Annotated in this window: 57 protein-coding genes and 3 pseudogenes (1 of these 60 only partly in view); 36 read left to right on the top strand and 24 right to left on the bottom strand. The window is 61.1% G+C overall.

The annotated features are described in order from the left end of the window. On the top strand, positions 1-1,029 hold a 1,029-nt coding region (locus FHT70_RS26225), incomplete at its 5' end, for a VCBS domain-containing protein (RefSeq protein ID WP_210282955.1). Between the two features lie 175 nt (positions 1,030-1,204). Here FHT70_RS26225 and FHT70_RS26230 read toward each other — a convergent pair. Beyond that, complete coding sequence (locus tag FHT70_RS26230; RefSeq protein ID WP_097600084.1) at positions 1,205-1,378, bottom strand: hypothetical protein; 174 nt, start codon at positions 1,376-1,378, stop codon at positions 1,205-1,207. A 126-nt stretch (positions 1,379-1,504) separates the two neighbouring features. On the opposite strand from FHT70_RS26230, the gene FHT70_RS26235 reads away from it, so the two are divergent. Together FHT70_RS26235 and FHT70_RS26240 are read left to right on the top strand one after the other, a co-directional pair. Then, positions 1,505-1,705: a hypothetical protein gene (locus FHT70_RS26235; RefSeq protein WP_085778592.1), complete on the top strand. Its 201-nt coding sequence runs from the start codon at positions 1,505-1,507 to the stop codon at positions 1,703-1,705. Position 1,706: 1 nt separating this feature from the next. Next, positions 1,707-1,916: a hypothetical protein gene (locus FHT70_RS26240; RefSeq protein WP_183705858.1), complete on the top strand. Its 210-nt coding sequence runs from the start codon at positions 1,707-1,709 to the stop codon at positions 1,914-1,916. A gap of 80 nt (positions 1,917-1,996) precedes the next feature. On the opposite strand, the gene FHT70_RS26245 is transcribed toward FHT70_RS26240, so the two are convergent. Next, the gene (locus FHT70_RS26245; protein ID WP_097600083.1) at positions 1,997-2,899 is read right to left on the bottom strand and encodes an SDR family oxidoreductase; all 903 of its coding nucleotides are present in this window, start codon (positions 2,897-2,899) and stop codon (positions 1,997-1,999) included. A 91-nt stretch (positions 2,900-2,990) separates the two neighbouring features. Here FHT70_RS26245 and FHT70_RS26250 point away from each other — a divergent pair, with 91 nt between their 5' ends. Continuing rightward, the gene (locus FHT70_RS26250; RefSeq protein ID WP_183705860.1) at positions 2,991-3,815 is read left to right on the top strand and encodes a helix-turn-helix transcriptional regulator; all 825 of its coding nucleotides are present in this window, start codon (positions 2,991-2,993) and stop codon (positions 3,813-3,815) included. Positions 3,816-4,104: 289 nt separating this feature from the next. Here the strand turns inward: FHT70_RS26250 and ftsZ are convergent, their stop codons facing one another. Then, positions 4,105-5,127 carry a cell division protein FtsZ gene (ftsZ, locus tag FHT70_RS26255; protein ID WP_085780110.1) on the bottom strand — a complete coding sequence of 341 codons (1,023 nt, stop codon included), beginning with the start codon at positions 5,125-5,127 and terminating at the stop codon, positions 4,105-4,107. A gap of 306 nt (positions 5,128-5,433) precedes the next feature. Here ftsZ and FHT70_RS26260 point away from each other — a divergent pair, with 306 nt between their 5' ends. The 18 genes from FHT70_RS26260 (at position 5,434) to FHT70_RS26345 (ending at position 24,667) form a co-directional block, all read left to right on the top strand. Beyond that, positions 5,434-5,829, top strand: a complete 396-nt coding sequence (locus FHT70_RS26260; protein ID WP_097600080.1) for a hypothetical protein — start codon at positions 5,434-5,436, stop codon at positions 5,827-5,829. Between the two features lie 176 nt (positions 5,830-6,005). Further along, a complete protein-coding gene (gene blh / locus FHT70_RS26265) occupies positions 6,006-7,286 on the top strand; it encodes a bifunctional sulfur transferase/dioxygenase Blh (RefSeq protein ID WP_183705862.1) in 1,281 nt (426 codons plus the stop codon). A 148-nt stretch (positions 7,287-7,434) separates the two neighbouring features. Beyond that, positions 7,435-7,995, top strand: a complete 561-nt coding sequence (locus FHT70_RS26270; protein WP_097600103.1) for a hypothetical protein — start codon at positions 7,435-7,437, stop codon at positions 7,993-7,995. Between the two features lie 153 nt (positions 7,996-8,148). After that, positions 8,149-9,072, top strand: a complete 924-nt coding sequence (locus FHT70_RS26275) for an MYG1 family protein (RefSeq protein ID WP_183705864.1) — start codon at positions 8,149-8,151, stop codon at positions 9,070-9,072. Positions 9,073-9,304: 232 nt separating this feature from the next. Further along, positions 9,305-9,694: a cytochrome c family protein gene (locus tag FHT70_RS26280; RefSeq protein WP_176536324.1), complete on the top strand. Its 390-nt coding sequence runs from the start codon at positions 9,305-9,307 to the stop codon at positions 9,692-9,694. A 144-nt stretch (positions 9,695-9,838) separates the two neighbouring features. Then, a complete protein-coding gene (locus FHT70_RS26285; protein WP_097600077.1) occupies positions 9,839-10,657 on the top strand; it encodes a cytochrome c oxidase subunit II in 819 nt (272 codons plus the stop codon). Between the two features lie 67 nt (positions 10,658-10,724). Next, positions 10,725-12,503: a cytochrome c oxidase subunit I gene (gene ctaD, locus FHT70_RS26290; protein ID WP_183705866.1), complete on the top strand. Its 1,779-nt coding sequence runs from the start codon at positions 10,725-10,727 to the stop codon at positions 12,501-12,503. Beyond that, complete coding sequence (locus FHT70_RS26295) at positions 12,500-13,213, top strand: cytochrome c oxidase subunit 3 (RefSeq protein ID WP_183705868.1); 714 nt, start codon at positions 12,500-12,502, stop codon at positions 13,211-13,213. Before ctaD ends, FHT70_RS26295 begins: the two co-directional genes overlap by 4 nt. Before the next feature lie 11 nt (positions 13,214-13,224). Continuing rightward, positions 13,225-13,944, top strand: coding sequence for a heme-copper oxidase subunit III family protein (locus tag FHT70_RS26300; RefSeq protein WP_097600074.1), 720 nt, complete (start codon positions 13,225-13,227; stop codon positions 13,942-13,944). A gap of 7 nt (positions 13,945-13,951) precedes the next feature. Next, positions 13,952-14,317 (top strand): cytochrome C oxidase subunit IV family protein, encoded by a 366-nt coding sequence (locus FHT70_RS26305; RefSeq protein WP_183705870.1) that lies wholly within the window; start codon positions 13,952-13,954, stop codon positions 14,315-14,317. Positions 14,318-14,428: 111 nt separating this feature from the next. Continuing rightward, positions 14,429-15,010 (top strand): dienelactone hydrolase family protein, encoded by a 582-nt coding sequence (locus FHT70_RS26310; protein WP_097600072.1) that lies wholly within the window; start codon positions 14,429-14,431, stop codon positions 15,008-15,010. Positions 15,011-15,152: 142 nt separating this feature from the next. Beyond that, positions 15,153-16,160 carry an AraC family transcriptional regulator gene (locus FHT70_RS26315; RefSeq protein WP_183705871.1) on the top strand — a complete coding sequence of 336 codons (1,008 nt, stop codon included), beginning with the start codon at positions 15,153-15,155 and terminating at the stop codon, positions 16,158-16,160. A gap of 109 nt (positions 16,161-16,269) precedes the next feature. Then, positions 16,270-17,538: an efflux RND transporter periplasmic adaptor subunit gene (locus FHT70_RS26320; RefSeq protein ID WP_246721988.1), complete on the top strand. Its 1,269-nt coding sequence runs from the start codon at positions 16,270-16,272 to the stop codon at positions 17,536-17,538. A 308-nt stretch (positions 17,539-17,846) separates the two neighbouring features. Further along, positions 17,847-18,551, top strand: coding sequence for an ABC transporter ATP-binding protein (locus FHT70_RS26325; protein ID WP_183705873.1), 705 nt, complete (start codon positions 17,847-17,849; stop codon positions 18,549-18,551). Beyond that, on the top strand, positions 18,548-19,687 hold the full coding sequence (locus FHT70_RS26330; protein ID WP_183705875.1) for an FtsX-like permease family protein: 1,140 nt from the start codon (positions 18,548-18,550) through the stop codon (positions 19,685-19,687). Before FHT70_RS26325 ends, FHT70_RS26330 begins: the two co-directional genes overlap by 4 nt. Positions 19,688-19,691: 4 nt before the next feature. Next, positions 19,692-20,918, top strand: a complete 1,227-nt coding sequence (locus FHT70_RS26335; protein WP_183705877.1) for an ABC transporter permease — start codon at positions 19,692-19,694, stop codon at positions 20,916-20,918. A 382-nt stretch (positions 20,919-21,300) separates the two neighbouring features. Next, on the top strand, positions 21,301-22,788 hold the full coding sequence (locus FHT70_RS26340; RefSeq protein WP_183705879.1) for a right-handed parallel beta-helix repeat-containing protein: 1,488 nt from the start codon (positions 21,301-21,303) through the stop codon (positions 22,786-22,788). A gap of 409 nt (positions 22,789-23,197) precedes the next feature. Then, the gene (locus FHT70_RS26345; protein ID WP_183705936.1) at positions 23,198-24,667 is read left to right on the top strand and encodes a right-handed parallel beta-helix repeat-containing protein; all 1,470 of its coding nucleotides are present in this window, start codon (positions 23,198-23,200) and stop codon (positions 24,665-24,667) included. A 104-nt stretch (positions 24,668-24,771) separates the two neighbouring features. Here the strand turns inward: FHT70_RS26345 and FHT70_RS26350 are convergent, their stop codons facing one another. Together FHT70_RS26350 and FHT70_RS26355 are read right to left on the bottom strand one after the other, a co-directional pair. Then, positions 24,772-25,548 (bottom strand): protocatechuate 3,4-dioxygenase, encoded by a 777-nt coding sequence (locus FHT70_RS26350; RefSeq protein WP_183705881.1) that lies wholly within the window; start codon positions 25,546-25,548, stop codon positions 24,772-24,774. 121 nt (positions 25,549-25,669) lie between these two features. Further along, positions 25,670-27,571 carry a potassium transporter Kup gene (locus tag FHT70_RS26355; protein ID WP_097600062.1) on the bottom strand — a complete coding sequence of 634 codons (1,902 nt, stop codon included), beginning with the start codon at positions 27,569-27,571 and terminating at the stop codon, positions 25,670-25,672. 216 nt (positions 27,572-27,787) lie between these two features. Between FHT70_RS26355 and FHT70_RS26360 the strand changes: the two are divergent. Together FHT70_RS26360 and FHT70_RS26365 are read left to right on the top strand one after the other, a co-directional pair. Continuing rightward, positions 27,788-29,370 (top strand): annotated as a pseudogene (locus FHT70_RS26360) (Na+/H+ antiporter). A 416-nt stretch (positions 29,371-29,786) separates the two neighbouring features. Next, on the top strand, positions 29,787-30,209 hold the full coding sequence (locus FHT70_RS26365) for a TIGR02594 family protein (protein ID WP_097600061.1): 423 nt from the start codon (positions 29,787-29,789) through the stop codon (positions 30,207-30,209). A 100-nt stretch (positions 30,210-30,309) separates the two neighbouring features. Here FHT70_RS26365 and FHT70_RS26370 read toward each other — a convergent pair whose 3' ends face one another. From FHT70_RS26370 to FHT70_RS26380, 3 genes are all read right to left on the bottom strand, one after another. Then, positions 30,310-30,798: a hypothetical protein gene (locus FHT70_RS26370; protein ID WP_183705882.1), complete on the bottom strand. Its 489-nt coding sequence runs from the start codon at positions 30,796-30,798 to the stop codon at positions 30,310-30,312. A gap of 116 nt (positions 30,799-30,914) precedes the next feature. Beyond that, positions 30,915-32,318, bottom strand: coding sequence for an aspartate aminotransferase family protein (locus FHT70_RS26375; RefSeq protein ID WP_097600059.1), 1,404 nt, complete (start codon positions 32,316-32,318; stop codon positions 30,915-30,917). A gap of 165 nt (positions 32,319-32,483) precedes the next feature. After that, positions 32,484-33,407, bottom strand: coding sequence for a phytanoyl-CoA dioxygenase family protein (locus FHT70_RS26380; RefSeq protein WP_183705884.1), 924 nt, complete (start codon positions 33,405-33,407; stop codon positions 32,484-32,486). A gap of 93 nt (positions 33,408-33,500) precedes the next feature. Between FHT70_RS26380 and FHT70_RS26385 the strand changes: the two genes are divergently transcribed. The 4 genes from FHT70_RS26385 to FHT70_RS26400 all read left to right on the top strand — a co-directional run bounded on the left by FHT70_RS26385 (position 33,501) and on the right by FHT70_RS26400 (position 36,748). Then, positions 33,501-34,322, top strand: coding sequence for an AraC family transcriptional regulator (locus tag FHT70_RS26385; RefSeq protein WP_183705886.1), 822 nt, complete (start codon positions 33,501-33,503; stop codon positions 34,320-34,322). A gap of 139 nt (positions 34,323-34,461) precedes the next feature. After that, a complete protein-coding gene (locus tag FHT70_RS26390) occupies positions 34,462-34,833 on the top strand; it encodes a hypothetical protein (protein WP_183705888.1) in 372 nt (123 codons plus the stop codon). Between the two features lie 386 nt (positions 34,834-35,219). Beyond that, positions 35,220-35,726 (top strand): GNAT family N-acetyltransferase, encoded by a 507-nt coding sequence (locus FHT70_RS26395; protein WP_183705890.1) that lies wholly within the window; start codon positions 35,220-35,222, stop codon positions 35,724-35,726. A gap of 83 nt (positions 35,727-35,809) precedes the next feature. Then, entirely contained in the window at positions 35,810-36,748 is a 939-nt protein-coding gene (locus FHT70_RS26400; protein WP_183705937.1) for an ornithine cyclodeaminase family protein, read from the top strand. Positions 36,749-36,779: 31 nt separating this feature from the next. Here FHT70_RS26400 and dapB read toward each other — a convergent pair whose 3' ends face one another. Continuing rightward, complete coding sequence (gene dapB / locus FHT70_RS26405; protein WP_183705892.1) at positions 36,780-37,568, bottom strand: 4-hydroxy-tetrahydrodipicolinate reductase; 789 nt, start codon at positions 37,566-37,568, stop codon at positions 36,780-36,782. Between the two features lie 144 nt (positions 37,569-37,712). Next, positions 37,713-37,928, bottom strand: coding sequence for a hypothetical protein (locus FHT70_RS26410; protein ID WP_183705893.1), 216 nt, complete (start codon positions 37,926-37,928; stop codon positions 37,713-37,715). Positions 37,929-38,090: 162 nt separating this feature from the next. Here FHT70_RS26410 and FHT70_RS26415 point away from each other — a divergent pair, with 162 nt between their 5' ends. Next, positions 38,091-38,564 carry a VOC family protein gene (locus FHT70_RS26415; protein WP_183705895.1) on the top strand — a complete coding sequence of 158 codons (474 nt, stop codon included), beginning with the start codon at positions 38,091-38,093 and terminating at the stop codon, positions 38,562-38,564. 39 nt (positions 38,565-38,603) lie between these two features. Here the strand turns inward: FHT70_RS26415 and FHT70_RS26420 are convergent, their stop codons facing one another. The 4 genes from FHT70_RS26420 to FHT70_RS26435 all read right to left on the bottom strand — a co-directional run bounded on the left by FHT70_RS26420 (position 38,604) and on the right by FHT70_RS26435 (position 42,276). Then, positions 38,604-39,005: a GFA family protein gene (locus FHT70_RS26420; RefSeq protein ID WP_183705897.1), complete on the bottom strand. Its 402-nt coding sequence runs from the start codon at positions 39,003-39,005 to the stop codon at positions 38,604-38,606. A 495-nt stretch (positions 39,006-39,500) separates the two neighbouring features. Further along, entirely contained in the window at positions 39,501-40,277 is a 777-nt protein-coding gene (locus FHT70_RS26425) for a phosphodiester glycosidase family protein (RefSeq protein WP_183705939.1), read from the bottom strand. A 318-nt stretch (positions 40,278-40,595) separates the two neighbouring features. Further along, positions 40,596-40,769 carry a hypothetical protein gene (locus FHT70_RS26430; RefSeq protein ID WP_176536321.1) on the bottom strand — a complete coding sequence of 58 codons (174 nt, stop codon included), beginning with the start codon at positions 40,767-40,769 and terminating at the stop codon, positions 40,596-40,598. Between the two features lie 292 nt (positions 40,770-41,061). Further along, positions 41,062-42,276 carry an argininosuccinate synthase gene (locus tag FHT70_RS26435; protein WP_183705899.1) on the bottom strand — a complete coding sequence of 405 codons (1,215 nt, stop codon included), beginning with the start codon at positions 42,274-42,276 and terminating at the stop codon, positions 41,062-41,064. A gap of 125 nt (positions 42,277-42,401) precedes the next feature. On the opposite strand from FHT70_RS26435, the gene FHT70_RS26440 reads away from it, so the two are divergent. Next, the gene (locus tag FHT70_RS26440; protein ID WP_183705901.1) at positions 42,402-42,869 is read left to right on the top strand and encodes an Lrp/AsnC family transcriptional regulator; all 468 of its coding nucleotides are present in this window, start codon (positions 42,402-42,404) and stop codon (positions 42,867-42,869) included. A gap of 138 nt (positions 42,870-43,007) precedes the next feature. Here the strand turns inward: FHT70_RS26440 and FHT70_RS26445 are convergent. From FHT70_RS26445 to FHT70_RS26455, 3 genes and pseudogenes are all read right to left on the bottom strand, one after another. Then, positions 43,008-43,482, bottom strand: a pseudogene (locus FHT70_RS26445) (SDR family NAD(P)-dependent oxidoreductase); the annotation flags it as partial. 135 nt (positions 43,483-43,617) lie between these two features. Continuing rightward, positions 43,618-44,616 (bottom strand): DUF808 domain-containing protein, encoded by a 999-nt coding sequence (locus FHT70_RS26450; RefSeq protein ID WP_183705903.1) that lies wholly within the window; start codon positions 44,614-44,616, stop codon positions 43,618-43,620. 173 nt (positions 44,617-44,789) lie between these two features. Beyond that, the gene (locus FHT70_RS26455) at positions 44,790-45,602 is read right to left on the bottom strand and encodes a hypothetical protein (protein ID WP_183705941.1); all 813 of its coding nucleotides are present in this window, start codon (positions 45,600-45,602) and stop codon (positions 44,790-44,792) included. Positions 45,603-45,695: 93 nt separating this feature from the next. On the opposite strand from FHT70_RS26455, the pseudogene FHT70_RS26460 reads away from it, so the two are divergent. Further along, positions 45,696-45,869: pseudogene (locus tag FHT70_RS26460) on the top strand (PadR family transcriptional regulator); the annotation flags it as partial. A 150-nt stretch (positions 45,870-46,019) separates the two neighbouring features. On the opposite strand, the gene FHT70_RS26465 reads toward FHT70_RS26460, so the two are convergent. Beyond that, positions 46,020-46,673: a class I SAM-dependent methyltransferase gene (locus FHT70_RS26465; RefSeq protein WP_183705905.1), complete on the bottom strand. Its 654-nt coding sequence runs from the start codon at positions 46,671-46,673 to the stop codon at positions 46,020-46,022. A gap of 91 nt (positions 46,674-46,764) precedes the next feature. On the opposite strand from FHT70_RS26465, the gene FHT70_RS26470 reads away from it, so the two are divergent. Next, positions 46,765-47,415 (top strand): TetR family transcriptional regulator, encoded by a 651-nt coding sequence (locus tag FHT70_RS26470; protein ID WP_183705906.1) that lies wholly within the window; start codon positions 46,765-46,767, stop codon positions 47,413-47,415. A 107-nt stretch (positions 47,416-47,522) separates the two neighbouring features. On the opposite strand, the gene FHT70_RS26475 is transcribed toward FHT70_RS26470, so the two are convergent. Further along, complete coding sequence (locus tag FHT70_RS26475; protein WP_085778553.1) at positions 47,523-47,726, bottom strand: hypothetical protein; 204 nt, start codon at positions 47,724-47,726, stop codon at positions 47,523-47,525. A gap of 380 nt (positions 47,727-48,106) precedes the next feature. Here FHT70_RS26475 and FHT70_RS26480 point away from each other — a divergent pair, with 380 nt between their 5' ends. Beyond that, positions 48,107-49,567: an adenylate/guanylate cyclase domain-containing protein gene (locus tag FHT70_RS26480; protein WP_183705908.1), complete on the top strand. Its 1,461-nt coding sequence runs from the start codon at positions 48,107-48,109 to the stop codon at positions 49,565-49,567. 192 nt (positions 49,568-49,759) lie between these two features. Here the strand turns inward: FHT70_RS26480 and FHT70_RS26485 are convergent, their stop codons facing one another. Further along, the gene (locus FHT70_RS26485) at positions 49,760-50,401 is read right to left on the bottom strand and encodes a dihydrofolate reductase family protein (RefSeq protein ID WP_183705910.1); all 642 of its coding nucleotides are present in this window, start codon (positions 50,399-50,401) and stop codon (positions 49,760-49,762) included. Between the two features lie 89 nt (positions 50,402-50,490). Between FHT70_RS26485 and FHT70_RS26490 the strand changes: the two genes are divergently transcribed. Further along, complete coding sequence (locus tag FHT70_RS26490) at positions 50,491-51,012, top strand: helix-turn-helix domain-containing protein (RefSeq protein ID WP_183705912.1); 522 nt, start codon at positions 50,491-50,493, stop codon at positions 51,010-51,012. Positions 51,013-51,584: 572 nt separating this feature from the next. Here FHT70_RS26490 and FHT70_RS26495 read toward each other — a convergent pair. Beyond that, a complete protein-coding gene (locus FHT70_RS26495) occupies positions 51,585-52,079 on the bottom strand; it encodes a BA14K family protein (RefSeq protein ID WP_183705913.1) in 495 nt (164 codons plus the stop codon). Positions 52,080-52,280: 201 nt separating this feature from the next. Here FHT70_RS26495 and FHT70_RS26500 point away from each other — a divergent pair, with 201 nt between their 5' ends. Then, entirely contained in the window at positions 52,281-53,240 is a 960-nt protein-coding gene (locus FHT70_RS26500) for a hypothetical protein (RefSeq protein WP_183705915.1), read from the top strand. 139 nt (positions 53,241-53,379) lie between these two features. Here FHT70_RS26500 and FHT70_RS30510 read toward each other — a convergent pair whose 3' ends face one another. The 3 genes from FHT70_RS30510 to FHT70_RS26515 form a co-directional block, all read right to left on the bottom strand. Then, positions 53,380-53,595, bottom strand: coding sequence for a hypothetical protein (locus FHT70_RS30510; RefSeq protein ID WP_085778548.1), 216 nt, complete (start codon positions 53,593-53,595; stop codon positions 53,380-53,382). A 189-nt stretch (positions 53,596-53,784) separates the two neighbouring features. Then, complete coding sequence (locus tag FHT70_RS26510; protein ID WP_082240303.1) at positions 53,785-54,015, bottom strand: hypothetical protein; 231 nt, start codon at positions 54,013-54,015, stop codon at positions 53,785-53,787. 48 nt (positions 54,016-54,063) lie between these two features. Next, positions 54,064-54,900 (bottom strand): alpha/beta hydrolase, encoded by an 837-nt coding sequence (locus FHT70_RS26515; RefSeq protein WP_097600046.1) that lies wholly within the window; start codon positions 54,898-54,900, stop codon positions 54,064-54,066. 528 nt (positions 54,901-55,428) lie between these two features. Here FHT70_RS26515 and FHT70_RS26520 point away from each other — a divergent pair. Next, a protein-coding gene (locus FHT70_RS26520; protein WP_183705918.1) for a trypsin-like peptidase domain-containing protein crosses the window boundary here: on the top strand, positions 55,429-56,109 show its 5' portion. The gene runs 276 nt beyond the window's last position; 681 of the gene's 957 nt are visible here — the first part of the coding sequence; the start codon lies at positions 55,429-55,431; its stop codon lies off the right edge, out of view.

The following is a 56,109-nucleotide window of genomic DNA, read 5'->3' on the forward strand; positions in this document are numbered from 1 at the left end:
GCGCTCAACCAGGGCGACGCGGTCAGCGACACGCTGAGCGTCAGCTCGCTCGACGGCACCGCCAGCCACAACATCGTCGTCGCCATCACCGGCGCGGATGATGGACCAGCCAGGCAGGCACCCACCGACATTAAGCTGACGCCTGTCGTTCCGGCGGACAGCGTCAACTTCAATAATTTTGAGTTCAGTGGTCTGCTGTCGGCGACTGATCCCGACGCGGGTGGATTCAGCTTCAACATTGCTTCGCAGTCGAATCCGGGCTTGTTCTCGATAACCGGCAATACGCTTCATTCGAGTGCGCTATCGACGAACGGTACATTTTCAGTGACGGTAACGGCAACGCAGACCGGTGATCCTATAGGGCCGACCTTCGAAAAGACGGAGACGTTCACCGTAATTACCGGTGGCAATGGCAATTCAGTGGACAATCCGACCGGTGGAACCGGCGACGATGTGCTCTACGGTGGCGGCGGTAACGATATGATGTTCGGGCTGGGAGGTGACGACACTCTTTTCGGTCAAGACGGCAACGACACGCTAAACGGTGGTGCTGGCAACAACATCCTTACCGGTGGCGTGGGAAATGACACCTTCTTTTTCCAAAGGTTTGCCACCACAACGAACCATATGACTGATTTCAATGCTGGGACGAATAGCACAACCGTGGACAGGTTCCAGTTGGACGTTGGAGGCGGCACATTCGAGTTCGCCGTCGGCAACAACAATACAATTGTGGACAATGCGAAGGTGGGGAACAACGCCACGATCAATGTTGCCGGAACGGAGCTTGCTGTCAAAACAGACGTGAGCGTCACGAACGCAACCGTCCAGAGCACCATCGATGGTTACGGCAACATAACCACAGGGGCATTGTTCGTGTTCCACAATACGGATCTCGGCCATGCGGCGGTCTACTACGATCAGAACCCAGGTTCAGCCGGCGGCGCGGTGTTGGTCGCTGAATTCGACAACATCACCACCCTCGCCGGACTTGCAAATTTCAACTCGGGCGACTTCTTGTTTGGCTGAGGCGATTTGTGATCGCGTAACGAGGTAGTTTTCCGACAGCAGCCGGACTGAAGGTCATTTCGGCGGCCGGGCCTGGCGGGGGGTCTGAAATTCTGTGCGCCCAGCGTACTGGGCGCACAGAATTCGTCGGGTGGCAGATAGCGTCATTTCACGCGTCGCGGGAGCCCTGCCGGCCTCAATTGGTCCCATCGTTTGGTCTTGCCTTTGCGCTGTCATTGGTGGTGTCCGACGCGGTTTTTCCGTCCGGTTGCTGGCCGAAATAGGTGCCGCCGAGATGGCCGCCGGCGCTGGTGTTTCTGACCTGCTGTTCGGCGCGTTTCTGAAGTTCTCGAACGTTGGTCTTGCTCATGTTCGGCTCCTTTTTCGAGGTTCTCGACCTTTCACCAACCGATGGGGACCGGGACTGTTCCAAATTTTCTGCCGGAACCCTTCCTCGCTTTCGCGGTTTTTCCTATTCAACCAAGGAGAAACGACGATGGGCATGACCACCCCCAAGGACGGCGCCCCCGGCACCACCGATCAATCGCCTCGGTGGGAAGGACCGAAGGGAAACACCCCGCGCGGATATCTCAAACCCAAGGACGATCCGGACAGGAATCGCGACGCCAATGGTGAGAACAACCGCGATCCTGAAATGAACGACATTTCCGACGCTATGAAGCAGAAAGGCGAATGACATGGGCAATCCGAAAAAGGACGCCGCCGGTCAGTTTGCCAAATCCCGGGCCGACCGGAAGGCCAGCGGCGTTGCCAGCGCCAAGCCGACCGTGATCACCGGCTCGGAGGACGCCACGGTGAACAAGAACCCGCCGGGCAAGAAGAAGCCCGAGAAGGACTGGGACATCAATTACGATCCCGCCGATATGCACGAGGGACGGATGCGCTGAGCCGGTAGCGCACCCGCCTCATCCGACGCGGCCCCTTGCGGGGCAACTCAGGATGAGGCTCGTGAGCGATGGCCCGACATTCAGGCTTGCGCTGCCCCGGTAAAATAGGCCGGGTGGTCGATATCGGCGAGCAAGCCAGGTTCCATGGGCTGCCAGCCGAGGAGAATGCGGGTGTGTGCACTCGAGGTGGGCACGTCGAAGCCGGCGAACATTCCAAACCAGCCAAAATGCTCAGCCGCCTCTTGCCGCGACAGCGAGACGGCAGGCACGCCGAGGCGGCGGCCGATGAGCTCCGCAATCTCCCGGAAGGGCACACCCTCTTCGGCGACCGCGAGGAAGGGGCCACCGCTGGCGCCATGCTCCAGCGCCAGGCGGTAGACCCGGGCGGCATCGCGCCTGTGCACGGCTGGCCAGCGATTCTCCCCGTCGCCGATATAGGCGGAAATACCTTTCCGCCGGGCGATATCGATGAGGATTGGGATGAAGCCGTGATCGCCATGGCCGTGCACTGATGGCGGGAGCCGGACGGTGGAGGCGCGCACGCCGCGGGCGACAAGTGATACCGCAGTGATTTCGGAGGCGCGGGGATAGGTTTCGGTCGTTGGCATCGGCGGGTCCTTTTCGGTGCCGATGCGGCCGGGCGCATGGCCGAGGCCGGCAGTGACCAGTAGCGGACGGTTGGAGCCCCGGAGGGCTTCGCCGAGCGCCTCGATGGCGCGCCGGTCGGCGGCGCAATTCTCCGCGAATTTCGAGAAGTCATGGTTGAAGGCCGTGTGGATGACGCCGTCGGCCTCGGCCGCGCCGCGCTTCAAACCCTCCAGGTCGTCAAGCGTGCCGCGCTGGACCTCGGCTCCTGATGCCGCCAGTTCGGCCGCTCCCTTGTCCGAGCGGGCCAGGCCGAGAACCTGATGGCCGGCGCCGATCAACTCCTTGACGACGGCCGAGCCCACCCACCCTGTGGCTCCGGTAACGAATACGCGCATGTCGATATCTCCTGATTGGACGCAGACAGATATCGAGCAGGCTGATATCATGGTAAAGTAGTGATCTTATCATGGTATAAAGGCTAACAGGATGAGCGAATTCGTCGCCTCCGATAATCGGCTGGGCAGCTACCTCAAGGACCGCCGCGGCAAGCTCGATCCCGCCGCCCTTGGCTTTGCCGGCGAGCGGCGCCGTACGCCGGGGCTTCGCCGCGAGGAGGTGGCGAGCCGCGCCAATATCAGCCCCACCTGGTACACATGGCTGGAGCAGGGCCGCGGCGGTGCGCCTTCGGCCGACGTGCTCGACCGAATCGCCCGTGCCCTGATGCTGACGGATATCGAGCGCGAGCACCTCTTTCTGATTGGGCTCGGCCGCCCGCCCGAAGTGCGCTACCGCAGCGACCAGGGCATCACGCCGCGGTTGCAGGGCGTGCTCGACGCGCTTGATCCGTGCCCGGCGCTGATCCGCACCGCGATTTGGGACGTGGTCGGCTGGAACCGGGCGGCGACCGTGCTACTGACCGACTACGGCGCGCTGCCGCCGGAAGAGCGCAACGTGCTGCGCTTCATCTTCCTCGACCCGCGCGTGCGCGCTGCCCAATATGACTGGGAAAGTGTCGCCCGCTTCGTCGTGGCCGCCTTCCGGGTGGATGCGGCACGCGCCGGTGCTGCCGCCGAGGTGGAGCCGCTGGTCGACGAACTCTGCCGCAAGAGCCCGGAATTCCTGGCCATGTGGCGCGACAACGATGTGCGCACCCATGGCGAGGGCGCCAAACACATCAAACACCCGGTCCTCGGCCTGCTCTCCTTCGAATATTCCGCCTTCCAGGTGGACGGTCGGCCGGACCTCAGCATGGTGGTGTATAATCCGGCGACGGAGGAGGATGCGGCGAAGATCAGAGAATTAGTCAGGTGAGACAGTGACGCTGCTGCCGTGATTGATAGGGACTGCTACGGGAGAGCTCGAAAGGAGAGCCGTGGTCAGTGATAATGCGGCGAATAGAAACAGGTACTTCAATTTTCTATCTTGAGTTCCGCGGTGTCTCTCTTGAGCATTGGCGCGGTATCTTCCGACCACGCTCATGATGAGGCGCATAGCCTTAGGGGCCATGCCTCGAAGCATGAGCGCCGCATTCTTTCCTGCGTTTTGAGTGCGATGCTCATCCGGCCGATCTCTGACAAACCGGCCGGTTGACTGCCGCCGCTTACTGCAGCGTGCGCGTCTGAATCGGCTCAGCGGGCGCGTGAGAAGGGGACGCGGAGAGAGAGCTGCCTTCCAGGCCGGTCGCCACCACCGAGACGCGGAATTTGCCGTCGAGGCTGCGGTCGAAAATCGCGCCGACGACGATGTCGGCGTCGTCCTGCACTTCGTCACGAATGCGGCTTGCCGCCTCGTCCACTTCGAACAAGGTCATATCCGAGCCGCCGGAGATCGAGATCAGCACGCCCTTGGCGCCCTTCATCGAAATATCATCCAGAAGCGGGTTGGCGATTGCCGCTTCCGCCGCCTTCATCGCCCGGCTTTCGCCGGCGGCTTCGCCGGTGCCCATCATCGCGCGGCCCATGCCCTGCATGACCGACTTCACGTCGGCGAAATCGAGGTTGATCAGACCTTCCTTGACGATGAGGTCGGTGATGCAGCCGACACCGGCAAAGAGCACGCGGTCGGCCGTCATAAAGGCATCGGCGAAGGTGGTTTTCGCATCGGCGATGCGGAAAAGGTTTTGATTGGGAATGACAATAACGGTATCGGCCGCCTGACGAAGGGCCTCGATGCCAGCTTCCGCCGTCCGCATGCGGCGATTACCCTCGAAGGTAAACGGCTTGGTGACCACGCCAACGGTCAGGATGCCGGCCGCGCGTGCGGCGCGCGCGATGACCGGGGCTGCGCCCGTGCCCGTTCCTCCGCCCATGCCGGCGGTGACGAAACACATGTGCGATCCTGCCAGGTGATCCATGATCTCGTCGAGCGATTCTTCTGCCGCCGCATGTCCGATTTCCGGCAGGGAACCGGCGCCGAGGCCCTCCGTCACATTCGCGCCGAGCTGGATGCGGCGCGATGCCTTTGAGGTGGCAAGAACCTGGGCATCGGTGTTTGCGGCGACGAATTCGACGCCTGCCAGCTTCTCCGCGATCATATTGTTGATCGCATTGCCGCCGCCGCCGCCGACGCCAACCACGGTGATTTGCGGCCGCAGCCCGGTAATGCCGCTCTTGGCGTCCGTCATCGTCTTCTCCTTCGATATCTCGTTTCCGCACGCCCTCATCGCGGACAGCGAATCGGCGTTGAGCATAGTCGCCCAACAAGGCAGAGGCGAGGCGAAAGAAGCGGTGCGCCTTGAGCGACGCGAAGTTCTCGTCAGCTCTGCGTCGGCAATCCGAAGCGGCGGGCAAGTGCGTGTCCTCTCGCAGTGGGACGCAGGCGAGACATCCTAGCTGTGCTGCTGATTTCGATCACAAGCGCCGGCGGGGCGTGAACTAAAGCCGCGCCGCGGTGTTTACAGGCATGCCTCTTCTCTGAAAGGAACATCCCCATGCAAAGACTCTTGCTCTCCGGTCTTGCCCTTGCAGCATCGGCCGCCACCGCCTTCGCCCAACAGCCGCCCGCTCCACCACCCGCCGGCGAGCCACCCGCAGCGAATGAGCCCGCATCGCCACCCCCGCCTGCGCCTGATGATGAGAGGGTGATGCGTCACGGGGCGGATGAGCAGTCCCGAGATCGCCCCGACTACCGCTGGCATGGTTCGAGAGGCGACATGGGCTTCCGTGATTATCGCGGTCATCGCCTGCCGCCGCCCTCCAAGGCGGCCCGTTTCCAGATCGAGGATGGAAATACTCGGATCGACCTGAAATGCGCTGAGGACGAACCGACGAAGGTTTGCGCCGATCTGTTGCTCCAGGTGATGGATCGCCTGCAGGGCCAGGATTGACTTCAACGGACGTCACATTCGATGTCGATCGGCGGCAAGGGGCGCCGACGCTGTCGTTTTGACCAGCCGGGCGAGCGCGAGAACAGGCGCCTCTATTCTTGCGCTCGGCAATATACTTGTGAGATTGTACGGCTATACGTGCGATACTGCGTGATCAGGGCGGCGCGGAGGCTTCGATGATGCCGGTGAGGGTCAATGAGCGGCTATCGGTGGCGGGGCAGCCCGATCCAGCCGCTTTTGCCGATTTCGCCAAGGAGGGCTTCGCCGCCGTCATCAACGCCAGGCCCGACGGCGAGGAGCCGGGCCAGCCAGGCAATGCGGCAGAAAAGATTTCCGCTGCCGCCGCCGGGCTTTCCTACAGTTTCGTGCCGGTGAAAGGCAACGAGATTACCGAGGCCGATATACGCGCCTTTCAGGCGGCGATGGTTGAGGCGAAGGGACCGGTCGTCGCCCATTGCAAGAGCGCCACGCGGGCATTGACGCTCTACGCGTTGGGCGAGGTGCTCGACGGGCGGATGAAGCCGGCGGATGTCCAGACCTTCGGCGAAGGCCTTGGCTTCGATCTTGCCGCCGCACGCCGCTGGCTCGAAAAGGCGGCAAGCCGACGGCCCCAGGTGAAGGCCTTCTTCGAACCCCGGACCTGCAGCGTGCAATATGTCGTCTCCGATCCGGCCACAAAACGCTGTGCCATCATCGATCCGGTGCTCGACTTCGACGAGATGTCGGGCGCGACGGGAACGGTGAACGCCGATGCCATCCTTGCTTACATCGAGAGCGAACGGATGACGGTCGAGTGGATCCTCGACACGCATCCGCATGCCGATCACTTCTCCGCCGCCCATTATCTCAACGAAAAGACTGGCGCGCCGACAGCGATCGGCGTCCATGTCACCGATGTGCAGAGGCTTTGGAAGGAGATCTATAACTGGCCGGCGCTCGCGACCGACGGCTCGCAATGGGACCGGCTCTTTGCCGATGGCGACACGTTTGAAATCGGCGGTCTTACGGCCCGAGTGATGTTTTCGCCCGGCCATACGCTGGCATCGGTGACCTATGTGGTCGGCGACGCCGCCTTCGTGCACGATACGATGTTCACGCCGGATTCGGGTACGGCGCGCACCGATTTTCCCGGCGGCAGCGCGACCGCCCTCTGGCACTCGATTCAGGCGATCCTATCGCTGCCCGAGGAGACCCTCCTCTTTTCCGGCCACGATTATCAGCCCGGCGGTCGTCACCCGCGCTGGGAAAGCACGGTCGCAGCCCAAAAGCGCGCCAATCCGCATATTGCAGGCATGGACGAGGCCGGCTTCGTGGCGCTGCGTGAGGCGCGCGACCGTACGCTGCCCAAGCCGAAGCTGATGCTGCATGCGCTGCAGGTCAACATCCGCGGCGGTCGGCTGCCGGAACCAGAGGAGAACGGCCGCCGGTATCTGAAGATCCCGCTGGATGCTTTATGACGGCGACGGCGAGGCGGCGACGGCCGCCATGAGCTCGCTGGCCTTTTTCCCGGATTGCCCTATGATTTCCTACCGCCCCGTGCTTTGCGCATCTGATAGGACGCGCGGCGCCGGAGGGCGTGTGCGCCCGCTCGAACGGAGTTTCGAAATGCTCGAACGAAATCAGCTTCCTTTGCGCCCGGCAGCTCCCGGTTTCGCGGTCGCCTGGGTCACGGTCATTGCCGGCGCCAGCGTCGCTCTCAGCCTGCTTTTTGCCTGCGTCACGCCTTTCGTTGCCCTGGCGGCAGTCTCGGCGGTCGTTCTTCCCCGGAAGATGGCGATAATGGCGGTGCTGTTCGCCTGGCTTGCCAACCAGACGGTCGGATATCTCATGCTCGGCTATCCCCAGACCTTCGACAGCTTTGCCTGGGGGCTGACGATCGGTGTCGCCGCATTTGCATCGCTCGTGGCATCGCTCAGCGTGCTTCGCCTCAAGGCCGGCCTTGCCGCCACCATGGCCGCCGCCTTTATCGCCGGGTTCGTCGCGTATGAGGCAGTGCTCTTTGCAGCGACGGTAGCGCTTCCGTCCGGCGATGGCGCGTTTTCGGCAGCGGTCGTCGCCGAGGTTCTTTTGATCAATTCTCTGGCCGTAATCGGGCTCATCTGCCTGCATATCGGCGCAGCCGGGCGCGCGCTCGTTGCAGCACAGCCGGGACCGGCGCTGCCTTAGGCCATTGCCTCCACACATATCGGTCAAAGCTGCCCTGTCGCCTTCGACACTATGCAGAATGCGCGAAGCCGGGTTGAGATAGCGGCCGGCAACGGCTATCTCGTTCAGACCCGCAAGCGGATCCTCCGCCAAACCACAAGGCGCATAACTTCGATGAGCCCCGATTTCCTCGTTACCCATTCCGGTGGTTTCCATGCCGACGAGCTGCTGTCGAGCGTCATCCTGACGCGGCTTTTCCCGCAGGCGCGTCTGATCCGCAGCCGGGCGCCGGAATGGATCACGCCAGCCCCGGACCGGATCATCTATGATGTCGGCGGAGCCTATGATCCTGCCGCCGGCATATTCGATCATCATCAGCGCGGCGCGCCGTTGCGGGAAGACGGCCAGCCATACAGTTCGTTCGGCTTGATCTGGAAGCACTACGGCCGCGAATATCTCGTAGCCTCCGGTCTTCCCGATCATCATGTCGAAGCCCTGCACTCCACTTTCGACATCGGTTTCGTGCTGCCGATTGACCTGACCGACAATGGCGCGCTCAGCCCTTCGGGTCCTTTGGCCAGCCTGACGCTGCCGGCGCTGCTCGAGACCCTGAAACCGGTGTTCGATGAGCAGGAACCCGAGGCTGACGATCGTGCCTTCCGCGCGGCGCTGGCCATTGCCCGCAGTTTCATCGATGCCGGGATCGCCCAGAGGGCCGCAAAACTGCGAGCCGAGGCGATCGTGTATCGGGCGATCGAGGTTGCTGGGCAGGGGCGTATTCTGGAATTGCCGAGAGGGATGCCCTTCCGTCCCGCCATCGTCAAGGCCGGCGCCGATCACCTGCTGTTCGTCGTCCACCCGCGCGAAAAGGATTGGTGCGTGACCGGCATTCGCCGTGGCGACGACGGGTTCGAGCTCCGGGCCGATCTGCCGGCAACCTGGGCCGGCCTTACCAATGGCGAGCTGGAGGCGGCCTGCGGCATCGAGGGCGCTAGCTTCTGCCATAACGGCCGCTTTATCGCTGCCGCCAGAACCCGGGAGGCGGCGCTTGCCATGGCCGAATTGGCCGTGCAAGAGGCGCTTTCGATCGGAGTATAAGTCGGGTGGCGTGGCGCCATTCTCCAGCAGATCACCGCGTGCTGACCGGGTTTCCGACCGGTATTTGCGTCGGGCCACAAGGTATCGGATTGCGCCCAAGTGCCAGCAATCGTGGAAGCGATTGACTTGCATCCGCGAAGGACTAACTTTAACCCCTAGCAACCACCACCCCCGCGCGAATGATGGCCGAGGGTGAGAGTGGCTGGCGACCTTGAGGAGGATGAGGTTTGCCGTGGATTACCGTGCTGTTCTGCTGATTACTGCATCCGTCATTGCCCTTTTCCCTCTCAACGCTGGAGCGCAGGAGGGGGATGCGACGGCTGGCGCCACCGTTTTCAAGAAATGTGCCACCTGTCATGTCGTCGAGTCCGATACGAACAAGGTGGGTCCGTCACTGAACAAGCTGTTCGGCCGAAAGGCCGGGACGCATCCTGATTTTACTTATTCTGCGGCGATGAAGGCGGCCGGCGAGGGTGGTCTCGTTTGGGACGAGGCGACGTTGCGTGACTATCTGCATAATCCGAAAGCCAAAGTGAAGGGCACCAAGATGGCCTTCGCAGGAGTGAAGGATGACCAGGAAATCACCAATCTCATTGCCTATCTCAAACAATATTCTCAATGACGGGCAATACTCCAAATGACGATTTGCCGGCGGCGGCGCATGCCTAAATCGCCGTAATTGCCGACATTTTCTATTTGTGCGATAATAAACTCGACGTTTTTGTGGAGTGCGGTTTCACGGTCGGTCGGCCCAGGAGGGGCGGAAATGGCTGTTGTGCTGATTCTCGTCTTGGTTGTCGTTGGCTCCGTGCTGTTCCACGTGCTGAGCCCGTGGTGGTGGACGCCGATCGCGTCCAACTGGAGCTATATCGACAACACGCTCGTCATCACCTTCTGGATCACCGGCATCGTCTTCGTGGCGGTGGTTTCGTTCATGGCCTATTGCGTCTTCCGCTTCCGCCACAGACCGGGCAATCGGGCGCATTATGAGCCTGAAAATCGCAGACTGGAATTGCTTCTGGCGTCGGGAACGGCAGTTGGCGTCGCGGCAATGCTCGCGCCTGGCCTGATCGTCTGGAACCAGTTCATCACAGTGCCCGCCGATGCCGCATCGGTCGAAGTCGTCAGCCAGCAGTGGCTGTGGAGCTTCCGCCTGCCGGGCGCGGACGGAAAGCTCGGCCGCGCCGAGACGCGTGACGTCACTTCCGACAATCCGCTGGGCCTCGACAAGAACGATGCAAACGGCCTCGACGACATCATCGTCGAAGGCGGCGAGCTTCATCTGCCGATCGGAAAGCCCGTGCACATATTGCTGCGCTCCGTCGATGTGCTCCATGATTTCTACGTGCCGGAATTCCGCGCCAAGATGGACATGATCCCCGGCATGGTCACCTATTTTTGGCTGACACCGACACGCACGGGCACGTTCGAGATCCTCTGTGCCGAACTTTGCGGCGTCGGTCATCCGCAGATGCGCGGCACCGTCATTGTCGACAGCGACGCGGACTATCAGACCTGGCTCGGGCAGCAGCAGACATTCACCCAGCTGACGGCGTCATCGGGAGAGCCGCCGCCGGCAAACTGAACTGGCGGGAAGACGGCCGGAGGCCGCAGGCCGCTCTAACCAACCGGCTGACATAGGAGGAGATATCATGGTCGAGATTCCGTCCGGCAGCGCAGGTGTCATCCCGACCGCCGAAGTCGAGGATGTCGAGCTTTATCATCCGCACAGCTGGTGGACGAAATATGTGTTCAGCCAGGATGCCAAGATCATTGCCGTCCAATATTCGCTGACCGCCATCTCGATCGGCCTGGTGGCGCTGGTGCTCTCCTGGCTGATGCGCATTCAGCTCGCCTTTCCCGGCACTTTCGCCTTCATCGATGCCGATCACTATTACCAGTTCATCACCATGCACGGTATGATCATGGTGATCTATCTGCTCACTGCGCTCTTCCTCGGCGGCTTCGGCAACTACCTCATCCCGCTGATGGTCGGTGCGCGCGACATGGTGTTCCCTTATGCGAACATGCTGAGCTACTGGATCTATCTGCTGGCGGTGCTGATCCTGGCGGCGGGGTTTTTCGCCCCCGGCGGCCCGACGGGGGCAGGCTGGACGCTCTATCCGCCGCAATCCGTTTTGTCGGGCACACCCGGCGGCAAGGACTGGGGCATCCTGCTCATGCTCATCTCGCTGATCGTCTTCATCATCGGCTTCACCATGGGCGGCCTGAATTATGTGGTGACGGTGCTGCAGGGACGCGCGCGCGGCATGACGCTGATGCGGATGCCGCTCACCGTCTGGGGCATCTTCACAGCGACCGTTATGGCGCTCTTGGCCTTTCCGGCCCTGTTCGTCGCCTGCGTCATGATGATGTTCGACCGCCTGCTCGGCACCAGCTTCTTCATGCCCGCCATCGTCGAGATGGGCGAGCAGCTCAAGCATGGCGGCGGCAGCCCGATCCTGTTCCAGCACCTGTTCTGGTTCTTCGGGCATCCGGAGGTCTATATCGTCGCGCTGCCGGCTTTCGGCATTGTTTCGGATCTCATCAGTACGCATGCGCGCAAGAACATCTTTGGCTACCGGATGATGGTCTGGGCGATCGTTATCATCGGGGGCTTGAGCTTCGTCGTCTGGGCGCACCACATGTATGTCAGCGGCATGCACCCGGCCTTCGGCTTCTTCTTCGCCACCACGACGCTGATCATCGCCATCCCGACGGCGATCAAGGTCTACAACTGGGTGCTGACGCTCTGGCGCGGCGATATCCATCTGACGCTGCCGATGCTCTTTGCGCTCGCCTTCATCGTCACCTTCGTCAATGGCGGTCTGACCGGCCTCTTCCTCGGTAATGTCGTCGTCGACGTGCCGCTATCTGATACGATGTTCGTCGTTGCGCATTTCCATATGGTCATGGGCGTGGCGCCGATCCTCGTCATCTTCGGGGCGATCTATCACTGGTATCCGAAGGTGACGGGACGCATGCTGGATGAGACGCTCGGCCATATCCACTTCTGGATCACCTTCCTCGGCACCTATGCGATCTTCTTTCCGATGCATTATCTCGGCCTGCTTGGTGTGCCGCGCCGTTATTTCGAGATGGGAGAGACGGCCTTCGTGCCACCGTCTGCTCATACGCTGAACATCTTCATCACCGTCATGGCGCTCGTTGTCGGGGCCGGGCAGATCGTCTTTCTGTTCAACCTGGTCTGGAGCCTTTTCCGGGGCAGGGAGGCTGGCGGCAATCCTTGGCGGGCGACGACGCTCGAATGGCAGACGCCTGAGACGCCGCCCGCACACGGCAACTGGGGCAGCGATCTGCCCGTCGTCTACCGCTGGGCCTATGATTACAGCGTGCCGGGGGCGGACGAGGATTTCATTCCGCAGAATGTGCCGGCAAGCGGCGGCGCAACGCGGGAGGTCCCGGCATGAACGTCGTGCTGATCTTCCTCGCTGCCATAGCCGCCATCATGATCTGGTGGCTGGCCGGACAGCGGCTGACCTCGAAGCCCTGGCTCGAAACCGGCTCGCTGCAGCAGCCGGATCATCATGGTGCAGACCGGCCGCCTGTGCCTGCGGTGAAAATAGGCCTCTTCGTGTTTCTAGCAGTCGTCGGCGCGGTGTTCAGCCTTGCCGTCAGCGCCTATTTCATGCGCGCGGCCTCAGCGGACTGGTGGGGGATGCCGGTTCCGCGGCTGCTCTGGGTGAACACCGCGGCCCTTGCCTTGAGCAGCGCGGCGCTGCAATGGGCCAAACATCAAGCACAGCATGGTCGCATGGAAAGTCTACGGCCGGCGCTTGCGACAGGATTTGCGCTTGCCGTCTTCTTTCTCGCCGGGCAGATCCAGGCATGGCGGGAACTGACGGCGGCCGGATACATACTGGCCGACAATCCCGCCAACAGCTTCTTCTATATGCTCACCGGCCTGCACGGGCTGCATATTTTGGGCGGGCTTGCCGTCCTCGCGCATACGACGGTCAAGGCGTTCGCAGCCGATGTCGCGCCGGAGAGACTGCGGCTCAGCGTCGACCTATCGGCCATCTATTCGCATTTCATGCTCGCCGTCTGGCTTTCGCTTTTCGCGCTCTTTGCCGGCTGGGCGAATGATTTCGTCGATCTCTGCCGCACGTTGATAAGCTAGGGGATTTGCAGATGGCACATTCTGTCCAGACACACGGTGAGGCAGACCTCAGGCCCGCGGGCCTTCGCGGAGTCGCGGCCGATTTCAGCTCGGATCAGCGCGCCTTCAAGACCGCCTCCTGGGGCAAGGCGATGATGTGGATCTTTCTGCTCAGCGACACCTTCGTCTTCGGCTGTTTCCTGATCGCCTATATGACCGCCCGCATGTCGACGCCCGTCGCCTGGCCCAATCCAAGCGAGGTCTTCGCGCTCCACATCGGCGGCCAAGACGTGCCGCTGATCCTGATCGCGATCATGACCTTCGTGCTGATCTCCAGCAGTGGCACTATGGCGATGGCGGTCAATTTCGGCTATCGCCGCGACCGCCGCGTGACTGCGATACTCATGCTGCTGACGGCAGTTCTTGGCGCAACCTTCGTCAGCATGCAGGCTTTCGAATGGACGAAACTGATCACCGAAGGCGTGCGCCCCTGGGAGAACCCCTGGGGGGCAGCCCAGTTCGGATCGTCCTTCTTCATGATCACCGGCTTCCACGGCACCCATGTGACGATCGGCGTCATCTTCCTCCTCATCATCGCCCGCAAGGTCTGGCGGGGCGATTTCGACGTGGAACGGCGCGGCTTCTTCACCAGCCGGAAAGGTCGCTACGAGGCCGTCGAGATCATGGGCCTCTACTGGCACTTCGTCGACCTGGTCTGGGTCTTCATCTTCGCGTTTTTTTATCTATGGTGAGGTCGTCATGAGCGAGACAACGGCGCATGCCCAAACCCAAACGGCGCATGCACAAGCACAGACGGGACAGCAACATCCGATCCGGCTCTATCTCTTCGTCTGGGGCCTACTCTTCGTGCTCAGCGCCTTTTCCTACCTGGTCGATTATTTCGGCATTCAGGGCTATCTCAGATGGACGCTGATCCTTCTGTTCATGATGCTGAAGGCCGGGCTGATCGTCGCGGTCTTCATGCATATGGCCTGGGAGCGCCTGGCGCTCGTCTACGCCATCCTGTTGCCGCCGGTGCTGGTGCTGGTCTTCGTGGCACTGATGGTATCGGAATCGCAATACACGATCTTTACGCGGCTCGCCTTTTTCGGCGCGGCCCCTTAAATATTGTCGTCGGGGGCTGAGTGCGACGTCCGAGATGACTGCCGCAGGCCCGGTCTGAACTCCTCTGAACTTTCTTATCGAACGGGCCAACACCTCGACGGGAGACGCCTTATGGCTGAGATCTTGCTGTTCCACCACGCACAAGGATTGACCCCTGGAGTGCATACCTTCGCAGACGAGATCAGGGCGGCGGGCCACATCGTCCACACGCCTGATCTATTCGATGGACGCACGTTCCATAGCATCGAGGAGGGGCTCGCCTATATCGGCGAGATCGGATTCGACACCATCAGAGAACACGGCGTCCGGCTCGCCGACGAACTGCCTCCCGAACTAGTCTATGTCGGCTTCTCGTTTGGCGTGCTCCCAGCGCAGAAGCTGGCGCAAACACGGCCTGGAGCCCGCGGGGCTCTGCTTTTTTATTCCTGCCTGCCGATCAGCGGCGAGTGGGCCTTCGGACCCTGGCCGGAGAGCGTTCCGGTCCAGATCCACGGCATGGACAACGATCCGATCTTCGTCGGCGAGGGTGACATCGATGCCGCCCGCGAAATCGTGGCGAAGGTCACGGACGCGGAACTTTTTCTCTATCCCGGCGACCAGCACTACTTCGCCGACAGCTCGCTTCCGACATATGACGCGGATGCTACCGCGCTGCTCACTGCACGTGTACTTGCGTTTCTGGGGCGCGTCTGATCCGGCGTTGATGGCCCGCTCGAACCCCGCGACCGCAAATCTAAAATCCCATATAAAATATGTCCTAAAACATGATGGAGGTCGCGCCGGGCGCCGGACTCGGCAATGATGGCGCCGTTCGTCGTTCCGATCTTGGAGTCCCATGATCTTCATTCCGCTTCCCTTCGTCGTTGCTCTCCTGCTGCTCATCCTCTTCGTCGCTGTTCTCAGGCGCGATGAGGAGGTGGCGCCGAACCTGCCTTTTCTGGCGCTGATCCTGGTCTCGGCGCTGCAATCCGCGCTTTCCGGCCTGCGTTGGGGCTATGGTGTGCAGGGCGTGGGGCTGGTTGTGCCCGTGATTGCAGCAGTGGTGCCGCCGCTTGCCTATGGCGGGGTTTCCAGGCTGGTGAGGACGAGCCGGCGGTCGCTTGCTGGGCGGATCGGGCTGCATGCGGTGCCCGCTATCTTCATCCTGCTGCTTGTGACCTTCTGGCGGGATGCAATCGACGTGGCGCTAGTGCTCATCTTCGTCGGTTACGCCGTGGCGATCCTGCTTTTGATGCGCCCGGGGGCGGACGCGCTGCGGCTCGCGCCCTTCGAAGGCGCCGTGCCGGCCTATCGGGCGATCATCTTCGCGGCAGCCGCGCTTTGTCTCTCGGCCGCTGTCGATATTCTTGTCTTCCTCGATTTCATCTCAGCGCATAGCGAGCGGGCGCTGGCACTGATCAGCGTGGGAAATCTCGCCGCCCTCGTTATCCTCGGCATTGCTGCGGCAGCCGCTAGCCGCAGCCGGGTGCCGCCGGAAATAACAGAGGTAGCGCCGAGGTCTGATACCAGCGAGGACAAGGGGACGATCGCGGCGGTTGATGCGCTGATGGAGGCAAAGAAGCTTTATCGCGACGCCAATCTCAACCTCGACCGGCTGGCCCGCAAGGCCGGAATCCCCGCCCGTCAGATCTCGGCGGCGATCAATCGGGCGATGGACAAAAACGTCTCGCAGTATGTCAACGACTACAGAATCGGCGAGGCCTGCCGCCTGCTCTCCGCCACCGAAAAATCGGTGACCGAGGTGATGTTCGAGGTCGGCTTCCAGACCAAGTCGAATTTCAATCGGGAGTTCCGGCGCGTGACCGATATGACGCCGGTAGCTTGGCGGCAGAGGAATAGGTGAGCGGCAATCACCTGCCCTCGTCCTTCGAGGCTCCGGCCTCTGGCCTACGCACCGCAACAACACGGTTGCTGAGCTGCCCCGAAGGGGCCTCGAAGGAAGAGGACGGCCACTGCGCCAATCTTTCCTATCCAAGTACACAATCGCGATCGAGGACCGCCTGAAACATGTTCGAGGTCGCGGCTTTATCGCCGGTGGCCATTCTGTCGGCATGAACACGACATCGGAACATGAACGACACCTTGCCGCCAGGCTTAGATCGCTTTCGATCCAGCCCGCGGCCTTGGAGACAAAGCCGCCGGAGCGCCGAGCCCGGCGGCTGAGAGCGCCAACGATGCTGGCCCTTGCGGGGGCGGTGTCGCTGGCGGCGGTTTACCGGCCAGATGCGCTCAAGCGGATCGAGGTGGCGCTTGCAAGGCTTGTGGGCGATGACGCAGCGTTACCGGCTGGTGGAGCGGCGTTGCCAATCATGGATTTGCCTGAGGATGCGACGGTTGGAAAAGCCACGCCAAATCAGGACAGCGTCGCACTGAGCAGGGGTACGACCGCGGCAATCCGCGAGATCACAGGCTCCGGTTATGTCGTGGCGCCCGACATCGCCACCGTCTTTTCCAAATATGCGGGGCGTATCGTCGCCGTCGAGGTCCAGGCGGGCGATCCGGTCGTGGCCGGCCAGGTGCTCGTTCGGCTTGATGATGCCGGCGCACGCTTCGCGCTCCGGGGCGCTTATATAGCAGGGCGGGCGGCGGAACTGGCGCTGGAGGCTGGGAATATTACGCTCGTCCAGGCGCGATCTTCGCTGGATCGTGCAGAGCGGTTGGCTGGGCGCGACGCCATGTCGGGCGAGGCGCTGGAGGCGGCGCGCACCGCCTTCGATACGGCCGGGAATGCTGCGGCACAGGCAAGGCAGGATCTCGAAAAGGCGAAGCTCGATATCGACAGGGCGTGCGAGCAGATGGAGGCGCTGACTGTGCGGGCGCCGATTTCCGGCACCGTGACGCGGCTTGATGCGCATGTCGGCGACACTGTGCTGTCGCGCGAGGATAGCGTGCGGGAGAACGAAAGCCTGCTCACCCTCACCGATACCGCAAGCCTGGTCATTGATGCCGATGTGGCCGAGGCCAATATGGCGCTGCTGCACCCAGGTCTCAACGGCGAGGCCGTGCTCGACGGCTTTCCCGATAAGCCCTTCGCGGTCGAAGTGGCGAAAATTGCACCGGTCCTTTCCCAGGAGAAGGGCACGGTGACGTTGCGCTTGTCGGCCTCTTCGCCGCCGCCGGGTATGCGGCCTGCAATGGCGGCGCGCATTCGGCTGGTGGTGGGCGAGGAGGCGGGTGTTCCTGTTTTTAGAGGCGGTCCTGCGGATCGCGCGTCAAGATGAGAATGGCGGATGCCGCGGTTGTCCCCTCCGGGAGGCCTTCTGGCCGGAGAGAGAGGACGTGCCCGCGCAAAGTCTGCGCTTGCTCCCCCTTCTCCCCAGCGGGAAGAAGGGGGCCCGAAGGGTCGGATGAGAGGGCGCACGGCACGCCGTTCATTGCCCTTCGCTTGCGGTCAGCGCACTCGCTCCTCTCGTCGCTCACGCCCTAATCTACCTGCCGGCATCTTCTCCCCGCTGGGGAGAAGGGCATTCACGGCAGCCTCTCCGTCCCTCAAAGCTCGGATTCGTCAAGCACACCAAGGAGCAGAACCATGACAGGCACCACAGAACCCTATATCGCCCTTGTCGGCGTCAGCAAGTCCTTCAGAATCGGAGCGGAGACGATTCCGATCTTTTCCGGGCTCGATCTCTTCATTCCGCGCGGCGATTTCGTTGCTGTCATGGGACCCTCTGGTTCCGGGAAATCGACATTGCTCAACATGCTCGGTGGTATCGACAGCCCGGATGCCGGCGAAATCAGGGTCGGCCGCAGCCGTCTCGAGCAGATGGGCGAAGGGGCAAGGGCGGTCTGGCGGGCACATGCCATGGGCATCGTCTTCCAGTTTTATAATCTGCTGCCGATGCTGAACGCGGCGGAGAATATCGAGTTGCCGCTGCTGTTGAAGCCGCTCGGATGCAAGGAGCGACGGGCTCGCGTCGATACGGTCATGGATCTCGTCGGACTTGCGGGCCGCCAGCGGCAGTTTCCGTCGAGCATGTCGGGCGGGCAGAAGCAGCGCGTGGGCATTGCCCGCGCCATCGTCACCGATCCCGATCTCATTCTCTGCGACGAGCCGACCGGCGATCTCGATCGCAGATCGGCCGATGACATCCTGGAGATGCTGAGTTTTCTCAATCGCGAGCTTCAGAAGACCATCATCATGGTCACACATGATCCCGAGGCCGCTTCCTTTGCCCGGCGCACGCTGCGTCTCAACAAGGGCGAATTCGTCAGCGAGGAAAGGACGGGCCGATGACCATCTTTCAGCTCATGCGTCGCAATGTCTGGCGCAAGCGGCTGCGCGCCATCTTGCTAATGTTTTCAGTCGGCGTCGCCTTCCTGATCTACGGGCTTACGGCGAGCTTCGTCAGCGGCAGCCAAGGAGCGGCCGGCGCCAGCGACAATCTGCTCGGCGTCTTCAACAAAGCGAGCCGCGGGCTGCCGCTGCCGCTTGCTTATCTCAACCGGATCGCGGCCGACCGGGATGTCGCCGCAGTCGCCTATACCGCACGCATGCGTGGCTACCTCGAGGTCGAAAAGAATGTGGTTGCCGTCAGCGCCGTCGATCCACAGGCGATCGCCGCCGCCAACGGCGACGAGCTCAAACTGACGCCGGAGTTGATCGCGGAATTGGAAGAGGCCGGTGATCGGGTGCTGGTCGGCAGGGCACTGGCGGAAGCCGAGGGCTGGTCGATCGGCCAGCGCATCGGCTTTACCGGTCAGCTTGCCAGGGCTGACGGCAGCCGCAATTGGAGCTTCACGATCGCGGGTTTTTTTGAGGGCGCGGATGCCAGCACCGATACCTATTTCATGCTCGCCCGCTACGACGCCCTCAATGCCGCTCGTGCGCGCGACAAGGATACTGTCGACGCCTTTGTGGTACGTCCGCGCCCAGGCGTGTCACCAAGTGTACTGGCAGCGCGGATCGATGCTCTATTCGCCAATTCGGCGGCGCAGACGAGGACGCAGTCGGAAAAGCAGTTCCTTGAAGCGTTTCTCCGGCAATTCGCTGATATCGGCCTGATCGTGAGCCTCGTCGTGGGGGCGGCCTTTGTCACCATCCTGATGATCGCGGTCAACACTATGCTCTTCGCGGTGAGAGAGCGGCGTTTCGAGATCGGCGTCTTGAAGGTGCTCGGCTTTTCCAGTCCGCGGATTCTCGCGCTCATTCTTGGCGAGACATTGTTTATCTTTCTTGTCGGCGGCGCGGGCGGACTTGTTCTGGCCAAGCTTGCGACGCTTTCCATCGGACCGGAGTTCGGCCTCGTCTTCGGCACGAGCGTGCTTGCGAAATCTCTCGCCATCATGGCAGGGCTCGGCCTGCTGACCGGGTTGTTGCCTGCGGTGATCGCCGTGCGCCTGCCCATCGTCAACGCCTTCAGAACGAGATAATCCAATGTCATCAACGCTCAAGCAGACCTTTCTTATGATCAGAGTCAACCTTGGCAGCTTGCCGCGCCGGCTGTGGATCTCGTTGTCGATGGTGCTGTCGGTCGCTCTCGTCGTGGCGGTGCTCTCAGGTTTCCTGGCGATGGCGCGCGGTTTCGAGGCCGCGCTCGCTGGCGCCGGGTCGGCTGATATCGCCGTCATTCTCGGCGGCGGCACCAACCAGGAGACTGGTTCGGAGGTGCCGGCCGAGGCAATCCGCAGCCTTGTGGCCATGAGCGGCGAGACCGGGATCGCGCGCGACGGCGCGAGCAATCCGGCATTGTCGCGCGAGACCGTCGTTCCCGTCGATGTCAGGCAAGGCGAAGGCGTCGAGCAGACGCTGTCGCTCAGAGGCATGGATCCGGCGGGCCCCGGCTTGCGTGAACGCGCGCGGCTTTCGCGGGGGCGGCTGTTTTCGCAAGGCGCGCGTGAGATCGTCGTCGGTGCCCGCATCGCCGATACTTTTCCGGGTTTCGCAGTTGGCGACACGATCCGCCTTGGCGCGCTCGACTGGAGGATCGTCGGGCATTTCACTTCAGACGGCAGCGCCTTTGAATCCGAGATCTGGGCGGATCTGGAGGCGGTGCAATCGGTTTTCGACCGCCAGGGGCAGGTGCAGAGCCTGCGTGTGCGGCTCAACGGCGAAGGCGATCCCGCAAGAGCACTGGCGGCATTGCGCGATCGGTTGTCGGCCTTGCCTGGCACGCCGCTCGTGGCCGTTTCCGAGATTGAGCTCTACGCCGGCCAGGCCGAGCGCACCGAGAGCCTGATCCGCCTGTTCGGCTGGCCGATCGCGCTGCTGATGGCGATCGGTGCGGCGGCGGGTGCCTTGAATACGATGATGAGTTCGATTTCCGACCGCAGCGTTGAGATCGCTACGCTGCGCCTCCTCGGCTTTGCCCGCCTGCCGGCTTTGGTCGCTACCTGGGTGGAGGCGGTGCTCCTGTCGGTGGCCGGCACCGGCCTCGGTGTCTTGGCCTCCAAGCTCGCTTTCGATGGTTGGCAGGCAAGCACGATGGGCGGCAACACGACCAGGATGGCCTTTCAGCTCGACGTCACTCCCGACGTGGTGTTCACTGCCGGCCTGCTGGGCCTTGCCATCGGCATCCTGGGCGGCGCCCTGCCGGCGATTGCCGCCGCTCGCCTGCCGTTGACTTCGGCGCTGCAGGCGAGGGGAGAAATAGCGCTGAGATGATCACCCGCCCCGTCATTCGAGAGGCCCTCTGGCCTGCTCACGATTGGGGCTGATTGGCATAGCTGGCGCTGTGGCTTCATGCGAATCGCAAGCAGAATCACTGCGGTACCGCCTGGAAAGAAGATATCTCGCTGCCCGACGTTCCTCGATTTATTCGCCTCTGAGTCGCTATTTTCCCTGTTTTGGTTGCGGCTTTTCAGCGCCTTATCAGACCGGGGGCCGTTGCCTGTGGAACAAAACCCGTAAACCGGTCGCTGCCGCATTGACAACATCTTCTCGCCTTCTTGCCGTGGACGGTTGCCCCGGCCGCAGGACGATTGGCCGATCCCGGTCGGTCTCAGTGGCGACATAGCGATCCGACGAACAGGGCAACATTGGTGATATGACAATCTACTATGTGAACTCAGCGACTGGCTCCGACCGCAACGGTGGGACGAACCAGAACTCGGCTTTTGCGACTTTGTCCAAAGTGGAATCCTTGGCACTGAAACCAGGCGACAGCGTGCTGCTCGCCAAGGGGAGCGTGTTCAACGAACAATTCGATATCAAATATTCCGGTAGCGAGAGCGCGCCCATCAAGATCGGCAGTTACGGGACGGGGGCCGCACCTGTCATCCATAGTGGCGGCGACGGCATTCATAGCCTTTATGCATCGAACATCGTGATCGAGAACCTGAAGATATCGAATACCGGCGGCCCTGGCATTTATGGCGGCAACGTCAAGAACTGGACGGTCCGAGGCGTCGAGATCGGCAAGACGGGATTGTCGGAAAGTGATGGCGCCGTCACCTTCAGGAGCAGCCAGAACGTCACGATCGAAAACAGCAAGATAACGAGCGTCAACGGCGACGGCTTCTGGATCGAGAAGGTCAACGGCATAAGGCTTCTCAACAACACCGTCACCAGCGCGAACGGCTCAAGAGCCGATGCCGTACAGATCAACGATAGCAGCAATATTCTGATCAAGGGCAATCATCTCGATCAGACCGATGCCAATAGTCCAAAGGGCGTGATCGCGCTGGTGCGGGCTGCGAATGCGGTGATCGAGGATAATGTGCTGACCGGCGGCGGCTTCGGCATCAGCGCGCCCGCGGGCAATAATATCGCGATCCACGACAACGACATCTCCGGATATCACGGTTACGACTGGTCCTTCGCCATCGGCCTCGGCGACCAGGGCAATTCGCGAGACTATGATATATCCGGCAACTACATCCATGATGGCGCGTGGGGGGTGGTCGTCACCGCCTCAAGCGGCACCAGCTATATCCGCACCAATATCAAGGTCCATGACAATATATTCGACGATCTCAAGCAGGCGGCGTTGAAGGTCGACAGGCCGGCATCCGGCTCCTTCTACAACAACACGATGGAGAGCGGCGTCGAGGCCAGTAGCATATCGCCGGCCATCGCCGACGCGCACACCTTCATGGTCAAAAACAACCAGACGGTTGCCAATGTCGAGACGGTGCTGGCGAGCTCGGTTGCCAAGACTGCCGCAGTCACGGAGGCGTCCGCCGATACGGCCGTCGTCGCCGTCCATGACAATTTGAAGATCTTCACCGACACGGGGGCGGCCCATCGCGGCAACCTTCTCGAAAACGACAGCTCGGAAAACGGCACGCTGATGCTTCGCCGCTTCGGCGACGAAAGCGTTGGCAAGCACGGGCTGACGTTGACCGGCGACTACGGCGTCATCCACGTGGATCGGGAGGGCAACTATGCCTACACGCTCGATGAGGCGAAGCTTCCCGATCATAGCGGACATGTGAGTGAAACCTTCAGTTACGGGATCGATGATGGACCTTCGCATCACAGCGACACGGACACGCTGACCGTCTTTGTCCATCTGGAGGGCTTGCTGAGCTAAGGTGAGGGGGCGGGCTGATCACCCGCCCTCATCATCGAGGCTTCGCGCCTTCGGCGAGGTTGCTGCGCCCTCTCTCCGACCACATGTTTAGATGCCCCTGGCGGCCTCCAAGGATGAGGTCGCCCACCCAAATGAGGGTGACCGATACCGCGACTCCGCGACAGCAGCGTAAGTTACTATTCATTCACCTTTTGGTCGTTATTTTCTGGATTAATTTCTCATAAGTTGTACTCTTCGGGAAGCAGCCTCCGCCAGGCGCTTCTTGGGAGCAAGGCAGGCCTATAGGCCTGCCGACCCGCCGTAACGGCAGTAGAACGCCATCTTGAGCATGGCCTTCAGCTCTCGACCGCATCCGATCCACTCGTTGCAGCCGAGCCAGCGGCTGCGCGACAATGCGAGAACAGGCGATATGACCGTTTATTATGTGAATTCAGCGACCGGCTCCAACACCAATGCCGGAACCAGTGCGAATGCGCCTTTCGCGTCGTTCTGGGCGGTGGAAAACTTGAAGCTGCAACCGGGCGACAGTGTGTTGCTCGCCGCCGGCACGGTGTATAGCGACCAGCTCGACCTGAAATATTCCGGCACCGTCGATGCTCCGATCACCATCGGCAGCTACGGCGTCGGCGACGCGCCCGTCATTCAGAGTCCCAATGACGGCATTCACAGTCTCTATGCGTCGAACATTGTCATTGAGAACATCAAGATCTCCGACACCGGCGGCGCAGCCATCTATGGCGGCTATGTCTCAAATTGGACCGTTCGTAATGTCGAGGTCGATCACACCGGATTGTCCAAATCCGGTTCCATCACCCTCCGGACCGGCTCGAACATCACGATCGAAAACAGCACGATCAACGACGTCAACGGCGACGGCATCTGGATTGAGAAGATCAACGGCGTCACTCTCCTCAACAACACTGTCACCAATGCCCACGGCACTGCGGCGGATGCCGTTCAGCTAAACGACAGCAGCAACATCGTCATCACCGGCAATTATCTCGATCAGACGGGTGCGGTGACGCCGAAGGGAGTACTGACGCTCGTGCGGCCCGTCGACGCGGTGATCGAGGGGAACACTATCCTCGGCGGCGGCTTCGGGATCAGCGCGCAGGCCGGCACGGATATTGCCATCCATGACAACGATATCTCCGGCTATGGTGGCTACAGCTGGTCTTACGCCATCGGTCTTGGCGACCAGGGCGATACGCGCAACTACGATATCGCCGGAAATTACATCCATGACGGCGCCTGGGGCGTGGCTGTCAGCTCCGCCGGCACGACGACCTATGTTCGCGAGGGCATCGATATCTACGGCAACCTCTTCGATGACCTGACCCAAGCGGCATTGAAGGTCGACCGGCCGGCATCTGGATCCTTCCATGACAATTTCATCGCGAGCGATGTCACGCCATACAGCATCTCCCCCTCGATCATCGCTGCAGGCACCTTTCCCGTCAGTGATAACACAATCATCGAAGAAAGTCCTACCACGCTTGCAAGCGCCGACAGCCTCGCCGCCGCCGATGCAAGCGTCAGCCTCGTATCGGACACCGGGCTCACATCCCACAACGACCTGAAACTCGCTGCCGACAAGATTGCAGCGGATAAGCTCGGCGCCTATCACGACAATCCAAACTGGGAAAACGGTATATCAGATGAAACCCTGCTGCTTCGTCACTTTGGCAAGGCGGCTGCCGAAAAGCACGGGTCGACACTTGGCAACGGCGATCACGGCGTCACCATCGAAGCCGCCGATCTTGCTGGCCAGGAAAACGGCAGCGAAATTTCACACCATGAGATGACGCCTCAGCCGTTGAATCATTCAGAAGCAGACCCTCTGATCATCTCTATCCTTGAACACGGCATGCTGCACTGAGATAGCCGGGCGCATCGCCGCTACGGGGAGAAGCCGTGGCGGCATCAGAGAGATCGCCGAGCAGCGTTCGGAGAAAGGGCCTCTTGTCGCTCGTCGCTATCGGCTCAGGAAGAGAGGCCGATCGTAATCGTGGCGGAAAGCACGCCGCCATCGAGCTTCTCAAAATCGAAGATGTGATCGGTAGCGTCCTGCGGAATGAGGCCGTCATTGTCGTTGCGCGTATCGCGGCGAGGGCGTTCACGATAGTCGGGATGCTCACCATAGATGATGTCACTCAGGGCGTCGTCGAAATAGAGCTGGCTGACGAGAAGCTCCTTGCCGTCTGCGAGGATGCGGCAATGAACATGCGGCGTGCGGCCACTATACCATCCCGGATAGGCGGTCAAAAAACTTGCCTGCCCGGCCTCGTCGGTCAGTTGGCGACCGCGAAATGCGAGCCCGCTGATTGCCTCGGCGTCACCAAGCGTACACATCTTCGCAGCCTCTCGGCCGGAATAGATGCCACGGTGATCGGGATGCCAGATTTCGATATCGGCGTTTTCGACCGGCCGGCAGTCGGCGGCATGGACGATACGGAGGGCCAGCCGCAACGGCAGTCCGGCTTCTCCTTCAGAGATGTCTTGGCGGGCCGGGACGTCGTTGACATGGCAGGGGCCACGGGTCTGGGCCAGGGTCACGACGCAATTCGGGCGAGTGCGGAAGAGCGGCGCGGGCAGCTTTTCCAAGGCGACAGACTTGGTGCCGCCGCTCAGAAAATCAGTGCCCTTCCAGTCGAACGTCCTGGCTGCCGCCGCGGCATGCCGCCGCGGCCAGATTGCCGTCGCAACAACCGAGGATGCGGCAATCGCGGCGCCGCCAAGTACAAGAGTGCGCCTCTTCATATGTCCTCCTTTGTCTCAAGACCTGGCGTGTAAGGGGGATAGGCCGGCACTTCTAGTTAAATCCCGGCAATGATCAAGGTGACGAGGCTGTCGGCGCGCAGCAGGGCGATGCCATCAGACCTTAGATGGCAACCTGTTCGCCAAGCTCGACAACGCGGTTTGACGGCAGGTTGAAATAGTCGGAGGGATCGATGGCAAAGCCTTCCAGCGCCATGAATATGCGTTCCTGCCAGCCGGGCAGGCCGGTGTTCGGCGTCCTGACGAGGTTGCGGCGGCCGAGATAGAAGGACGTTTTCATGATCTCGAACTTGAAACCTCCTTCTCTACAGAGCGCCAGCGCCCTGGTGACATCAGGATCGTCCATGAAGCCGAAAGTGATATCGAGACGCACGAAACGCGGCGAGAGTTGGCTTATCTTGATGCGCCTGTTGTCGGGAACATAGGGTTCGTCCTCGGTCCAGACAGTCAGGATGACGTTCTGTTCGTGCAGCACATGATTGTGCTTGAGATTGTGGAGCAGAACGTTCGGCGTCCGGTCTGGCACGCTGGTAAGAAAAACCGCCGTTCCCGGAACGGTAACCGGTGAATGATCCGACTTCCGCTCGATCGACCGGATGAAGGAATCGAGCGGAATTTCGTTGTTGGCCCGCAGTCTCTTGAGGTAGGCTTGCCCCCGGGTCCAAGTCCACATCAAAATCATGATTGCCAGCGCCAGGGCGACCGGAACCCAGCCGCCATCGTGGATCTTCAGCAGATTGGCTGCCAGGAACAAGACTTCGATAATGAAGAGCGGCAGCAGCAGCATGGCGGCGAGCATGAGCGAGTAGCCCCAGACAGCCCGCAGGAATTGGAAGGACAGCATGGTCGAGATGACCATGGTTCCAGTCACCGAGATACCGTAGGCAGTCGCCAGCGACTCGGAGTCGCCAAAGGAAAAGATCAGCATCAGCACGCCGACCAGCAGGAGGAGATTGACGCTCGGTACGTAGATTTGGCCCGTGTTGGTCTCGGACGTGAATTTGATCCGCAGCCTCGGCAGGAAGCCGAGATGAACCGCCGAGCGGGCGAGAGAAAAAGCGCCGGTGATGACGGCCTGGCTGGCGATGATCGTCGCCATCGTCGCCAGTATGACAACTGGCAACAGGATCCAATCCGGATACATCAGAAAGAATGGGTTGGTGGCCGTTTCGGGATGGGCGAGAACGAGCGCGCCCTGGCCGATATAGTTCAGAAGCAATGCAGGAAAGACGAGTACGAACCACGCCGTCTGGATGGGGCGGCGGCCGAAATGCCCGAGATCGGCATAGAGCGCTTCGGCACCCGTCACCGTCAGAAAAACGGCGCCGAGCACGATGAGGCCGACCGTGCCTGCATGAGCGAGGAACGAAAGCGCATTGATCGGATTGAGGGCGGCCAAAATCCTCCAGTCGTCGCCGATATGGATCAAGCCGCCGGCAGCCATGGCCAGAAACCATAAGACCGTTATCGGCCCGAAAAACATGGAGACAGCTGCAGTCCCCCTCGACTGCGCGGCAAAGAGAACGATCATGATCGCAGCCGAGGCGAGCGGGACATAATCGGCAAAGGTCGGCGTGACCAGCTTCAGACCTTCGAGCGCTGACATGACCGAGAGGGCAGGCGTGATCATTGCATCGCCGATGAAGAGGGCTGCCCCGATCAGCCCGGCGAAGAACAGGACCGGCACGTTTCGTCCCATCTTCTTCATCAGGAGGGCAAGAAGCGAGAGGGTACCACCTTCGCCGTCATTGTCCGCCCTGAGAAGGAACAGCACATATTTGAAAGTCACGATAACGGTTAGCGTCCAGACCATCAGAGAGATCAGGCCGATCACTTCCGGCTCGTGTATGCCATCGGCAGCAAAAGGCCTGAGCGCCTCGCGAAAGGCGTAGAGCGGGCTGGTGCCGATATCGCCATATACGACGCCGACTGCACCGACGACCAATCCGACAAAGCCGCTCCGACTGCCGAGGTCACTGCTCTTGTCCGCATGTGTTGAAGTCATGTTTCCCCGCTCACGCCTCTTGCTTACAGACAGAAACATATGCCGCATTGGAGAAGGGCAAGTAAATTCGTGTCGGTGCAATCTTTTCGTGGCGAAGCGAAGCATGACTGTCGGCCCCGACATGCCTGCCGCGAGGAGTTCGGAATGAAGCGATTTCGGCCCGGAAAATAATATAGTAGGCATTCGAAATCAGTTTTTAGGCAGGGGGCGAGTGAGATGGAACCCACTCAATTGTTCGAGCTGGTCATTGCGATGTTTCTCGCGATCATCGCGCTGCATTACGCTGCTCACAGGCTGGGTTTGCCACCGTCCGTTGCGCTGCTGGCCGGCGGCGCTCTGCTGGCCTTCGTGCCGGGGCTACCGGCGATCACCGTAGATCCCGGGCTGGTGCTTGTCATCTTCCGCCACCGCTCTTGATGGACGGCGCCTGGGCCATCGCTCTCGTGCGGCTGCGGCGCCATATGATCGGCATTGCCTCGCTCGCCGTCGGAGCAGTATTCTTCACCTGTGCCGTCGTGGCCGTCGTGACCCATCTTCTCTTTCCGTCACTTCCCTGGGCCGCCTGTGCAGCACTTGGCGCGATCGTTGCACCGCCTGATGCGGTGTCGGCCCGCGCCGTGCTGGAGCGCGTCAGGCTGCCGCGGCGGCTGCAAATTCTGCTGGAAGGCGAGAGCTTGCTGAACGATGCGAGCGGTCTGGTTCTATTTCGCTTTGCCGTCGCCGCCGCCGCAACGGGAAGTTTCAGCGCGATGGAGGCGGCTGCCAGCTTCCTTGTGCTGGCGCTCGGCGGCATGGTCGTCGGCGTCGTTGTCGGAACGGTGTGGGTGAAATTCGTCCGGCGCCTGGGCGACGAATATCTCATCATCGCCGCCACTGTGCTGCTCGCCTGGATTTCCTATCTGCTCGGCGAATTGCTGCACGTTTCCGGCGTCATTGCCACGGTTACCACGGGTCTGATCGCTTCCTGGCACCAGCACACCGTATTCTCGGCCGCAACGCGCATGCGAGGCACGTCGTTCTGGACTGTGATGATCTTCCTGATGGAAGCTTCTGTTTTCACATTGATCGGGCTGTCGCTGCGCGATGTCGTCGAGCGCGGCGGCGGTTTCGCCACAGTGATTGCCACCATGGGACTGCCGATGCTGGCGATCCTCGTCACGCTCGTGATCGCCCGCTTTGCATGGGTCTTCGCCTCAGATATCGTCATCCGGCTTTGTGCTCCGCTGGGGTTCAAATGCGCCAAGCCGCTGGGCGCCGGCGGCGCCACCGTCCTCAGCTGGGCCGGCGTGCGGGGCGTGGTGACGCTTGCCCTGGCGCTCAGCCTGCCAGAAGAATTCCCCGGCCGCGACTTCATCCTCGCAACATCATTTGCCGTCATTGTTGGAACCGTGCTCGTCCAGGGAACGAGTTTGGGGCGGATTATTGCCTGGGCGCGGCTGGTGGAGCCGGAGACGGAAAGGGCGCGTCTCACAATGAGTCAGGCCGAAGCCGCCATGGCGCAGGCGCAGCTTGGAACCGTCCAAAACCTGGCATACGACCCTGAGGGAAATCTCATCCACCCGCAATTGCTGGAGCGATACCAACGCCGAGCCACCGCTATCGTCGATTACGCCGCGAGAACGGAACATTATATCCCGATGCTCCACGCCCATTTTGATGTTGTTCTCGAGGCGGTTGCGACCGGCCGTCGGGAACTCATTCGGCTCCACCGCGCCGGTGATATCGACGACGAGACGCTGGAGGAGCTGGAACGGGATCTCGATCTGGAGGAATTGAGCGCGATTTCAGCTAAAGCCTGAGTTTGCGATCGAGTCAGATCGAAGACGGCCGGTAAAAATACGCACTGCATTCGAAGTATTCGATGCGATCCTGGAAATATAAATCCCATCGTAACTAATGCCGTTCCATCGGATCGTTGCGAGATTCCGGCGGATTGTTCCGCTTCGGCTCCCATATGGCACCGGGTTTTCGTCACCCCCAACATCGAATTCTCAATTTGTCGACTTCGCCAGCTGAGTGTTTGGAGATTGCCAATATTCGTCCGTTTTGCGGGTACCGTCGCCGGTTCGCCTAAGTTTTATTTCTTTAATACAGGAAAAAATACGCGGTCAAATTGCTTCTAATTGCGGCCATGATTCAAATATACGTTCCAGCCGCGATTTTTTCTTCGCCACATTTCGGATGTTTGAAATTATCCAAACAATGGTGAGAAACAATGAAAATTATTCTCGTCCTAGCCCTCACGGTTTTTGCCGTGCCATGTGAGGCCGACATGCTCGTCACGGCTTCGAAATATAATCGCATGCACGAACGTTCTATTTCATTTCTCAGCATCAATCCCCGCAGAACGTCGTGGTGCGGAGCATTCCTCGCCTTTGTCGCCAAACGATCGTCACGCCAGCCGCCGCCCAATCCCAATATGGCAGTTTCCTGGAAAAGCTTCGGCAAACCTGTCTTCTTTCGCTCGGCAAGGCGGGGAGATGTCGTTGTGATCCGAAGCGGCAGGCGGTTCCATGTCAGCCTGTTCGATCACTTCGATCAGCGGCGCCAGTACGTCTATCTCTTCGGCGGCAACCAATCCAACCGCGTCCAGCTGTCACGCTACCGCGCCAGTTCGGTCGTTGCCGTTCGACGATGAAGCCGTTGGCACCTGGCCCAACGGTCGGCCCTGGTGCTGAGGTTTGGAGGCTGCGCCTCGAAGGAGGGGCGGCTTATCGTTGGAATCGGCGCACCGATCGTCAATCAATCCCGTCCAACGCACATAGCACGCCATCGATGGGGATGGAGGCCAGCCTTTCGCGCGTGATGTCGAATCGCCAGGCTTTGACCAGATTCTCGGATCGATAAGAGCCATCTGGCTGTTCCGCCATCCTGCCGAGTGCAAAGATGGCGGCATCAGGAAACCGCCTCGATGAGCAAAAGGCCGGCTGCAGAAGTTCGTGGTGGGGGCTCGGCTTTGAGATCGTTACCTGGTCAATCACGGTCCAGACGGGGAGACTTCCATTCATGGCGGTCTGGCGTCGAAGCACCAGCAAAAGCTTTGCGCCGCATTTTAGCTCGGCTGCCGCATAGGCTGGGCCTCCGACCATTCCTGGTAGTACCGTTCCGCCGATCTCCACGCAGCCCTTCGCAGGAGGAGGCGTCGATTTTCCACGCGCCTCACTGGCATCGCCGGTGGCTGGAATCAGCGTGAGAAGAGCGGCAATCGCGGGGAGATATCGAGACATGGGAACCGTTGAGGACACGTGGCGAGGGAGGGGCTGGTTGAATTCTCAGTGCTGAAGTGAGGACCGTATTACTGCTCGGGAAGGCGTCAATGGCTGAGGTTGCAAGTGGAACAAGGTCAGTCGCGGCTGACACTGCGGAAGGCAGCGATGATGCTGTCGGCGGCCAGCCGGGCTTCGTCTGCGTTCGTCTGGAAATTAGTGACGGAGAGCCGCATAACGTCGCGGCCGCGCCATTTGGCGCCGCCGGCGAAGAGGGTGGCGTCTTCACAGATCTTTGCGATGGTCTTGCGGGTGATCGCGTCGCTTTGATCGTCCGGGCTGTCGGCGGCGAAGCGGAGGATCAGCTGGTTCAGCGTGATCTCGTTCAGGATGGTGATGCCGGGTTCACGCTGGAGGTACTCGGCCAGCAGGCGGGCCGACGCGCAACATTGGTCGATGAGGGCGGCGATGCCGTCGCGGCCGAGATGTTTCAACATCGCCCAGGTGGCGAAGCCGCGGGCGCGCCGGGAAAGCTCCGGCACGTAATGGGAGGGGTCGCGCTCGCCCTCTGCTGCGAATGGCAGATAGCTGGCGGCGATCGTCATGGCGCGGCGGTGGGCAAGCTCGCTGCGCACGATCGCATAGCCGCAGTCATAGGGCGTTTGCAGCCATTTGTGGCCGTCCGTCGCCCAGCTATCGGCCGCCTCGATGCCGCGGCTGAGGTGGCTGAATTTCTCCGAAGCCTGCGCCCAGAGGCCGAAGGCGCCGTCAACATGCACCCAGGCGCCTTTTTCCTTCAGCGCCGGGGTCAGGCGGATGAAGTCGTCGAAAGCGCCAGTATTAATCTGCCCGGCCTGGAGAATGGCGATGCAGGGGCTGCTGACCGGGGCAAGCGCGTCGCTGAGTACAGCCGGATCGATCCGGCCCATTGGATCGGTCGGCAGGCGCAGCACGCGGTCATGGCCGAGGCCGAGGAATTGAAGCGCCGAGAAGACCGTCGTGTGGGCGTCGTCGCCGATCAGCACGGTGATCTCGGGCGCGCCGAACAGGCCTTTTGCGTCCGCATCCCAGCCAGCCTTGCGCAGCACCTCGCCGCGGGCAGCGGCAAGGCAGGTGAAATTGGCGACCGTGGCTCCCGTGACGAAGCCGACAGAGCTTTCGGCCGGCAGCTTCAGGATGTCGAGAAGCCATCTCGCCGAGACCGTTTCGACTGCGGCCGCCGCCGGGGCGGCGACGTGGTTTCCGGCATTCTGGCCCCAGGCGCTGGTCAGGAAGTCGGCCGCCACGCCGACCGGATGAGAGCCGCCGATGACCCAGCCAAAGAAGCGTGGGCCCGTGGTGAAATGCAGGCCGGGCTCCGCGTTCGCGGCGAGCTGCCTGATGACATCGGCCATATCGGCGCCGGCCGCCGGCAGCGGCTCGTCGAAGGTGGCGAGCGAAGCGGCATAGTTGTGCCGGGGCACATGCCGGGCCGGCGCGCGCTCACGAAACCCGGCTGCAAGCCGCGCGGCTTCCTGAAACAGAGATGCGATTGCCGACATGCGATCCCCCTCCGCCGGACGCCCGCCCGTCACTGGGGACCGCCTCCAGGCAAGCTGCCGGCGCCGGCAAGTCTATCCGATATCGCCGTCGCTGTCTTGGTTCGCGAAGAATCGATCCAGGCGGGTTTGGCTTCGGCTGAAGCGTTGCGCCGCGGGGCCAAAGGCTTACAGCATATCCCCAAGGCTCCAGTGGTTGCTCCAGCGGGCATCGATTTCGTCGTCGACGTTCTGGTAGCGGATGTCGGTGGAGAGGCGCAGCCGCCGGGTGCGGTCTTCGTTGTTCGTGGCGGCGTGGATTATGTAGGGGGAGTGCAGCACGACGTCGCCAGCCTCGTAATCGGCGGCGAGCCAGCGGGCGTTGAAGCGCTCGGCTATATCAGGCAGGTCCTTGGAGATCCAGCCGCCTTCGGCCATGTGACTGTTATAGGCGCTGATCCGCTCTTCCGGCGAGAGAGTGCCGCTGTTCGCCTGGAATTCCGCCTCCATCCTGCGGCCGAGCGCATGCGAGCCTTCGAGATAGACGAGGCCGCCCATTTCGGCGGGGGTGTCGCCGATCGGGATCCAGGCGGTGACGAGCCGGCTGGTGCCGCCGCGGAGATAGACGAGGTCGTAATGGGCGGGGGTCGCCACCGCCGTGCCGGGTTGGACATAGCGCATCAGCTTGCGTTTATGGAGATAGGAGATGCCCTGGAGAAAGGCGTCCATGAAGCTGACGAGCCGCGGTTGGGCGCAGAAGCCTTCATAGGCGGCGGAGCGGACGATCGACATTAGGCGGCGGTTGGCGAGGTTCCAGTCGAAGCCTTCGGCGGCCGCGATGCCAAGTGCGAAATCATGGCCGGGCGCCAGCAGGCCGGTTTCGGCGAGGTGGGCGAAGACCCAGCGGCGGAAATCGATCACTTCGGCGCTCGGCAGAAGGCCCTTCAGCCAGACATAACCATCCTCCTCATAGCGGCGGCGGATGGCCTCGACGCCTATGGCAGGATCGGTCTGCGTCAGCAGGCCGAGCCTTTCTGCAGGGATTGTCTTGCCACGGGCAGCGAGGGGCGATTGCATCACTTCCATCCCGGCAGCATTCGCGACAATTGACATTACAATCATCCTTGCTTTGACTTACCTGCCTCCAGCTTGTCGGTTGCGTGGGCCGATCGCCATGGAGGAAAGCTGCAGCTGGATTTTTCGCTCATGAGAGAAGCAGAGGCCATCTATCGATCTCCCCTTGCCGCGGCCGGCGGGCTTGCTGTGACGGGCAGCGGCAGGCAGCATGCGCGCCATGCCGTGAAGGACAGGAGGCTGCCGAGCTTTGCGGCCGTGCTGGTGGAGCGCGGGCGGGGGTTTCTCGAAACCGCTGCGGGCGGGCGCCAACCCGTGGAGGGGCCGGCGCTCTTCTGGTTGTTTCCGAACCGCTCGCATTCCTATGGGCCTGACGAAGCTGGATGGGACGAGCGCTGGGCGCTGTTTGAAGGTTCGTTCACGCGGGATTTCGTGCGGATGCGGCTGATTGGCGAGCGTCATCCCCTCGTGACGCTGCGCCATCGCGAGGAGGTGGTGCGGCTCTTCGGGCGGCTGCATGCCGATCTCGTCGACGACAGCCATCTAGGACAGGCCTCGGCGGCATTGGCGCTCCATCGTATCGTCATCACCGCCGCGCGGCAGGCGAGCGCTGCTGCAGGTCGCGAAGGCGAGGGTGCGTCCGCCGATCTCGTCGAGACGCTGCGGGGCAGGGCGCTGCAGCCGCTCGACCTTGCCTCGTTTGCCTCCGAGCACGGCATGTCGCCGGCCACGCTGCGGCGTAAATTCATAGCCGAAACGGGCATGCCGCCAAAGGCCTTCCAGCTTCGAGCGCGTATGGACCAGGCCAAGCAACTGCTCGCCATGTCAGACGAGAAGATCGAAACCATCGCAGCCATGGTCGGCATCGAAGACCCGTTCTATTTCTCTCGCGTCTTTCGTGAGCGCGAGGGCTGCAGCCCCCGTGAATTCCGGATGCGATATAAGCGAGGTTGAGCTGTTGCAGTATGGATCGCGGTCTTTGCTGCGATGTTGAATAAATCAAGCGTTACGGGAAGAGAAAGACGATTTTCTCCAATAAATATTGATTTTATGTGGCTGTTTTCGAAATTTTCTAAGGATCTGCTGAAATCTATTGCCTTCTTTCGAAGTATCCATCAATGATGTACGAAATATCATTCGCGCCGCTGTCAAGGCCGCTCTGTCGATCAGCGAGGGATATGCACTGAAATATTTCATTCTCTATGCGCTCGTGTGCTCGGTAGTCGGGATAATTCTTCTCGTCGTCTTCCACCAGATTGCGCCGGTTCAGATGGAGAGACCTGGCGATCAAACGGCCTTCGAACCGGATGATCTGATCGTGCGGTCGACCCGCGAACCGACGACAGACCAGCCCGCCATGCGGCCTCCCAACCAATGGGATCTGCGGCTTGGCAATCAGCCGGAGGCGCAGCCCGATCAATCGGGCGTGCGCAAAGGCGGCCGGGTGGGAACGCCGGCGCAGTAGGTAGAGTTGGCGCTGCCATTCGGGCACGGCCTTCTCCAAGGCTCCTCATGCTGAGGTGTGCGGCCCGCGAGGGCGGAGCCTCGAAGCACGCGGCTCAACGCTGCTTCTTGCATTCATCAACCGCCGATGCACCCGCCGTCAGGATGATCCTTCGAGGCCCCTGCTGGCACCTCAGAGTCTGTGAATCTTTTGGATTTCGTCGTTTTCGAAAGAGCTGAGCCATTGATTTAACTCGCATCGAAAAATTGTAAAATCGATAGATTCACAGGCTCTCTTGTGTGTTGGCGGGCCGCGGTAGGGCCAGGCGCCAATCGAACTCGCGCTTCCGGGTTGCATCCACTGCAGCCGGCTGCGACAACATATCTCCGATATTCCGGGAGGTGGCGATGGATGCAGGCGGCGTGACGATCAGGCTCATAGGTGCAGACGAGGTGGAGGCTTTCCGGCATATCCGCCTGGAAGCGCTCCGCGCCGAGCCGTCCTCCTTTGCCAGCCGCTACGAAGACTGGGAAATTCTGTCTCTGCAGGAGTGGCGCGATCGGCTGAGCGAGCCGGTTTTCATAGCCTTTCGCGAAGGCGAGCCCGTCGGCATCATGGGCTTGTTTCAGCAGCGGTCGAGCAAGATGGCCCACCGCGCCACGATCGTCATGGTCTATGTCCGCGCCAAGCTGCGCGGAACGGGCCTTGCCGTCAAACTACTGGAGGCGATTTCCGATCACGCGCGCAATATCGGCATCCGTCAATTGGAACTCTTCGTCAGCGCCGAAAATACGGCGGCGATACGGTTCTACCAGCGGCAAGGTTTTGCCGAAATCGGCCGTATCCCCGGCGGCGTGCTGGAGGATGGCCGGGAGATCGACGATGTGATGATGGCGCGGCGGCTGATGGGTTAGGCCGTCGCGGCGCGGCGGACCATCGGCCTCTTGACCTCAAGTGGGATTGGGGTTGCAGGATGCAGCCTGAATCGGAGGTCGCCGTGATGAAAATCCTGATGGACAAGGACATTGACGATAGCGGGTTGATGGCGGTCGCGATCGACGCGCTGGAGACCGCCTTCCATGCCAGGGCCGCCAACCGGTTGATCTCGCCACCGAGGCATCATGTGTCGTTTCCTGATCGAGGCGATCTCGTTTTTACCGTTGGCGATATCATGGGCGAGAAGCCGCTCGCGGGTTTTCGCGTCTACGACACATTCGATGGGGCTGAGCATGCGCAGATCGTCGCCGTATGGCCGGCCGACGACGCCAGGCTCAAAGGGATCGTTCTCGGATCGCTCCTGGGAAGCCTCAGGACTGGCGCGATCGGAGGTTTGGCGATCCGGCATCTCGGCGCGCCTGACGCCAAAATCGTCGGCATAATCGGCAGCGGAGCGCAGGCGCGAACCCAGCTTGCAGCGGCTGCCGCCGTTCGCAACCTCGATCACGCCCGCGTTTATAGCCGCGATGAGAAAAATCGTGCTGCCTTTGCAAGCGAGATGCAGCTCGCCCTGGGTCTTAAGGCGGAGCCTGTCGATAGCGTCTCGAAAGCCGTTGATGAGGCCGATATCGTCATCTGCGCGACGACAAGCCAAACGCCCGTCCTCCATGCGGGCGATTTAAAGGCCGGCGCGCACGTCAACACTGTCGGCCCGAAAACGCTTCACGGATACGAACTCGGCTTGGATCTCGCAGACGCGGCGGCCGTGATCGCGACGGATTCTCCCGAACAAGCGCGCGCATACCCATCGCCCTTTTTCCTGACAGGCTCCGGCAGCGACAGCCGCCTGGTCGATCTCGCCGACATCATTGCCGGGAAAGCGTCAGGGCGGAGATCGCCCGAAGAGATAACGCTGTTCTGCTCCGTAGGCCTTGCCGGAACTGAAGTCGTCGTCGCCGCGGCGGTGCTCGATAGGGTGGGGTGTCGGTGTAGACATTGAGTCAAAGACGCCCTTCAAGCCTCTGTTCATTCTATCTATTTGCGCCTTCTGCCGTCAGGCCCAGCACATCCCGCATGCCATATTCGCCGGGTGCGCGCCCTGCAATCCAGCGGGCGGCGGCAAGCGCGCCGCGGGCGAACATGCCGCGATCGAGAGCCGAATGCGACAGCGTCACGACTTCCTCGGCGGCGGCGAAAAGGACGCTGTGTTCTCCGACGATCCCGCCGGCGCGCAGGACGGCGAAGCCGATCTCGCCGGGCAGTCGCTCGCCGGTGACGCCGTCGCGCCCACGCCGCTCGACGGATGCGAGGGAAACGCCGCGGCCCTCGGCGGCCGCTTCACCGAGCATCAGCGCCGTACCGGACGGCGCATCGATCTTCCTGTTGTGGTGGGCTTCGAGGATTTCGATATCCCAGTCATGCTCGGGAAGAGCGCGCGCCGCCTGGGCGACGAGGCCGACCAGCATGTTGACGCCGATGGAGAAGTTGCCGGAGCGCAGGATCGGAATCGTTTGGGCGGCGGCTGCGATCCTTTGGATATCATTTGGCTCGAAACCTGTCGCTCCAATCACCAGGGCCGGCCCGCCTGCCGAGGCACAGAGGCCGGCGAGTTCGGCGGCGGCATTTCCCGTCGTGAAATCCAGGATCACGTCGGCGGCAGCAATTGCGGCCGCACGGTCGATCAACCCTTCACCGGCGGAGCCGGGGCGGCCGATGCCGCCGATGACGACAAAAGCCGGATCGGCCGCGAGCAGCGGCAGTATGGTGCGACCCATGCGGCCGTTCGCGCCGGCGACGGCTATTTTGACAGGGGAGGTCACGTGTTTTCCTTGGCTGGAATATTTACGATGGAGCGGCCGCTTGCATCCGGGGTTCGCGCCGGAACGGCATTCTGGACCTACCGCAATTACGCTGCCGGCGTAAAGCAGGGGATTTGTTGCGACCGTCCCTGTGAACGACTGGCCTTACCAGTTGCCGGGATCGGCGGTGTGATCGATGCTGGCGAATTCATCAGCCTTGTTCCGGTCGAGATTTACCTCCATGGTCACCTTCGTCTCGTCGGTGACCGAGTAGCGGTCAGGGACAGGTCCCTTCGAAAGTTCCTGATACAGGAGCAAGGCTGCCTCCTCGGCGGTATCGGCCTCGATCTCGCGGGTGAGGGTAACGGTGAACTTGTGCATGGCTTCGGCCCTTTCAATCGCGCGCAGACGATGCTTGCCACTCTGACACCCTTTTGCGGCGAGGACGCAAGGCCGTTGCCGAAATAACATGCATAGGCTGGAGAAAGGCGATCTCTCTCTTATTTCAGTAGAATTGCAAACCAAGAGGGAAGGACCGCCGCAATGGCAAAAAACACGATCTGCCTATGGTACAACAAAGACGCTGAAGACGCGGCCCGCTTTTATGCCGCGACGTTTCCCGACAGCGCGGTGGGTGCTGTCACTCGGGCGCCGGGAGATTATCCTGACGGTAAGCAGGGAGATGTTTTGGTTGTTGAATTCACTGTCGCGGGTATCCCTTGCATCGGTCTGAACGGCGGCCCTGCATTCAAACACAGTGAAGCCTTCTCGTTTCAGATCGCTACGGAGGATCAGGAAGAAACCGATCGTTTGTGGAACGCCATCGTCGGTAATGGCGGCCAGGAAAGCGAGTGTGGCTGGTGCAAGGACAAATGGGGTTTGTCCTGGCAGATTACACCGCGTGTCCTCTCAGAAGCGCTCTCGGCGGGTGGTGATCAGGCAAAGCGTGCATTTGACGCGATGATGTCGATGAGAAAGATCGATGTCGCGGCGATCGAGGCGGCTCGGCGCGGTTGAGGCGCCATCGCCCGCCCGAGGCCGACAGATGTCGGGCTGTCAGAACCAGAGATCGCGTACGCAGCGCCCGTCGGAGGGAAGATCTTTGAATGTGTCGAGCCCGTCGAAATGATCGATGGGGAGATCGGCGACGAGTTCCGGCGGTGCAAGCCGCATGTTGACCGCCATGCGGCGGCGGCCATTCTTTTGCAGGCGCAGACCGCGCCAACTCAAGACGCAGGCACAGGATGGGCAGAATAAGATCTCAAGCGACGACGCTGCCCTGCCGGACCGGGTATAAGAGGCGGTCTGGCCGATAAGGGTGATCCGCTCTCCTTCGTAATCATAGGCCCAGAGCGTGCCGTAGCGTCGGCAGAGGGTGCAGTTGCAGGCGGTGATCGATCCCGGATCGCCTTCGAAGGTCCAGCCCGTCTTGCCGCAATGACATGAGCCCGTCAGCATGAGCGCTCGGATCCACTTCCCCGTTCAACGGCTGCATCCTGCCTCAATCACGCAACGACCGCAATTGGCACTTCGATCGCTCGGCCGCTGCCTTTCACGGGCCTGTGGCCGTTCCGAGGGGTGGTCATCGCCATGGCGCTGACGTCGATGGCGGTGAAGCAATCAATCTGACAGTCATCTGGGGCATTCGGCGACCATCGACGGCGTAACGACTGGAGGCTTCATTCCCGAAGACAATCGAGTAACCATCGCCGGCTCGCCTGAAGGCTGACCGAATGACCTACGGCGGCAACAAGGCCTCTCCTCAAAAGACCTCTGCCCTATAGGTCGAAGTGCCCGCGGGCGGAAATCCGGTCCTGCGAACGCGTCCGCGATCAGCCGGTGGATGGAATATGGCCGAGCACACTACGGGGTCATGGTCGATATCGACTTCGGTCAAATGCAAGGGCCGGCTGACGGCGCTGTGGGTCTCGATAAGGGCCGAATTCGTCGTGCCTATTCCACAAGCCCGAAGATCGGACCATAGCCGCCATGCCAGGACCAATCGTTGCGGTCTAATGCTGGATAGTAAAGCCCAACACCTCGTCCGCCATCGAGAAACAACGCGTCAGGGCATTGCAGTCGGTCGCGGAAGAGCCGTGCGAAATCGTGGAAATTGACCCCGTCTTCGCTGATTGCGAAGCGAACCGCGCCACCCGCGCAGACGCCGACCCCGCTTCGGCGGGTCCGGTCTGTCGAGCCGGGGATGAAGATCGGGTTCAGCTTGCCGGCGATGACGAGCATTGGGCCGGACTGCGTGGCGAACCGCACCTTGGGGGCACGCCTCAGAAATTCATCGGTCGGGAGTATGTCGGCGCCCACTTCACCAAGAAAGAACACGCCGTTCGGTTTCTTGTAGAAATTCGGCACCTGACCGGGGGGGCCTCCGGCCCCTGCGGTATTGGCGGATTTCAATTCTCTGGCGTTTTCGACATATAGTCCCATCGGCGAAAAATCGGCCCGGTACATTCCGGCATTGATGGCCAAGGCCAACGTTTTCCCCTCGGCGCGAACGGCTTCGGCCAAGCGTGAAAAAGCGCGGTATGGTTGGCCATCGGCGCCCTTCCAGAACAGGCGCAGGTCGGCTTTTCCTGCTTCCAGCGTGCAAACGACGTACGCCGCTTGGTCGAAAGTTTCCTGTTCGCATGGCTCTGCATGCGCCTGAGGCAGGAATGCCATCATTGTCGCCAGCATCATGGCCGCGGCGAGCATGGCTTGTTTGAGATAGGGCATTGGTATCAGAATAGTCATGACGAGATATGATTTCCTATCGTGCGGCCGCAGCGCCGGGTTTTTCATCGCCATCGGCGACGGCCGGAATAGGAATTTTTACCGGTACAGCAACGATTGTCAGCCGGGATGAGTATCCAAGATTTCTCGTGAAACGCGTCCTGCCTCCTTCTTCTGCTGGAACGAAACGATAGCGTCATGCTCTTCTTCTCCCGCTGGCAGAAGAAGTGGATCAGACCGATGAGGTGGGAAGGACTCTCAGCGGCAAAACGCCTCCATCATCAGAACCCAGGCACCCGGCAAAGGTGGGAACATTCAATCCTACCAGGCGGTACGGGCGGTGCCGAGCGCTGTTGTATGAGAGGATGAGACGTGGGCGACGTGCGCCTTGAGCGATACGACGCAGTTTCCGGGAAAGCTAAGTTTGTGCGCCGTCAAGTGCTTCAGCAGCGCTTCTGCGTCGCGCTTCTCGGTCAACGGAAATGTCACAGTCATGCGGGTTCCTCAACGAACATACTGAGCATCTGCGGAAATTAATGGTTAAATTCTCTTGCGCCGCAACAAGAAAATTTGAATGATAAAATTAAAATCGATTAGCTTTTGGTGGGGTTTTTAAAATCGTTTGAATTAGCTTCCTCGGTTTCCCATGGGTGGGGCAGTAGTTCGGCCGCGCGAGCGAGATCCGCATAGTGCGCTCCAACAAGCACTCGAAGCGTTAGGAGCAATGCCTTCGATGAAGGCATTGGTGGATGCTGAGAGATGGCGCTGCCGAGTTAAGATCAGCCGCTCACCGTGTATGGCGGGCAGCCCAATTCCTGAGCCGCAGTCCATTGAGCTTGATGAAGCCTTCGGCATCATGATGATCATAAGCGATGGAACTTTCCTCGAAGGTGACGAGGTCGGCGGAATATAGTGAGCAGGGCGAGCTGCGGGAAATAACCGAGGCGCTTCCCTTGTAGAGCCTGACCGTCACCTCGCCGTTGACGAGGGCCTGGCTTCGGTCGATCAGCGCCTGCAGCATGTGCCGCTCGGGCGCGAACCAGAAGCCGTTATAGATCAGCTCGGCGTAGCGGGGCATGATCTCATCCTTCAGATGTGCGGCGGCACGATCGAGCGTGATCGACTCGATCCCGCGATGCGCCGCAAGAAGGATCGTTCCTCCCGGCGTCTCGTACACGCCCCTCGACTTCATGCCGACGAAGCGGTTTTCCACGAGATCGAGCCGCCCGACGCCATGCCGGCCGCCGAGGCCATTGAGTTCGGTGAGCAGTGTTGCCGCCGTCATCGCCTGGCCGTTCAGGGAAACCGGGTCGCCGCTCTCGAAACCGATGGTGATGGTCTCGGGGGTATCAGGGGCGTCGAGCGGATCGACGGTGCGCTGGTAAACATAAGCGGGGGCGATCGCCGCCGGATCTTCGAGAATCTTGCCTTCGGTCGAGGTGTGCAGCAGGTTGGCGTCGATCGAGAACGGCGCATCGCCCCGCTTGTCGCTCGGCACAGGGATCCGATGCTTCTCGGCATATTCCAGTAGCTGGGTGCGGGAGCGGATGTTCCATCGACGCCATGGAGCAATGACCCCGATCGACGGATCGAGCGCATCGACGGCCAGTTCGAAGCGGACCTGGTCGTTGCCCTTGCCTGTCGCGCCGTGGGCAACGGCGTCCGCGCCGACCTCCCGGGCTATGGCGACCAGATGCTTGGCAATCAGGGGCCGGGCGATGGAGCTGCCGAGGAGATACTGACCCTCGTAGAGGGTGTTGGCCCGCAGCATCGGAAAGACAAAGTCGCGGACGAATTCCTCACGCAGGTCGACGATGCGGACATCCTTGACCCCGAACATTGCCGCCTTCGACCGCGCCGGCTCGAGTTCTTCGCCCTGACCCAGATCGGCGGTGAAGGTCACGACCTCGCATCCGTAAGTCTCCTGCAACCATTTGAGGATGATCGAGGTATCCAGCCCGCCCGAATAAGCGAGCACGATTTTCTCTATTTTTTTCGCCACCAGTCCCTCTCCGATTTGACCAATGGAACAATAGGCCAGCTCATACGCAATGAGCTTGCGAAGCTTCCTGAGAATTGCGAAGATTTGGCATGTTATGCCGTTCCAAGATAAACTGGGGCCATGAAATGCCAATCACTTTGGACTCGATCGATCGGCATATCCTGCGGGTGCTTCAGCGTGACGGGCGTATTTCGAATGTCGAGCTGGCAAAAGAGGTGGGGCTGTCGCCTTCGCCCTGCCTGCGCCGCGTGCGCCTTTTGGAAGAGGCTGGGATCATCGATCGCTACGTCGCCGTACTGGATCCGGCCAAGGTCGGAGCAGGGCTGACGGTTTTCGCCCGCGTGTGGTTCAAGACCCAGGATGCCGAGGTCACGCTGCGGTTCGCCGAAGCCGTCAGGCGCTTTCCCGAGGTGATGGAATGTTACCTGACGGCAGGGGAGTGTGATGCCGTGCTTCGGATCGTCACTGCCGATCTGCACAGCTACTGGCGTTTTCAGGCCGACCACCTGACACGCATTCCGAGCGTCCTCAACGTCAAGACCGATGTGCCGATGGAAACACTGAAGCGGAGCTTCGAACTGCCGTTGCGGTAGCGTTCTAAGGCATTGCGCTTCGGAGCCATATAGCGCGGGGCGACCAGCCCCGTCCTTCGAGGCTGCTACGGGGCGCCTCGGGGTGAGGCTGGAGCGGCGCGGACGGCGGCGATCCGCCGCCTGCGCTTCATTCGGCAACTATGCTTTCAGCGCGGCGGCATAGTCGGCCACGTAGGACTTCAGTGAGCGCGGGCCTTGCCGGTGAGCGTCTCGACGTCGCCGGTCAAGACGGCCGTCCAGTTCTGGCGGACGGGATAGAAGATTGAAGCGAGAAAGCTTGCATAGCCGGCCGGCACGCCAGCCCTCGTCAGCATTTCGATGAAGGCCTCGTCGGAGACGGCGTTATAGGTGACGGGCTTGCCGATCGCTTCGGAGAGGATGGCGGCGGCTTCGGCATAGGAGAGCGCTTCCGGGCCGGTCAGGTTGAAGGCCTTGCCGTCGAAGGACGAGGAGGTGAGCGCTGCCACGCCGCTTGCCGCGATGTCTCGGGCGTCGATGAAACTCGACTTGCCTTCGGCGGCGGGAAGCGCGATCTGGAGTGGTCGATGCCTGGTTTCCAGAAGGTGTGGAAGTTGTCGGAAAACCAGTTCGGGTGCAGGATGACATAGGGCGTGGGGATACGGTTTCGGCACTCGCTCACTGGGCGGAGCAGAAATGGACGCAATCTTTGCGGCGCAGCATGCGTATGATGAAAGGGATGCCGATTGATGGTGCCGGCGCTTCGACGTAAGCAAGATCTGTTCCGCGACTACGCAGTCCTCATCCTGCGCAGGCGTGCTGCGCACCACCGCCATGCGGGCGCAACGACGTAGCCGACGGCCGGGATTGTCGCAAGCCCGAGGAGGATGCCGACGAGACCTGAGCCGGCAGCTTGGACCAGCCAGGAAACCACGCCGCTAACGGCAGGCATTGCGTGCGCGGCGCCTTCCCCGGCATCGTGGAGCAGATGGCTCAGCCAGGCAAAGCCAAAGCTTTCGGCGCCATGCGCAATGATGCCGCCGCCGACCCAGATCATCGCCGCCGTCCCGATCAGACCCAGCACCTTGAGAAGATAGGGCATGCCCTGCACAAGGCCGCGCCCGAGCATGCGCGGGAACGCGCCTGTCCGGGAGCGGGAAGAGCGCTGGACAAGCCAGAGGCCGAAGTCGTCCGCCTTTACGATCAAGGCGACGACTCCGTAAACGGCCGCCGTGATCAGAGTACCGACCAGGGCGAGAATCAGCGCCTGCGTCGCCAGACCCGAATCGGACAGGGAGCCGAGGGTGATCGCCATGATCTCGGCCGAGAGGATGAAATCGGTTCTGATGGCGCTCGCGACCTTTTCGTCCTCGAAGGTCTTAGGGTCGATGCTGACCGTCTCGAGAGCGTGCTCATGGGCATGGGCCGCGTGCGGCACGACGAGTTCGTAGACCTTTTCGGCGCCTTCGTAGCAGAGGTAGAGCCCACCGAGCATGAGCAGCGGCATCACGGCCTGCGGCACGAGCAGGCTAAGGACGAGTGCGGCCGGCAGGAGGAAGACCAGCTTGTTCTTGAGGGAACCGATGGCGATCCTCGCGATGATCGGCAATTCGCGCGCAGCCGAGAGGCCGGTTACATAACGCGGCGTGACGGCTGCGTCGTCGATCACGACGCCGGCGGCCTTGGCGCCGGCTCTGCCCGCCTGGGCAACCACGTCGTCCAGAGAAGCGGCGGCCACCTTTGCAAGCGCTGCGACATCATCAAGGAGGGCAATCAGGCCGACACTCACAAGTAAACCTCTCATTCAGGGACAATGACGGCGAGAATATCCAATCGGGCGGCAGCCGGAAAGGGGCGCCTCTATGGATGCTTGGCCGTGCCTGACCGAAAGGTCAGGTGGTCACCCGGCCGGGACGGGTCCGTGGCGTAGGTGGGATTTCCTGCCGTGTGCAAGCGAGCCGCTCATTCAATCTGGACATGAATGTGGTCATCATGACGCGCGGCCCGGCAGCCCTGGAAGCGGACATGGGTGTCGGTGATGCCAAGCGTATTCTTCAGATGCGGCTCGATGAAGATCTTCTGCAAGCCAAAGCGCGCGACGCCTTCCGTCGTCAGCCAGGCGATCGCTTCCGCGGTGCGCTGCTCCTCAATCTGGTAGTCCGGGAAGAGTGGCTGCAGGGCGTCGAAATCCCAACGCGTGGTGAGCCAGTCGTGGCGACCCGCGCAGGGCAGTTCGTCGCCCGGGGCGGGCTCCTCGAAGGCAAAATAGCCGATCGGGGAGCGTGTGGCGCCGTTCAGGAAGGCGCCCTCGGCATCTTTGTAATAATAGGCGAAATCGAGTTTTTTGCCGTAGGCATGAGAGAGATGCGGCAGCAGCGGAAAACCGTCGACGAAGGGAAAGTTCGCATCCAGCGCGACGGTAACGGTACCGGGAAACTGCTTATCCATGTGGGCGGCGAGTGCCCCTGCCAGATCGCGCAGTTCAGGCGTCACGTAGTTGCGGTTGAGCGCGCAGTAGATCGGCGAGCGGATGACCAGCGGATCGGCGGTGCCGACGAAGCAGGAAAGCGGAACCCGGCCAAACGCGGGCGCGGTGAGGTGCGCGACGAAGGTGCCGTCGGCGTAGAGAAGCAGAAAGAGCGCGAGGTTGGCGGCAAGTCGGCGCAGGCGCAAGGTGGGTCCGACGGCAAGCGTTATCAAATAGGTGAGGCTGCCGATTTGGGTGAGCAGCGTCAGAATGATGACGATCAGAGCGTGGAGGATAAAGCGGAGCACGGGGCAGCCTTGTGAAGGGGGGTGCGTTGCCATAGGTGAGGGAGTGGGAATGCGCAAGGCGGTCGGCGCACCCGCCTGACACTTCGAGTTTTGGCAGCCAGCGGTCTCGGGATGGCAAAACGGCTTATGTCGGCTGCCGAGACGATCGCCCGCGAGTTGTCCATCCGGCTCCTGCGTTTGGATACCAACAGCGCGCTCTCCGAGGCCCAGCAGCTCTATCACGGCACCGGCTGGACCGAGATCGAGCGGTTCAATGACGATCCATAGCCGGATTTTTTCTTCGAAAAGCGTCTTTGAGCGTGACCGGCTTTGTCCGGAAGTGGCTGCGATGGTGCTGTGCGATGCTTGTGCGCGGCCTCACCGTTGATGCCATTGCGGACATCCAAGGGTGAGGGCGCGGAGCCGGTGCGAATATCCTCAGACGCGCATCGACAACTCGATGTCCTCTTCGAACGGGACCGACAGATAGCCAGCGGCGGCGGAGCGAACGCGGGCGAGATATTCGGGGCTGAGGTCGGCATTGTCAGCGACGATGAGGGCGCCCGGTCGAAGTCGGTCTTCCACCAGTTCCAGGATGTCACGATAGAGGCCCTTGGCGCCGTCGAGAAACAGGAGGTCGATGGTATCAGGAAGATCGGTGCCGAGGGTGTGGAGGGCATCTCCCTCACGGATTTCGACAAGGTCGACGAGGCCGCCAGCCGTCAAGTTTTCGCGCGCTCGCCTCAACTTCGACGGTTCGAACTCGCTGGTGATCAGCCGGCCGCCGCCATTGTCGCGCAGTGCTGCAGCAAGATGGAGGGTCGAGATGCCGAAGGATGTGCCGAACTCGATGATCGTTTGAGCACGGCAGCTGCGCGCCAGCATGTAGAGCAGCGTGCCGGCCTCGCGCGAGACAGGAAGCCAGAGATCCTTCAGTCGCCCGTAAAGGTCGAGATATTCCGTCTTGCTGCTGATCAGGCGCATCCGCTCCTCGCTGGAAAGCTCGGATATGGCGGGGCTCGTCGCCGCGGCGGCTTCTTCGAACAGGCGGTCGAGGAGAGGCGCGAGTGGCGCGGTGGTCAGTGTCGTCATCGGAGGGCTCCTTGGAATGATGAGGGTCTTGCGCTGGGTGAAAAATACGAATAATCCCTCGCATTTTCTAATCGCATTGCGGAGAGCCGCCATGAGCGACCGGCCAAGTACCCGGATTTCTTCACGAAAGCAGCCTAAGCAGGCCCGCTCGACGGAGCTCGTGGCGGCGATCCTCGATGCTGCTGCTCAGGTTTTGGCGCGTGAGGGAGCCCATCGCTTCACCACGGCGAGGGTAGCGGAGAGGGCGGGCGTCAGTATCGGTTCGCTCTACCAATATTTCCCCAACAAGGCGGCAATCCTCTTCCGGCTGCAGAGCGACGAATGGCGGCAGACGAACGGCATGCTCGCCGATATTCTTGCCGATGCACAACGACCGCCGTTCGAACGGCTGCGCAGCCTTGTTCACGCCTTTCTTCGCTCCGAGTGTGAGGAGGCGGCGATGCGAGTGGCGCTTCACGACGCAGCGCCGCTTTATCGCGATGCGCCGGAGGCGCAGGCGGTGAGGGCGTCGGGAGACCGCATCATCGGGCTGTTCATGCAGGAGGTGCTGCCATCGGTCCCGGAGGCAAGCCGGGCACTTGCCGGTGACCTGATCGTCACGACGCTCGCCACGGTGGGCAAGCAGTTCTCGGAGGCTCCCCGAAGCTTGAGCGAGATCGAAACCTACGCGGAAGCCATGGCCGACATGTTCGCAGCGTATCTTGAAAAGCTCGAATCCGGCCGGGACGCGGTGAATTCCTAACAAACGACCGCAACACGGCAAATGAGAGGCTTTCTGCGAGCCGGCCACGGATTATCGCAGCCCCTGTCACGGCGCAGGGGCAGCCCTGATGGACCGATTTCGGATTCCTATTGGTGACCCAACTGCTTCGACAGTTCGGCAAAAAGCCGGTCGCGGGCCGTGTTCATCTGCACGAGATCGACGGCAACGGTGATGGCGCGGCGTCCTTCGAGGCTATTGATGTCGAGCTTTTTCTCGCAGCACCATTGCCGAACGGCATCGGTGACGATGGTTATTTGGCTGTCGTCGAGTGAAATAAGCGACAAGAGCATCTTCCGTACCCTCAATGAAGCGGCAAGAGCACGACGGTCTCTCAAGCGGTCGTGCCGATGATCCGATGGGCCGATGACGCGTACTCTACGCTCATTCTGCAGCAATGCCACAGCTATTTGGACACGCTTAGTTGAGGACCGGTCGAGAACAGGACTGCTGAGCGTTATGGTCCGCTGAGGCAATCCGGATGTCGCAGATAGTGAATGCCGAGATAGGCGATCGAGCGGGAAAAGCTTCTGAAAACCCTGGCGTTGCCTGTCCGGGCTAATCCGTAAGACTTCTGCTCGGCTAGGCTCCGTTTGATCCGCACGGACGAGCGTCTGCTATAATCGCGACGATCCCCGGTCGCATGGCCTGGCCGAACTTTGCGAGGCGTCAGATGACTGACGTTCAGGAACGGCTCCTTGAGAGCAAGATGACCGAGATCCAGCAGGCCCGGTCCTGGAGCCCGCGGGGCCTCGCAAAATTCGAAAACCTGATCCGCAGCGGTGACGATCTGTCCCTCTACCGGATCAACCCGCTGGCTTTCGCGCACGACGTCGCCATTTCGGAGGCGGAAAGCATCGATCTCTTTCTCTATGCGACGCGCAGCGGTTTGTTCGAGATGAGCTGGGACGTCGTATGTCCCCAATCCGGAATGGTGCTCGATAGTTTCGGCGCCTTGAGAACGCTGAAGACTCACTATGTCTGCGGCCTATGCGACGTCTCCGGCGAAACCGACCTCGACGATTTCATCGAAGTCACGTTCACAGTGTCGCCGCAGCTGCGCCGGCTGTCTTTTCACGATCCCGGCTCGCTCTCGGTCGAGGATTTTCACTGGAAGGCACGGTTTCTCAGCGATGCGCGGCTGCCCGGTCAGCAGGTCCGCTTCCTCGACGTCCTGAAAGGGCTGGTGCGCGGCCTTTCCTTCCTGACGCCGGGTTCAGTTACGACGATCAGGGCTGAACTCGGCCCAGGTGCGCTCGCTGGCATCAATGTGGAGACCCAGGCGAGCTTTGCGCTGCCGGTGACAGGACAGCCCGTTACGGCGCCGGCACTCCTCAGAATCGGGTACGACGGTCGGCATTTTTGCCCTTCGTCCTCAGCGGTTCGGCCCGGCCCGGTCATCGTCGAAGTCGAGAACTCGGCTGCCGCGCGCGGCTCACTACTCCTCATCAACTGGCCGCCCGAGATCCTGGCGCAGACCACCAAGCCTGTTCTCGATTTCGATCCTTACATGTCGGGCGGGATGCTGCTTGCGCGCCAGACTTTTCGGAGGCTGTTTCGCTCCGAATGCGTTGATGAAAGGGAGGGCCTCGGCATTCGCCAGGTGACGCTTCTCTTCACCGATCTCAAGGGTTCGACCGCGATGTACGAGCGGCTCGGCGACCTCAATGCCTATGCGCTGGTGCGCGAGCATTTCGCCCTGCTCGGCGCCACGGTGGAGGAGCATTCGGGCGCGATCGTCAAGACGATCGGCGACGCGGTGATGGCGGCCTTCTCCCGCCCGAGCGACGCCATCTCGGCTGCTCTGCATATGCTTGAAGAAATTGAGCGCTTCAACGGCGAGCATGGCGATCCCAGCATCATCCTGAAGATCGGCGCCCATTGCGGTCCGTCGATCGCCGTGACCTTGAACGACAACCTTGATTATTTCGGGCAGACCGTCAATGTCGCGGCACGGGTGCAATCATTGGCCGAGGCCGGCGAGATCTGTCTATCCGAAGCCCTGTTTTCGGCGCCTGACGTCAGCCGGCTGCTCTCCGGACACAGGGTGGTCGCCTCCGAGGCTCCGCTTCGGGGCGTCGAAGGGATGGCATGCGTCTACCGGGTGATGCCGGCCCAATTCCAAGTCCGTTGATTTATGAAAGTCGTTATGAAGATGGACGACCGCGCGATGCATGTGGAGAAGCCTATATAAAAGCGCGGGCAAAATGTGACGGGATCGACGCGAGGCGAGACGGCGATGGCAGACGCCTGGTTCTGACGCCGGAAGAAATATTCTTCCGGCGATGCTCACGCTGGAGATCGCCGGACTGAACCGGGGGCTCGGTTATTTCGCCAGTACGACATGCGTGGCTTTTTCGCTGGCGGCATGCTCGATGACGCCGAAGCCCAGAGCAGGAAGGTCGATGCCTGCAAACATCGCTTCGCCCTTGCCGAGCACGACGGGCGAGACGGCGAAATGCAGCTCGTCGATCAGACCCGCCTGCAGATATTGGCGGACGGTCGCCACCCCGCCGCCGATCTTCACATCCTTATCGCCGGCCGACGCCTTCGCCCGGTCGAGTGCCTCATGAATACCGCCGGTGACGAAATGGAAGGTGGTGCCTCCCTCCATGACAAGCGGTTCGCGTGGATAATGGGTGAGGATATAGGTCGGCGCGTGGTAAGGCGGGTTCGGACCCCACCAGCCTTTCCAGGCATCGTCGGGCCATTCGCCGCGGATCGGGCCGAACATGTTGCGCCCGAGAATGAAGGCGCCGAAATTGGCCATGGCGCGGGATGCGTAATCCTCGTCGATACCGGATGAACCGTCGTCCTTACCCATCATCGCGCGGAAGGTGCGCGTGTGGAAGAACCACTGAAACATTTCCGACCCGCGCTTTCCGAGCGGATCATTCAGGCTTTGCTCCGGCCCGGCGCCGAAACCATCCACGGAAACGGAAAACCCCGTGACGCGCACCTTAGACATGTTTTCCTCCATCTGATTGCGATTTGAAACTAGTTGTTATCTCGCACGAGTGATCCTATAATGCAACTGGTTTCTGCAGGAGATGCTTCGTGGATATAGAATCGCGGTCCGGCTGTCCGATCAACCTGACGATGGAGGTGCTCGGCGACCGATGGAGTCTGATTATTATCCGCGACATCATGTTCGGCAACCGCCGGCATTTCCGCGATCTGCTCAATCATTCGGAGGAGGGGATCGCCTCCAATATCCTGGCTGCCCGGCTGAAGCGGCTGCTCTCGCTCGGCTTCATCAGCAAGCGGGACGATCCGAGCCACAGCCAGAAAGCAATCTACAGCCTGACGGAACCGGCAATCCAGCTCGTTCCCCTGTTCGCCATGATCGGCGCTTGGGGCAGGCGTCACCTGCCGGTGAGCGAGGACCTCAGCATTCGCGCCGAGTTGCTGGAAGAGGGCGGACAGCCGCTCTGGGACGAATTCATGGAGGATCTTCGGCGGATCCACATCGTCGATCCGATCGGCGGGGCAAACGGGACGGTGACTTCGCCGGTGCTGGCGAAGCTGACGGCGGCATTTCTGGAGGTGCGGGAGAAGATGGCGGCTGAGGTGGCGTGATTTAGGCGAAGGGTGGTGGTGGAAGGTGTGCGTTGCGACTAACTAATCTTGTCGCTTTGATCATTGACTCGTGGGGCTGGGTTATGATCGTTTTCAACCTTCCAATAGGGTTTTCCTGTTGTTGCTTACGTTTTCGTAAGTCCATTTCAATCCCCATCGGCATTCCTGCCTGTTATAGTCGCTCCCAATCCGCTCTTTCAGATTGACTTGCAACGCCTGGCCGTCGATTTCACCGGTGATCGAACCTGTCCTTCCTTATCGCTTGATACAAGTTCGAATTCTCCGGCTCGGCCGTCTGGACAGTCGATCCCCCTCGATAAATTCGCTCACCGGTCTCCAGCTTCCATCGATTTGTTTCCCCGCGCGTTTCCGAGGTGGGCGATGCTTACGGCCTTGCTGGGAAATCCAACAGTGCGGTGTCTCCTGATGTCATAGGTCACCTTGCAAATGCGGCCGCTCGGAAGGTTCGATGCCGGCTAGACAGCACGACGGAAAACCGCTGGGAAGCATTTACGTACCAACAAAAAGCCCCGCACGTAGATGCGGGGCCTTTGCAGTACTGACGACTGAATTTACCGGCACTGACGGCGCGGGCCGTAGTTCGGCTGGTAGGTGTTGTCGTAGGCTCGGTAGGACCGGTAGCGGGCGTAGCAATATTCAGCATGCGAGCTGTAGCCACGTGAACTGTAGGCGCCCGGCTGCGACGCGATGATGCCGCCGATGAGGGCGCCAGCCGCCAAGCCGCCAATGATAGCGCCGGTGTTGTCGTGGTGGTGGTGGTGCCAGCGGTGGTCATAACGGCGATCCCAGCCGTAGCGGTCGTCTCGGTAATAGTCGCGATCGCGGTGGTAATGGCGTCGCGGATACCACCTGCGGCCATTGCTGAACTGGCCAGGGCAGTTCGTGAAGTTATTGCAGCCGACCGCGATGATCCGAGCATCGCCGCCCCCCGTCTCCGGCAGCACCGCCTGTTGTACCGAGCTCGGCACAAAGACTGGGCCTGCAGATGCGGGCATTCCTGAGAATGCCGTCGCAATCGACAGGGCAATGATGGCGAATCTTTGCATGTTACTCACCTTAGGTAAACCGATGTATCAGGGATAACGTTGCGGGAGGGATTTGGTTTCATTTTGGGATGGATTCACCTTCCGTGGCTGAATATTCAGGGAAAAGTTCAAATTGAAAGAAGATGTCCAATTAGATCTTTACGGGGAAGCTCGATGATCTCGACGTAGCGGCGTTGCGGCGCCGGGGTAGGAAGGATCATTATGCAGCTCTCCAGAATTTTTGGCGTTCTCTGTCTCTCCACCAATTTGGCGCTCGCGCCCCTCAACACCATCTTTCCAGATCTCTCGCCAGCTTTCGCCAAGGGCGGCAACGGCGGCGGAGGCGGTGGTGGTAACGGCGGCGGCGGTGGCGGTGGCGGAAGCGGCGGCGGCGGCAGCCATGGCGGCGGCAGTGGAAGCAGCGGCAGCCATGGCGGCGCCGGCAGCAAGAGCAGCGGCGGAAAGGATAGCGCCAGCTCCAGCGGCAAGACGACCGGCAGCCGCAGCGCGAAGAGCTCGGGCAAGTCGGTCGAGGCCGGGAAGACGAAATCGACCAAGCAGACCGTCAGCACGAAAGGCGCGGCCAAGAAGACGACTATCGCCGCAGCGCCTGCGACTAGGCCCGCGAAGAAGCCCGCGGCGGAACTCGCGGGACTGAATTCGCTGAAGCGCAATTACCACGCGCTGATGAATACCGCGGACCCAAAGATGGCAGCGATCGCGGCGTACGCTACCGCTTACGCTCAGTATGAGCTGGCCAACGGGGTTGCCCCGCCGGCGGACGATCCTGTTCTCGGCGACGCCGCTCTGACGACAGCACTGGCTTCGGCGACCAAGACGGGCACGCTCAGCCCCGAAGCTTTGGCCTGGGCTAAGGACACGCTCGGCATCGGCACGGCTATCGGCACGATCGACCAGATGAGAGACGCGTTGGCGGCTGCGGCGCCGGTCGCGGAAGAACCAATGGCGGAGACCCCGGCGACGGAGACTCCGGCAACCGAGACTCCGACTGGCGACACCGCCGAGGGCAGCGAGACTACAGATCTTAGCGCAACCGCGGAAACGCCGGAAGCCGAGACGGGCAGCACGGAAGAAGTATCGGGAACGACCGAATCGGCGCCGACTGTAGATTCAACCGAAACCTCGGCCACAGCAACGAGTACCGAGGCGACTGGCCTCTAAATCACCGGAAATGGCTAGCGTATCGGTTCGAAATCGGAATAATTTCCGGGCCGATACATGGATCAAATTGTTAGCGCGCTTTTGTGCGTCTGAAACGAGGATCACCCGCAGGGTGTCGTGAGGAAACTGACGCGTGCCGTCAGACTCGCTTCCCGCCGGCAAGCAGTCGAAGCTGGTCCTCATCATGCACACCTTGCCGATAAAGCTCGATAATCAGGGCTCCGAGACGATCGGCTTCTCCGCCTGCCCTGTCGATATCGAGCCCGCTACACAGGGCTTCATGCACGCGCCTGCAAATATCTAGATCTGCGGAGGCGAGTGGTTCGTCACGCGTGCTGAAAAGCTTGTCTGACATCGCACCAGCCCTTTTGGGATGCCGTGAATCGGTATTGTGCAAAAAAGATAATTTCGCAGCCCTTGCTTCGCAAGATGGGCGAACGTCCGAAATCAGAACAATATGGGAGCCGCGGCAAGACGCGGCGCCGGGGTGGAGCTGAAATCAATCGGCGCCTCGGCCGGACGAAATAGGCGGGGCAGAAGATCTCTATTTGGCCGCGGGATCCTTACCGCCCTGCTGCGACAGGCGCAGCTCTTTCAGGCGTTTGGTCTTTTCCCGGCGAGCCCGCTGCTCCGCCTCGATGGTTTCCTTTGCGGCACGCTCGGTATTTTCGAAACGGTCCTGCCGGTAAGCCTTTGATGAGGGTTCACGTTCTCTTTTCATGGCCGCTAAACGCAAATCGACGAAAACGGTTTCATGATAAAACCGTTTTGCCAAAAAGCGGCGCGGCCGGCGGGCGCATCATCAGCGCCCGGCGACGTCGGATCAGCCTTTGATAAAGGCGAGGATGTCGGGATTTATGATATCGGCATGGGTCGTGCACATGCCGTGCGGAAATTTCTCATAGACCTTGAGCGTCGCATTCTGCAGGAGCTTGGATGAAAGCAGCGCGGAGTCGGCGATTGGCACGATCTGGTCGTCGTCGCCATGCATGACGAGGCTCGGCACGGTGATGATCTTCAGGTCTTCGGTGAAGTCGGTTTCCGAGAAGGCTTTGATACCGTCGTAATGCGCCTTGGCGCCGCCGATCATGCCCTGGCGCCACCAATTGTTGATGACCGGTTCCGACACTTTCGCACCCGGTCGGTTGAAGCTGTAGAACGGGCCGGCGGGAAGGTCATGATAGAATTGAGCGCGGTTGGCAGCGAGCTGCCTGCGCAGGTCGTCGAAGACTTCGATCGGCAAACCGCCGGGATTGGCTTCGGTTTTCACCATGATCGGCGGTACGGCGCCGATAATGACGAGCTTGGCGACCCGGCCCTGCGGCTGACCGTGGCGGGCGACATAGTGGGTCGCTTCGCCGCCGCCGGTGGAATGGCCGACATGGACGGTATTCCTGAGATCGAGATGCTCGACGACGGCTGCGGCATCGGCAGCGTAATGGTCCATGTCGTGGCCGTCGGCCACCTGGGTGGAGCGGCCGTGGCCACGCCGATCATGGGCGACGACGCGGTAACCCTTGTCGAGGAAGAACAGCATCTGGGCGTCCCAGTCGTCGGAGCACAGCGGCCAGCCGTGATGGAACATGATCGGCTGGGCGCTCTTCGGCCCCCAATCCTTATAGAAAATCTCAACGCCGTCCTTGGTTGTGACTGTATTCATCTCATGGCTCCTTATAAATTGGACTGACTAAAAAGGCTGCTGCAGGTGGGATTGGCAGCGCCACGAGCGCCGTGACGCCAATGACGGGACAAGAAAGTCGCGCCGGGGATGGAAGTACTTATTGAATGCCTCGTTCTACTTTATTGATATGACAGAAGTTTGCATGATCAGTTGCCAGGACGCTCAGTGCCCTGTTAACCGGCGACGGCGACGCAATAGGGCGGTCCTTGCCCGACTGCTTCGCGCTGCGACTTCCTTGATCACGGTAGCTCGGCAGCGCAGTGAAGGCGGCCGAGTTAACGGGCAATGTCCGCAATGAGCCACTTTATTCCGGTTCGTGCAATCTATACGTTCGGCTAGGTGTGTTTCGCCTTCGATCATGTTGTTCCGGATGCAGCGTGCTGGCGCTCACTTGAACGGGGATCGACGCCCAACCATCTAATCCTCACAACAACGCCATAGCGACGATCGCAACTGCGATTGTTTTGCCGGCGGCGGGACGGCCGTCTGCCGCCTGAGGATCAGAACATGGGTTACATGGATAAGGATATAGTGCCCCAGAATGACGGGGCGCTGATCGATGCCTATTCGCAATCGATCGCAGCGGCAGTCGACACGGTCGGCCCGGCGGTCAGCCGGATCGAGCGGGTGGGTGGCCGGCAGGGGCACGGGTCGGGCTTTGCCGTCTCGCCCGACGGCCTGATCATTACCAACAGCCATGTCGTCGACGAGGCCAAGGTGGTTCGCATCACGACGCCTGACGGATTCGTCACCGAAGGCCGGGTGCTCGGCCGCGATATCGATACCGATATCGCTCTCATTCGCGCCAATGCCAGCACCGGGGCCTGGGCGAGGCTCGGCGATTCCCAGCGGCTGCGCAGGGGCCATATCGCGATCGCGATCGGCAATCCGCTGGGCTTCGAATGGACCGTCACTGCCGGAATCGTCTCGGCGCTCGGCCGATCGATGCGGGCGGCCAGCGGCCGGCTGATGGAGGATGTCATCCAGACCGATGCCGCGCTCAATCCCGGCAATTCCGGCGGGCCGCTGGTGTCTTCCGGTGGCGAGGTTATCGGCGTTAATACCGCCGTCATCCAGGGCGCACAGAGCATCGCCTTTGCCGTGGCATCGAACACCGCCAACTTCGTGGTGTCGGAGCTTCTCCGCTATGGCCAAGTCAGGCGCGCCTTCATAGGCATAGCAGGCGAC

The sequence above is a fragment of the Rhizobium sp. BK049 genome, assembly GCF_014193135.1.
GTDB lineage: Bacteria > Pseudomonadota > Alphaproteobacteria > Rhizobiales > Rhizobiaceae > Rhizobium.

Bases quoted from the DNA above. Each gene is read 5' to 3' on its own strand.
- FHT70_RS26350 (WP_183705881.1), bottom strand. From the start codon at position 25,548: ATGAAGAGGCGCACTCTTGTACTTGGCGGCGCCGCGATTGCCGCATCC.
- FHT70_RS26295 (WP_183705868.1), top strand. From the start codon at position 12,500: ATGAACGTCGTGCTGATCTTCCTCGCTGCCATAGCCGCCATCATGATC.
- FHT70_RS26250 (WP_183705860.1), top strand. From the start codon at position 2,991: ATGAGCGAATTCGTCGCCTCCGATAATCGGCTGGGCAGCTACCTCAAG.
- FHT70_RS26425 (WP_183705939.1), bottom strand. From the start codon at position 40,277: ATGCCCTATCTCAAACAAGCCATGCTCGCCGCGGCCATGATGCTGGCG.
- blh (WP_183705862.1), top strand. From the start codon at position 6,006: ATGATGCCGGTGAGGGTCAATGAGCGGCTATCGGTGGCGGGGCAGCCC.
- FHT70_RS26310 (WP_097600072.1), top strand. From the start codon at position 14,429: ATGGCTGAGATCTTGCTGTTCCACCACGCACAAGGATTGACCCCTGGA.
- FHT70_RS26380 (WP_183705884.1), bottom strand. From the start codon at position 33,407: ATGTCAATTGTCGCGAATGCTGCCGGGATGGAAGTGATGCAATCGCCC.
- ctaD (WP_183705866.1), top strand. From the start codon at position 10,725: ATGGTCGAGATTCCGTCCGGCAGCGCAGGTGTCATCCCGACCGCCGAA.
- FHT70_RS26430 (WP_176536321.1), bottom strand. From the start codon at position 40,769: ATGACTGTGACATTTCCGTTGACCGAGAAGCGCGACGCAGAAGCGCTG.
- FHT70_RS26230 (WP_097600084.1), bottom strand. From the start codon at position 1,378: ATGAGCAAGACCAACGTTCGAGAACTTCAGAAACGCGCCGAACAGCAG.
- FHT70_RS26500 (WP_183705915.1), top strand. From the start codon at position 52,281: ATGCAGCTCTCCAGAATTTTTGGCGTTCTCTGTCTCTCCACCAATTTG.
- ftsZ (WP_085780110.1), bottom strand. From the start codon at position 5,127: ATGACGGACGCCAAGAGCGGCATTACCGGGCTGCGGCCGCAAATCACC.
- FHT70_RS26300 (WP_097600074.1), top strand. From the start codon at position 13,225: ATGGCACATTCTGTCCAGACACACGGTGAGGCAGACCTCAGGCCCGCG.
- FHT70_RS26355 (WP_097600062.1), bottom strand. From the start codon at position 27,571: ATGACTTCAACACATGCGGACAAGAGCAGTGACCTCGGCAGTCGGAGC.
- FHT70_RS26385 (WP_183705886.1), top strand. From the start codon at position 33,501: ATGAGAGAAGCAGAGGCCATCTATCGATCTCCCCTTGCCGCGGCCGGC.
- FHT70_RS26375 (WP_097600059.1), bottom strand. From the start codon at position 32,318: ATGTCGGCAATCGCATCTCTGTTTCAGGAAGCCGCGCGGCTTGCAGCC.
- FHT70_RS26235 (WP_085778592.1), top strand. From the start codon at position 1,505: ATGGGCATGACCACCCCCAAGGACGGCGCCCCCGGCACCACCGATCAA.
- FHT70_RS26365 (WP_097600061.1), top strand. From the start codon at position 29,787: ATGAAAATTATTCTCGTCCTAGCCCTCACGGTTTTTGCCGTGCCATGT.
- FHT70_RS26410 (WP_183705893.1), bottom strand. From the start codon at position 37,928: ATGCACAAGTTCACCGTTACCCTCACCCGCGAGATCGAGGCCGATACC.
- FHT70_RS26240 (WP_183705858.1), top strand. From the start codon at position 1,707: ATGGGCAATCCGAAAAAGGACGCCGCCGGTCAGTTTGCCAAATCCCGG.
- FHT70_RS26335 (WP_183705877.1), top strand. From the start codon at position 19,692: ATGTCATCAACGCTCAAGCAGACCTTTCTTATGATCAGAGTCAACCTT.
- FHT70_RS26275 (WP_183705864.1), top strand. From the start codon at position 8,149: ATGAGCCCCGATTTCCTCGTTACCCATTCCGGTGGTTTCCATGCCGAC.
- FHT70_RS26415 (WP_183705895.1), top strand. From the start codon at position 38,091: ATGGCAAAAAACACGATCTGCCTATGGTACAACAAAGACGCTGAAGAC.
- FHT70_RS26315 (WP_183705871.1), top strand. From the start codon at position 15,153: ATGATCTTCATTCCGCTTCCCTTCGTCGTTGCTCTCCTGCTGCTCATC.
- FHT70_RS26465 (WP_183705905.1), bottom strand. From the start codon at position 46,673: ATGACGACACTGACCACCGCGCCACTCGCGCCTCTCCTCGACCGCCTG.
- FHT70_RS26305 (WP_183705870.1), top strand. From the start codon at position 13,952: ATGAGCGAGACAACGGCGCATGCCCAAACCCAAACGGCGCATGCACAA.
- FHT70_RS26515 (WP_097600046.1), bottom strand. From the start codon at position 54,900: ATGAATACAGTCACAACCAAGGACGGCGTTGAGATTTTCTATAAGGAT.
- FHT70_RS26370 (WP_183705882.1), bottom strand. From the start codon at position 30,798: ATGTCTCGATATCTCCCCGCGATTGCCGCTCTTCTCACGCTGATTCCA.
- FHT70_RS26340 (WP_183705879.1), top strand. From the start codon at position 21,301: ATGACAATCTACTATGTGAACTCAGCGACTGGCTCCGACCGCAACGGT.
- FHT70_RS26495 (WP_183705913.1), bottom strand. From the start codon at position 52,079: ATGCAAAGATTCGCCATCATTGCCCTGTCGATTGCGACGGCATTCTCA.
- FHT70_RS26245 (WP_097600083.1), bottom strand. From the start codon at position 2,899: ATGCGCGTATTCGTTACCGGAGCCACAGGGTGGGTGGGCTCGGCCGTC.
- FHT70_RS26330 (WP_183705875.1), top strand. From the start codon at position 18,548: ATGACCATCTTTCAGCTCATGCGTCGCAATGTCTGGCGCAAGCGGCTG.
- FHT70_RS26395 (WP_183705890.1), top strand. From the start codon at position 35,220: ATGGATGCAGGCGGCGTGACGATCAGGCTCATAGGTGCAGACGAGGTG.
- FHT70_RS30510 (WP_085778548.1), bottom strand. From the start codon at position 53,595: ATGTCAGACAAGCTTTTCAGCACGCGTGACGAACCACTCGCCTCCGCA.
- FHT70_RS26480 (WP_183705908.1), top strand. From the start codon at position 48,107: ATGACTGACGTTCAGGAACGGCTCCTTGAGAGCAAGATGACCGAGATC.
- FHT70_RS26285 (WP_097600077.1), top strand. From the start codon at position 9,839: ATGGCTGTTGTGCTGATTCTCGTCTTGGTTGTCGTTGGCTCCGTGCTG.
- FHT70_RS26420 (WP_183705897.1), bottom strand. From the start codon at position 39,005: ATGCTGACGGGCTCATGTCATTGCGGCAAGACGGGCTGGACCTTCGAA.
- FHT70_RS26345 (WP_183705936.1), top strand. From the start codon at position 23,198: ATGACCGTTTATTATGTGAATTCAGCGACCGGCTCCAACACCAATGCC.
- FHT70_RS26470 (WP_183705906.1), top strand. From the start codon at position 46,765: ATGAGCGACCGGCCAAGTACCCGGATTTCTTCACGAAAGCAGCCTAAG.
- FHT70_RS26325 (WP_183705873.1), top strand. From the start codon at position 17,847: ATGACAGGCACCACAGAACCCTATATCGCCCTTGTCGGCGTCAGCAAG.
- FHT70_RS26440 (WP_183705901.1), top strand. From the start codon at position 42,402: ATGCCAATCACTTTGGACTCGATCGATCGGCATATCCTGCGGGTGCTT.
- FHT70_RS26260 (WP_097600080.1), top strand. From the start codon at position 5,434: ATGCAAAGACTCTTGCTCTCCGGTCTTGCCCTTGCAGCATCGGCCGCC.
- FHT70_RS26485 (WP_183705910.1), bottom strand. From the start codon at position 50,401: ATGTCTAAGGTGCGCGTCACGGGGTTTTCCGTTTCCGTGGATGGTTTC.
- FHT70_RS26475 (WP_085778553.1), bottom strand. From the start codon at position 47,726: ATGCTCTTGTCGCTTATTTCACTCGACGACAGCCAAATAACCATCGTC.
- FHT70_RS26270 (WP_097600103.1), top strand. From the start codon at position 7,435: ATGCTCGAACGAAATCAGCTTCCTTTGCGCCCGGCAGCTCCCGGTTTC.